We start from the raw sequence: 57,671 nt of genomic DNA, 5'->3' as shown, positions 1-57,671 counted from the left end.
TAGGACCGCACAATTTCACCGCTCTCGTGATTCACTTCCAGCGTTGTGCACGGCACAATGCGGCGATAATCGAGCGGGTTGTTGGGATTGACATCAAGCTTGAACGCTTCTAGCGGCGTCGCCGCGGCGCCTAGCCTTCCGACCGCAATGGGCGGAAGAATTCGAAGTTCCAGTATCGGCATGTTTGGCTCCTAGAGTAACGCCAGGTCGACTTTGCCAGACAGGATGCGCCTGGCGATGGCGGTTATATTCTTGTCGGCTTCGCGCAAACTGTGCAAATACGGATGGTGTACGGCATCGGTTTGGGCTAGCAAGTTCGTCACCAAGTTTTCCGATGCCGCTAGTAGATCGAGGTGCCCGCGCCACCGGTTCGCCTCACCAAACGGACTGTTGAGCGTATAGGGCACCTGGAATGGCGGCCCCGCAAGCGGTGCGCCCGACGCCGTCGACACGGGCAACTGCATTAGGATCTCAGAGAGCGCACGCAGGTTGTACATTTCCCCGAACGCGGCATTGATGATCGACCCGCGCGGCGTGAACTGTCCTGCTGCCCTGAGCTCACCGTAAAGCGTGAAACTGTGGATCAGGTATTGCAACAGCATGCGATAACGCAAGTTAAACAACGACGCCCACAACGCCGTCACCGGCTCGGTGATGGCCGTCGTCGGTGTGCCACCCTGCTCCGGCTCGAGGTCGGTATTGAGTGAGACGTAGGGGTTAACTGCGACAGACCGTGAAGGCTGCCAAGCGGCGTGCGCGCCCGACGACGCTGTTCTTGTGTCGTGTAGCGTAACCGCCACTTTCGGATAGGCGTCCTTCCAGGTTTGTTCAAGAAAGTCGCCGGGACGTGCGGCATTCCAAACATCTTGGCCGTGCAGTTGGCCTTCGAGGGCGGCGCGCATTTCCACATAGATCCGCAAAAAGCGAACGAAATGTGAGGGATTCGTGCCGTGCGGAGCCTCCCCTTGCTTGGCAATCGCCTTCAGTGCGTTCACCGCGTCGTCGCGCGAAGTCGCGGGCATCACAAGCACGTCCGGCGTGCCTCCCAGCGACCGCCGGTCGCTGCTGCCGCGCTGCCCCCCGTGGTAGCCACGGCCCCACTCAGCGAAATCCGCCTGGCAGCGGTAAGTGTCGGCCTGAAAGACTTCATCGGGTAGGGAATTGACGAGCGGAATCAGCGTATTGAACAGTTCCCCGACATGATGGGGACAAGGTGCCTGCGCATCGACGCGTCTGCGGATTTCCTCCCCCAGTGCACCGCCGTACCAGTTGACTGGTGCTTCCGCGTAGACGTATTTCGCGAGCGAATTCAGCGTCAGCGGTTCAAGCATGAAAGGAAAAGGATAGAACGGCGTGTCCCAAGGATAATCGTTGCGCTCGAAATGTAAAGGCGAGCCGATCAGGCGCAGCACGTTTTGCACCGTGATCAAATGTCCCATCTCCTCCTTGGCAATGCCGAGGATAGTTTCTTGCCAATTGCGAACCGCGTCGTGAAATTTGGGCGGCACCTGCGGGCCGCCCAAGGAGTAGCCTGCATATAGATACTGCACCATCAGGCAGTGCTCGATTTCCGCGTCGATGGACAACAAATAAGTGACGTAGTCGCGCGCAGAAAATTCAAGCGCGAGTAGATGCTCGATAGAACCGCCCTCGGTAGTCAAGCCACTTGGCGCCAGTTTTACTAATGATTGACCGCCAAGTGCTAGATGCCGCCAAAGTCTGAAAGATTGCATTGCCGCTCCTTATTGCCAACGTCGGGAAAAGAGGGTCGTGCGAAACTACAGGAAATGGTCGGTATTAGGGGAGGGGATCTTTGTTGCATCCCCTGTTGGCTGCTTTGTAACACACGCTGTCAGAGGACGCAACTAAATTGGCTTAGTTATGGTTAACTAATTTTGGACAGTCAGATAGTTTTTTCTCCGCAGATTTGGCCTCGAAAACGGCGGGCGACCGATAGTCCCAATGTTGAGAGCACCGCACGTAGTTGTAGAAGCCGATGAGGCGACCCAAGAACGCATCCAAAGGCTTTCGGGGTTTATCTCCAGCTAACGACGGCAACGCTGCCTCAGCGCGTGTCAACATAGGACTTAGCGTTGAGTCGTAACATAAGTGTCCGGATCGGTCGCGAAGCTGGTAATCACGGCCTCCTGCTTTTTCGCCATTGAGGACGAACCGAGGAAGAATTCCTTTGCGCCCAAGACCATCGCGATCAGTACGCCCTCAATATTGCCGAGTACGATAAAAGCAGGCTTCTGAACCTCTATGTGAAAGAACAACAAACAGAAGTGCGCGCCAATCACCAGAAATAGGGCGCCTGTGTATAGATAGGCGAGGTTACGCGGGGTGCGATCTTCTGCAGTCAAGGCCATTTGCCGAGCATTGGCACGGTTGGCGGCGTTCACTTTCGCCGTTTCGATGTTGGTGGTGATAGGGGCCTTCTCCAACTCAGCGGCGATGCGCTGCAGCTCGACTTGGCTCTCAACGATCGACTCCTGAAACCGGTAGGCCAGTTCGGGATTGGCTTGGATTGCAGCCAACGCCTGCTCGGGCGTGCTGGTACCGGTGAGCGTTTGAGCAATCGTGACCACTTTCTGCGCCACCTGTTCGGCCCGGCTACCCCCAATCCACTGGGCGATTTGCGGCGCAAACTGCGCAAGAGCGAGAACAATCGGTAACATGATCTAAGCTCCGGCTACTCTCAAATTAGTGGCGATTCGCCGCGTCCAGCCGCGCCCAAAGCTGGGCCACGTTTGCAGCGCGGTTAAATAAGCTAGGCGGGCGGCTACAAAACGCAGGATAAATAGCTCCGGGTCGACCGCTTGCACCGCGGCAATCGTCTTAGGTCCAAGTTTGCCGTCGGCGAGCGTGCCGCTGGCTTGCTGCATCCAAACGACAACAGGGCCACCGTTGTAGTTGGCATCTAAGAGCTGAAACGCAACACGCGCATCATAACTATCGCAGTGCAGCGGATCCCAGTAAAGCGTCTTGGCAATGTGCTTGGCCGTCTCACGCGGCAAATCCTGCATGGGACCGGTATAGCCCCACGCGAGCGCCACCCGCTGGGTGATACCCCACATGGTTTCACCGCCAGGATCCTGAGGGTGATTGGAATAACCACCTTCATTGCCAATGAGCTGGTCAAAAGCGTCGTCAAAAATGCTCATGCTGAGCGACAAATAGAAAATCTTGTCCATCAATCCTCATCAATCCTCTAAATCTGTTCTAAAACCCTCGTAAAAATGTCCATTTCTTTCCAATGATAGCATTACGCAAAGTACAATTTGAACAATGCTGCGATGTTTAATATTAATTAATGAAGCAATACTAAAATGAATAATGATACGCCATAACGTGGCGCTGGCACGAAGCTTGACTGTATCGGCTGAGCCCTTCAAAAAATAAAGCCTTGACTTCAATCTATACCACTCGACTTTGATGTCAAGTACTAGGGTTGCTTCTTCGAAGTGGGGCTAGATCAGAAAATTATCATGTTGAAAAAATGAAAAATTTTCACAGTGTATTGTTTTGTGAAAATTCTACCGGATGCAAGGAACTAAAGCGAGGTCACGAGTTCTGCTACTTTTATTCGTTTGGACTTGGGCAGTGCAGGTTGCTTTAATGTCACTAGTGTAGCCCGATGCATGGCGGGCTCCATCAGCCCACGAGGAATCAGCCATGCATCGAACTGTTGTAATGATCCAGCAAAACCTGCACAGCTTAATCGGTTAGTGCAAACACCGCGGCGGAGGTTCTCATCTTCAGCGCTTGATGTGGCCATCGATGAACTGAATCCAGTCGGCGATCACGCGGCTGGGGACTACAAGGTCTCGAAGCGGTGGCGATGCACGCATTGCTCCTTTAGCGTGCGGATTACCCGTTCGACGATGCCGTTCTGCGGCGGACAGTGCGGCGTGGTGAACTCCTGCTTCAGGCCGTAACTACGAGCCAGGGCCGTATAGTTTCGGCTGGTGAAGATCAGGCCGTTGTCGCTACGCGGCAGGAAGGGCTTGGATACCCTACCTAGGGTGCCGAAACGAGCAATCAAAGCCTGCTCCAGTGCATTGCCTGCCGTGCTGGCTTGGCCACTGCGCGGCAGCTGCCAGCCCAGTAGCTCGCGCGTGTGGCATTCCATCACCAGCGCTAGCGGGGCCCAGCCATCCCGGCCAGCCCAGATTCGGCACAAGTCGGTCGACCAGCGCTTATTGGGCGCGGTGGCTAACGATGTGTGGCGCGGCATCCCGAACCAACGGCACAACTTGGCCAGCGAGACGGCGATGCCTTCAGTTTGCAGTCCCCTTGGCGGATCGTCTCGATCATTTCTTCTCCTCGCCCAGCAGGGACCGCAATTTTTTTCGGGCGCGCAACTCCAGCATCGTTTCGCCGTAGGCCTCTTGCAGATCCTCGATCTGCCGCTTGTACTGCTCCCGCACATCGAGCGGATTGGCCCGCAGCGCATTCTCCATATCTCGCCCGCCGTCCTTGACTCAGCCTTCCCACTTGCGCAGGCGACAGATCATATGCTCAGCTCTCCTCCGCCACCATCGTCTTGCCCTAAATGATGTCCAGAACCAGCGCGCTCTTGCGCCTGGCGGTCCAGCATTTGATGTCTTCTTCTATCTTCATGCTCCTCGTCTTTTCCTTCAAGCATGACGTGAGCAGGTTTCCACTGGGTCATTACACTGTACTGGTGACATTGAAGCAACCTGCACTGCCCAGGCCCAAACTAATAAAAGTAGCAGAATTCGGGGCCTCGCTTTAGTAAGTATCTTTGCATTCGGTAGAATTTTCACAAAATAGCGCGCTGTGAACATTTTTCACTTTTCAACATGCTAATTTTCTGATTTAGTCCCACTTCGAAGAATTAGCGCTAATACTTGACATCAAAGTCAAATGGTATAGATTGAAGTCAAGGCTTTATTTTCTGAGGAGCTGGGTTGATGCAGCCATGCATCGTGCTGATGCCACGAGATAGCGCCTCATTGGTCTATCGGTTTTACTTAATATTACTTTAGTAGCTAATATTGAACTCACAGCGTTGATTGAATTGTGCGTTGCTCGACAGCTGGGGAAGTTCTTGAAGATTGGAAATAGGTTAAGGGCTGACGGACGAGGTTTTCATTGTGTTATGTGAATTGCTTCGTTTGTCAGACGGATAAGCGTTTCTTGTGGTGCACAGCATGAGCATTTTTGACGACGCTTTTGACCAGCTCATTGGCAATGAAGGTGGTTATTCCAATCACCCTCAGGATCCTGGCGGTGAAACCATGTGGGGTATCACCCAGCGGGTGGCGCTCGCGTGGGGCTATACCGGTCCCATGCAGGATTTGCCGCGTGAGACGGCCAAGCACATTGCCAAGACGCTTTACTGGGATCCGCTGCACTGCGATAGTTATGATGCGCGTGTTGCGTTTCAGCTCTTAGATGCCAACTACAACGGTGGCCCTGTTGTCGTTTGGATGCAGCAAGCCAGCGGCACGCTCGCCGACGGCAAACTTGGACCTAAGACGATTGCCGCGGTGCAAGCGGTCGACCCGGAGCTATTTATCCTGCGTTTTGTAGCCGCCCGCCTAGCTTATTTAACCGCGCTGCAAACGTGGCCCAGCTTTGGGCGCGGCTGGACGCGGCGAATCGCCACTAATTTGAGAGTAGCCGGAGCTTAGATCATGTTACCGATTGTTCTCGCTCTTGCGCAGTTTGCGCCGCAAATCGCCCAGTGGATTGGGGGTAGCCGGGCCGAACAGGTGGCGCAGAAAGTGGTCACGATTGCTCAAACGCTCACCGGTACCAGCACGCCCGAGCAGGCGTTGGCTGCAATCCAAGCCAATCCCGAACTGGCCTACCGGTTTCAGGAGTCGATCGTTGAGAGCCAAGTCGAGCTGCAGCGCATCGCCGCTGAGTTGGAGAAGGCCCCTATCACCACCAACATCGAAACGGCGAAAGTGAACGCCGCCAACCGTGCCAATGCTCGGCAAATGGCCTTGACTGCAGAAGATCGCACCCCGCGTAACCTCGCCTATCTATACACAGGCGCCCTATTTCTGGTGATTGGCGCGCACTTCTGTTTGTTGTTCTTTCACATAGAGGTCAAAGAGTTTGCTTTTGGCGTGCTTGGCAATATTGAGGGCGTACTGATTGCGATGGTCTTGAGCGCAAAGGAATTCTTCCTCGGTTCGTCTTCAATGGCAAAAAAGCAGGCTGCCGTGATTACCAGCTTCGCGACCGATCCGGACACTTATGCCACGACTCAAGCACTAAGTTCTCGATGCGTTTGACATCTCGATTCAAGATTCCGGTGGTCAAGAGCTGCGCCGGTTTCGCCCGGCTATCCAGGTGTCAAGTTGTGCAGACGACACGTTGCCTAAAACAGCCCTTGTTAATGAGGACATCCCGGTGACACCCGGCATGAAACGGATTGCGCTGTTGTATAACGGCACTGAGGTGAGTTGTTTCGAGGCAGCCGAGCCGCGTGCTGCCTCGGAGATCTCCGGCGGCTTGTCACCGCTGTCGATCGACGCGCCACTGCCGGGCAAACCCAACCGTAGCGCCCTGCGTGCGCAAGCGGCAGCGCCACAGGATGGCGTCACTTATACCGTATAGGTATGTCCTGCGGGGAAGTCGACTTGGCAAACTATTGCCGTGGGACGCGAGACGCCGCACGCTGAGATCGACCGCAACCAGTTTCCAGGCGTCAACGCCGTGAAGGTACGCGTGCTGCGCAGCACGGGTTTTGAGGACGAGCTTTTCTCCGAGCAAGAAGTTGACTTAAACTACTGAGGTGGCATATGAATAGCAACAGCAGCAACGCGCTTGATCCGGCGTCGATCGTAGAGATAGCGATCTATCCACCGCTGGGTATCGCGCGCGTCGGCAACGCTCAAGGCGACTCGGACTATTTCACTGCCGCTGAAGTCATTGGCGGTGTGCCGGCGGATCCGGGAGTGCTGCGCAACGCAAATGGCGAGATCAAGTGCCAGGCCGTGCGTTTTCGCATCTATGCCACGCTTGCCTCAGGGCAAGTGCGTGAGCTAACACTAGACGACGGAATCCAGATTCAATGGCGGGTGGCTATCGCCAACCTGAAGGCCGGCTGGTATGAGTTCACGAACGCACTTGACTTACCCGACGGCCTCGCAAAGCCCGCAGTGAAGCGGAACGCTGAGACATCGTCCGGCCGCTTTCGCCTCGATATCACGCCGCCGCCGCAGTCCATTGAAGGTCGCGGTGTGTCGGGCGCAGGCTATATATTCGAAGGGCAGTTCTTTGACAAAACCGTCTACTTGGGCGAGTTACGCACTGATCCTCAAGGCCGGCTATTATTTTTGGGCGGGCATGGTCGGGCCGCTCCTCGCTGGGCGGGAACCAAGCCAACGACGTTCGCTAACAATAGTTTGTGGTTTGACGACGTGGCCGACGGAACTGTGCGCGCGCACGTTACGGTCGGCGGCAAATCGTTTGAGGCTACACCGGGCTATGTTTCGGTGGCGCCCCCTAACTATGCGCCCGGGCTGTTTGGGGTTGTGACGATGGACGACGTGGTGCGTGATATGTTCGCCGCGGAAGGTTGGCTTGAACTGCCGCCCCAAACAAGTTTTACCCGTGATGTCTGGCCAATCTTCTCCAGATTGACTGCGATGCAATGGGTCAATCACGGCCTTTTCATGGCGCATGGATTCGGCTCACCTTTAGATGCACGGAATCCAAAAGTGCTTAAAAGGCTCACCGACACCTCGCATGAGGGGCGCGCTTGGCGTGAAGCTGTCTTTGGCCTGTTTCGCGATCCCGCGGTGGGCGGCGCCACTGATCGCTCGAAGCTACCTTATCTATACGGCGATGCGTACGATGGCGGCAGTGTCGACCATGCCCGCGTGCTGTTAGCGGTCACCTCGACCATGTACCGCCACCTCGCGGCCTGGGCGAAAGGCGACTTTATTAACGACTGGCAGGGCGAGCCGCTACCGCCGCGTTTTGACGAGCTGGCTCCGTCCGCACAAATCGAGCATCTTTCGCGCGCTCCGCTGTACGAATGCCTCGGCGGCCCGTTTCATCCTGGGATCGAATTAACCTGGATCATGCGGCGAGCGTCCCTGTGGGCTGGGCCCTACCGGCTGAACGTACTGGACGAAGAAGGATCGGCGCGGCAGGACTTCGGGCCTGAGCTAACGCCGGAGATCTGCCTGGGCGCCGACGGACCACTGCGCGGAGTGGCACCAGGTGCGCTGACGCGTTGGCTAGGCGTCCCGTGGCACACCGACGAGGCCTCCTGCCTCTCCGATTTTGAATACTCGCCGTCCACCTACTTATCAATGCCCAGCTACTGGGGCGCGCGGGTTCCCAACCAAGTGTTAAGCGCTGAAGCCTGGTCGCGTGCCGTCGATGAGGCAAGCTTCGAGATGCAGAAGCTCAAGCATGCCACTTACCGCGAGGTTTGGACCCGTGACATTAACGGGCGCAACTACTATGAGCGTATTGACAATATGGTGCAGAATTGGTGGGAGTTGGGAATGGTGTTGCCGACCGGTACGCCAACGCACCTGCAGGCGCTTGGCCTGCCGGAAATTGCCCACGTCGAAAACGGTCGGCATCCAGATCATGCGGGCTCGAACGACAAAGTCATGCTCATGGCCGCGATCGAGCGGCTTGCCTCGCCGACTCCGTCAGCCGTTAAGGCAATGGGTCTGACTCAGCCGGGGCAAAGTCGGCCGCCCCGCCGAACTTACCACCGTGGCGAGATATGAGTGACAACATCACGCAAACGTGTGATGTGGCCATCGCCGGCGGCGGGCCGGCGGGTGCCACAGTCGCGCGGATTCTAGCCGGCTGGGGCTTCGCCGTCACGGTGATCGCCGGCCATAGTAGCCGGAAGGCTGGCGAGGTAATGGGGCCCGAAGCGAACCCGGTACTGGATGCGCTTGAGCTAACCTCTTTATTTGCAACATCAGCAGGGATTGCAGCGCAGTGCGACGGCGTGGTCGCGCACTGGCCCTCGATGGGTCCCGATCTCGCAGACCACGGCTTGCGCGGTGTCTGCGGCTGGGCGATTGATCCGCCGCGATTGGTGGCAGCACTCAAACGCCTGGCGTTGATCAATGGCTGCCGTTGGCTAGAGGAAGCCGTTCTGGCAAGTGTGACACGCAACACCTCAGGCTACGTGTTATCGTTGGCATCCGGCGGCCAGACGCAGGTCGTCACCGCGAAGTTTGTCGTTGACGCAACGGGCCGCGCTAGCAGACTGGCCCGCCGGCTGGGTGCCCGCCGCATCGTCGATGACAAGCTCATTGCGGCTGCAGCACGGCTGAAACGTCATGCGCCTCAGCGCGACCCATATCTGCACCTGACTGCGACCCCTCATGGGTGGTGGTACCGTACTGACGGCCCAGCCAATGACACGCGTGTGGCGATGGTGGCCGACCCGCTTGATAATGTAGGCCGGCCGGATGCGTTGAAGCGTGTCTTGCGGCGGCTTCTCGAAGAGTTGTACCCTGGATTGGCTGCCACGGCCACGTCGAAGATGTTTGTCATGGACGCGTCCAGCGCGCGGCTGAACTGCTGCGCGGCGGATAGCTGGCTGGCAGTCGGCGATGCGGCAACGGCCTTCGACCCATTGTGCGGCCAAGGGCTGGCCCAGGCTTTCGGTTCAGCTCTCGCGGCGGCTCACGCCACCCGGGAATGCATGGCCGGCAACCCCCATGCGCTCGCCGCATACGACCATGCGGTACAAGCGACCTACCGCCATTCACGCGCTCAGCTTGACCTCCGCTATGCCTACCGAGGCCATTGCGAGCCGGACCCATTCTGGCCGGCCCGCGCACACCAGGCTCGCAGTCTAGATACGTCAGGCTTGTAGCTTGTCGATCGGCCTTTTTGAGTTCTTTATATCAACGGCCACACGTCTGACGTAGACCGCATCGCGGGGACTGACTATCAGTTACCTGATACCCGTCGGGTCACCGGAGCGGTCACTGAATTGCTTCTGGAATCCAGAGACGAAACCCGGGGCGATTCATAGTTGCGGACCGATTAGCCTCACCGTGTCCGACAGCAATTGACTGCCGTAGCGCACGTTTGCCACTGCTGACGTTACCGTAAATGGTGTCGATATGGGTTTCTTAAAGCATAAGCGGTAAATTAAACGCATGGACCGCGTAAAGTCGTAGGTTGGTCGATGGCGCTGATCATGTCGGCACAGTTGGCGTGTACGGCATCGTAGTCGTGACCAATGCTTGGCTGCAAACCGCTGCATTTCTGGTACACCGCTGGCCTGGGCTTGACGCAGCCAGCTTGCCAAAGCTTGATGTGCGCGGCGCTTGACCATGTCAGTGAACTGGAGCGACAGCCGCCGGATTGCTGCTCTCTGGGGATTTTGCTCGGCGAGTCATTGAACAAAGCGCTGGACGTGCCGCTTATCGTCGTTGGTGAGCGCGACCGTGCCCCGACCCATTAACCAGCGGGCCTACGCGGCGAGTGGAGGGCACCGCTCGCAACACAGCAGTACGCAGCTGCTGCGTGATTGCACAGGCTTGTCGCCAAGGCCGAAGGGCTTGGCGTACGATGTCGCAACCGCCGTTGAACCCTTGGCCCACGATTTCCCGATCCAAGCTCGCCGCGTTTTGGCAGCCTTCACGCCAGCGCTGGACAAGAGATGCTCGATAGGGATCCAATTTGCTGGCTGCGGGTAGCCGTTGCGCCCGCACAGGGAAACCACCGGCATTGGTCCAATGCCGCACCGTACGCCGGTCCAATGCTGTAAGGTGCGCAATCGCCCGGATTGCCATCCCGCTTCGATAATGGTGCATGACCGATTCATAGCGTGCGAGCCGCGCTTTGCGCCGCTGCGCTTGTTGCTCCTTTGCGCGCGATGTTGTTGCCACGCCGGGCGCATTTGATTCGATCGCTGGCAATGCGACAGAAGCGTGCTCGTGATCGAGTGAGCGTGCAACTTCGCGGGTAGGCCGCTGGCAGCGGCCCAGCGCGCGTTCAATGGCATCGCCAAGATGCTTCAATAGATGCTATCGGTCGGCCACTTGTATGGCTTGCGGCGCGCTACGGGTGATGCCTTCGGCGTCAACACCAGCGCGATCGCGCGATACGATTCGGATTGCGCGGTTTCCTGTTAGCCAGTTCGCCACCGATGTCGCATCACGATCGGGCAACCGGTCTAATGGGCGCCGTTGCTCGAGATCGACCAGTAGGGTGCCATAGCGATGACCGCGCTTGAATGCCCAGTCATCGACGCCAACTAGGGTAAGGTTGGATGTCGTCGCGACGTGCTTTTGGCTGTTGCGTTTGAGCAAACGAAGTATCGTTTCGCCGCTGATCGAGATGCCCAGCCGCTGTGCTAGGCGTGCACCCGTGGCGCCACTAAGCGCCAAGCCCACATGCCACAGCGTCGTCTGCACCCGGGCTGTGCGGCGCTGCTGACGCGCAGTGAATGGCGCAAGGCGTTGGGCGAATGTTCGCCGGCGACACATTGTGTTATCGCAACGAAAGCGCCGCACCTGGATTTCCAGTGTGATGCGATGGTCGCTACACGGTAGATCCTCAACGCGTCGTCAGTACCCTCCGTGTATCCGGGAACTGGTCGCTCCACACGCCGTGCAGTGCGCAACGAGCCCTTGATGTTTCAGTGCAACGATGAGCTGATGGCCGATCATCTCCCCTCCGAGAATGCGCATGTCGGGAGGGGCAACAGGCGTTGAAGGAAAGAAAAATTCATGCTGATTATCCGAGTGATGCGGTACCGGCTTGCGTCATTGTCACCTGCAGGTTTACACAAAGTGGGGGGGAAAGCCATTTTTAACGTGCTGCTGGTACCACTGGCCGATGTCATCGACGATCTGGGGTTGCGGCACAGGTAGCACGCAAAGAAGCCCGATTGCGTGTGTGAGCGCACTTGCCCGGTCGGTCCGCTCACTGGCGGGTTGCTGTACGTTGACGTGTCGCGCCTGTGTCTCCAGCACATCGCGCCGTGCCGCATGATCGAGCGGGTGGCGAATGGGCGGCAGTGGGCGCCCATTGCCTTGCTTTTCGGTCGCCGGCCATCTGAGTTTTACATCCAGCTGGCTTCGACGAAGCTTTTCTTGGATAGATCATCATGAAGGCCGTCAATGTAGCAACTGCTTAAAATCCTATCGCTACCAACGCTCTGCTTGATGTTTATTAAAAAGAAACATTTGATCATCTTTGCGGTTATTGTTTTAAATTTGCCTTGGATTTTTTAGCTTATGAACTAATTGGTTTTTTTTTGATTTGATTTGGCGGTTTAGCAAAAGAGAATCTTCTTGGGTTGATCGAAATTTATGTATATAGTGATTTTACCTTCTTAGCAAACGGTGCCCATAATAGCATGGCTTTACCCCGTTCGCGGTGCAGGCAGCAGAAAATGACGTTTTTCGTGGGCAGTCGCGACTGCCGTTTCATGAAAGCGATATTTGGAGTGAGCACAATAACAAAGTACCCTAATTTGTAAAGGTGCACATGCCCGTAAGCATTGGTAAGTCACCCTCACTTCGGTGGCTTATTCGAAATAGTGCATTGTTCTATTGGTGGTGCGGTGCCTTATCGAGTTCAGATGACTTGATAAACAAGTAAGCGATTTTTGCGGTCCTCAGGCGGGATTGGTGGACAGAGAAAGGGTCATTATCAACAGACAGAACGACCATGCTTTTAAAGGTTTGCTGTCTTTTGATAATGCAAATTTAGGATGTAACAATGAATAAAAACGGTAGCCTCGTTTCAAGTAATTGTTTTTTAGTACGCAAGCCCGTGCCGCCTTGAAGTCATTTGAGTAGGGGTAGTGGCGACGATGTGATGATTGCCCAAGACAGACGCGTTTCCCTGGCTCGCGGTTTTGAAGCAGCGAGAAAGGTTCGCCACGCGCGGGCATAACGCAGGTTTCCCAACAGGCGCATGTATTGCTTCACGGTGCGGCGCGTTGCTTGCCTAGACAAACCAGTATGAATACATTTGACCGGCTTATTGGCAACGAGGGTGGCTATTCAGATCACCGTCAGGATCCCGACGGTGAGTGGGGCGTGATTCAGCGCGCCGCGCTCGCGTGGGGCTATGCCGGCCCAATGTGGAATGTACCGCCTTAGGCAGCAAACCAAATTGCCAAGGTACTTTACTAGGATCCGCTGCGCTGCGACAGTTCTATGACGCGTGTATCGCTATTCCAAATGTTAGCGTCGATGTTTGCGCATATGTGGAAGTTAACCTGGTTAGTTTGGTCAAGCCATTTTGAAAAATTTCGAGCAATGTTTCTTTATTTTCCTACGGCAAAAATACCATGAGCTACCTCAACCCATTGCGATTGCACTTTGCTGGCCAGTTTCAAGCCAACGTATCCACCGTCAACAATGATGCTGGACACTTCAATAATGCAACGTTTCTGCCGAGTTATCAAGAAATGCGGAGTCAAACAGCAGCCAATGGGTGGTGGAATCCGTCCGGCGATGCTGCGTGGCGGCTGCTCGGATGCAAGGTTACATCGGCCTGGTTGCCATCCGGATCCGTTGATTCCGACGACCCGGTCCGGAAATACCTGATTGCGGACTCAAACAGCAGAGTCAGCGCGAAACTGGTGGATTTGGACCCCTATCAGCAGTTGGTCTCTGAGATCTGGGGCTTGCAAGTGCGTATCACCGACGTGAACGGCAATACGCTAATGTGCGGGAATTTTTCTCCTGCACCGTTCCTCGATATCTGGGACAGAGCTACCAACGAATCGCAAGGCGACCAGATTGCCGGCGCCATGTACCAATCTGTGCTGACCAACCTGGAATGGGGCGACGTATCGGACTCGAACTTCCTGAAGGCTCTGAAGAATGCGAGTTCCACTCAACTGTCGATCAAATTTAACGTTGACGGCTTTAACATGGATTTTAAGTCAGCCGAATTCGCGTGCGGGCGTATCGTCGGCACAATTGGACCTTCGGAAAAGTCCGAACCGAGGAGCATAGTGATAGGTCGACAGTTCATGGCAGATGAGTCTTCGGAGAAAAGCCACTTTTTTAAACCTAAAGGCGACATCAATTTTTTTTCGGCTCAGATTGTTAAAAAGAGCAATGACGCCGGCGCTATCTTTCTCGATCTGGGCAACGCGCTGAGCACATCCAAACCGGGCGGTGGGATAAACGACCTGGGCGATTTGACGCTCAGTGTATTAAAACCAGATGGCAACCCAGAGGGGCTAGGTAGTGTCCTTTCAAAAAGTTCCAAGGGCTATACTGATGAAAACTGGTACCCCCTCACCGCCGGTGTGGTCGAGCTTCCCCTAACGCAAGCACAGATGTTAGCGGTGTCAGCGGCGCCGTTGACTCTGAGCAGCAAAGACAAAAAGTTTTCCATTAGCGAATGGAAGAGTGGGGTGTTTGTGCGTGCCGACCGCTTCGTCTATCGCATCAGTCCGGGCGCTCGGACGCAAATTCCCGTCTACGCTATTCAATGGGGGCGACCGCTTGCTGGCGTTAAGCTGAGCTTCGCGCCGGATTCGGGTGAACTGCAGCCAGACAACTCTATTGATCCATCGGACATACCGCCCGTTGCAACGCCGCTGACCGCGCTGCAGTTCGTCGATAGCGAAACGGGTGAGACAACACCGTTGTCAAAAGACTTCGTGGGGAACATCGTCACTAACAGCGAGGGAGTAGCGATGCTGACACTGGACGCGAGCGATCCCGGTATGCCGCGCTGTTTTAAATCGGGCTGTAGTATCGACGGCCAAGTGTATGGCATCCGGCCTGCATTTGCGGATACACAGTACAACGGCCCATCGAATCCATGGAACTTCATCAGCATTCTGCTATGGAACGACTTTAAGCCAGCTCAACCGGTGACCTGGGCCGATCTCCAACCCATTTTCCAACAGTACGCCAACTTGTACCCGATCATGAGCCGCTTTCTGAACATGGCTAACTATGATGAAATAGTCAAAAATGCTTCTTTGCTCAAACTGGTATTCGGTCTGGACCCAACTGATCCGAACTACATGCCGGTAACGCGGGATTTATCCCCAGCCAAACGCGCCGCAATTCTGACATGGCTGGGCAATCCTACGTTCGGGAGTGTCGCGCCCGCGCTCCCTTCTGCACAGGTGCTGAGCGCTGGCACGCAACCCGCCAATCTAATACAAACTGTTGCCAAAGGCGGCAAAGCCGCTGCTAGCGCCCGTCGTTTGTCCTTGCGCTGATCCGCCCAGTCCTACCACATTGAGAGGCTACGCAATGATTCTCCTTGAACAGCGCTCTATCCTGAAAGACCTGCAAACCGCTCAACCTGTGTCAGCGATATGCTCCGTCTTGCAGCGAGCAATTGAACTGGAACATGCGACAATTCCCCCTTACCTCTATGCGCTGTATTCGCTGGACGCATCAAAGAACAAGGAGATTGCTGATATTCTGCTGTCAGTGGTCATGGAAGAAATGTTACATATGACGCTGGCGTCGAATGTTCTCAACGCACTAGGTGGTAACCCAGATATCGGGCATCCCAATTTTATTCCCAAGTATCCCGGGCCATTACCGGGCGGCGTGCAAGGGGGGCTGGAAGTCCATCTTGCGCCGTTTTCACTGAAGCAACTCGACACTTTTTTAACTATTGAAGAACCGGAAACCCCCCTCGATTATCCAAGTTTAATGGCGCTTTTTGCTAAGCTTGGCAAGCCGGAGTTTTTCGCTGAACCCAGTCAACCAATAACGATTGGTCAATTCTATGAAATTATTAAAATTTTTATTGAGTTAATGGGTGATAGCGTGTTTGTTAAGCCGCCGCGTAATCAGGTTGGGCCGGACCTAATGAAAGGGTCGATTGTCGTCACGAATGTCAAGACGGCGAAGCTGGCGATTGAAACCATTATTCAGCAGGGCGAGGGTACTCGTAATTCACCTGACGAGCCCGGGGAAAATGGTTACGCGCATTATTACCGATTTATGCAAATCAAGAAGGGCAGGCAACTACTAAAAAATTCGTCTCCTCCCCCCTCTTATTCCTACTCGGGTAATCTAATACAGTTCGATCCTCAGGGTGTCTATAATGTTCCGACTGACCCGAAAGCTGCTAATTATCCACCGGGTTCAGCGCAGCAACTGGCTTGTAATAACTTCAATTATGCTTATACCAATCTATTAACGGCCCTGAACAAACTGGTTAACGGCCATGCCACACCCGAGCAGTTCAATATTGCGATCGGTTTAATGATGTCGCTGAAAGGCCAAGCTAAAAACATGATGGCCGGTATTCCCAACCCTGAAGTGGTGACCGGCCCGAGCTTCGAATATCAGTTGGTGGATCCCGGCGATGGGATCTAACCGATCACCTCGAAGTCAAGTGAGCGGGTGTGGTGGCAAGACGGTGTAATCATCATTGCTCAAAACGCCTGCCCTTTCTGTCCATTGCTTAATGGTAGGCAAGTGGGAATAATTCGTGTGGATGGAGGTGTGACCAAATTTTTTGTAAGGGGGGTGCACCGCTTCACGGTAAGGCGCGTTTCTTTTCCAGGTTACCAGTATGAGAACTTTCAAAGACATGTTTGAACAACTTATTGGCAATGAGGATGGTTATTTGGAATGACGACAGTCAGCCAGAGCAGGTAGTTCAGAAAGTAGTCGATATTGCTCGAACCGTCATGGGGGTGCTCACATGCTTGGCATTGAGCTGAAAAACTAAATGGCTTGAAACGGTAGTCAAGATTTCAAATTTATAGTGGCAAACGTAATTTGTCACTGCGGTCCGCTGAGTTGAGAAAAAACTGCTTTGGATTTTAGCGTTTTGTCCCTTGCCAAAGAGGAATCGCCATGCAATGTCTGTCGGAATCCATGAAAGAAGACGGACCGATTGACGAGAATTCGTCTGTCCATGCCGTCGATACCGATAGCGTGATGCAACGTTTCAATGTACCGTTTGAATATCCCGTGTATTTCACCCGCGGTGTATTTAGTGACCCACACAATCTGACGTTGCAACGAGCAATCTGCCGGCTGGAACCGCACCGGCGCCACCGCTTCGTTGCCGTGGTCGATGCCGGCCTGGCTAATGCCAATCCCGCTATCGTCCAGGCTTTACAAGCATATGCGTTACGTCATGCAGACACGCTTAAATTGGTTGACGCGCCGCGTGTGTTGGCTGGCGGGGAGCAACTCAAGCACGAGCCAGACGCGGTGCGCGCGTTACAACAATGGTTGCACGATCAGCACATCGACCGTCATGCCTGTGTTGTAACGGTCGGTGGCGGCGCGGTGCTGGACGCGGTCGGATACGCGGCGGCCACGACGCATCGCGGCGTGCGGCTGATCCGGTTGCCCACGACAGTTTTAGCTCAGAATGACGCGGGCATCGGCGTTAAAACGGCTATTAACGCTTTTGGAGTAAAAAACTTCTTGGGCACCTTCACCCCACCGTTTGCGGTAATCAATGACTTTGACTTTATCGCGACGCTGCCTGCACGGCATTGCATCGCGGGCATGGCCGAAGCGGTTAAAGTCGCTGCAATCCGTGATCGGACCTTCTTCGATTGGCTGACGGCCCATGCCAGTGCGCTTGCGAATTTTGAGCCGAACGCGATGCAATGGATGATTCGCCGTTGCGCCGAGCTACACTTGCAGCATATCAGTCAAGGCGGTGACCCATTCGAATCGGGCAGTGCACGCCCGCTTGATTTTGGGCACTGGGCAGCGCACAAATTGGAGACCCTAAGCGCCCATACGCTCATGCACGGTGAAGCCGTCGCGATTGGCCTCGCACTAGATACCCGTTATGCAGTGGCCATAGGTTTGTTGGAAAAGCCTGTATTGGCTGCAATGTACACGTTGCTGAGCCATCTGGGGTTCCGTTTGTGGCACGACGCGCTCGATGCACGCGATCAATCTGGACGGCGACAGGTGCTGGAAGGGCTCACTGAGTTCCGTGAACATTTGGGCGGCGAGTTGACCGTCACATTAATTAAACAAATCGGGCAAAGCGTGGAAGTCCACACCATTGACGAGTGCGAAGCCAATGCAGCCATCGACTGGTTACAAGAGCAAGATAGACATCGTTTGCACATTGAGAGAAAGGAGGTTTATCATGAGATGGTATAAGCTTAAAACTCATAGCGCAAAACTACACGAGCTATGGTCTCAATCGGCTTTGGTGTTGCTGCTAACTTTAGCATGCATGGCCTCAGCGTTAGGTACAGGCAAACCTTATAATCAGGTCTTCCTCAATACGACGGGTGACGTTTGCGAGAGTCGGAAAGATAAAGAAATCTGCGAACGGCATATTTATCCCACAAACGGAGTACATAACGAAAAAGGTTGCAACACGCCCGGTTCAGAATGTGATTACAGTCATCAAACTGGGCGGCCTCAACCAGAGCCGGAATTCCCTGAGTATTGGACTAGCGATTGGACCATGTATCGGGTGTTCAAAAACTATGACACATTTTCACCGCCATACGACGATCCTCCAAGAAATCTAAAGCCCATCGAAGACTATGAAATTTCAAGCGGCTGGACAGTCTACGATTCGACTTACATACCGACAGACAAGGATGGGCAAGGCGCGATGATGGAGCATTATGACAAGCGATGCTTGCCAATTTTTCCGCATGATAATAAATACACCTGTTCTTTTGTATCACTAGGTAATAAAGCCTATTTTCTTACTTACGTTGAGGACCGACCTCAGGGCATGCCGGAAATTTGTCAGTTTTCGCTAGACAATCATCCGCCGAGGCGCGATTTTATTAAGCATTTGCTTTACGATTCCAAGCAAAGTCAGCATCTTGAAGGCAAGATTCAAGCTTACTCAATAATCGTGCCTGGCGATATTTTGTTTGGCTATGCTTTCTGGAGAGACAAATTCGTTACGGATTATAAAAAATATAAAGTGCCGCAATCTTTCTTTTTCTCGGGAGACCGGAGTGTCCCATACCCTAACGCCCCCATTGTCAGTCAAAACTTCAAAAATTTCAAAGTTGAAAAACCAGGAGAAGAAGTTTGGCAAAAAGTCAAAGCGAAGCTAAGAGATAATCCTCATCCGCCATGGTGCTGTCTTTTTGCAACCGACTGTACGGACGGCAAGAAAAGCGAACCGCAAATGCCGGCTAAGTCAGCGAAGACACGTTGAAAGACTGAGCCAACCCACCCTGGCGCGGTTTCGTTAATCTCGAGACCGCGCAACCGGATGACCCTATGGATCGGACCGATATCGGAAAACCTCATGCGTTGTGTTTGGATGCCATGCCACCCTCCCAACGGGCCCATTTGACTTATTGCACCAATGTTCATCCTGCACAAAGCTGGTCTGAAGTGCGTGCCACATTGGGCCACTATCTGCCCCAGATCAAGGCGCGCGTCTCGCCCCACGCACCGTTTGGTGTTGGATTGTGGCTGTCCGAGCTGGCGGCTCGCGAACTGGACGACTCTATCGCGCTTGCACAATTTAAAGCTTTCTTGCAAACGCATGATTTATATGTGTTCACGCTCAACGGATTTCCCTTTGGTCATTTTCACCAGCAATCTGTTAAAGATGCGGTCTATCTGCCGGATTGGCGCGATCCGCGGCGGCTTGAATACAGCAATCGACTGGCTCGCCTGCTGGCTCAACTCTTACCCGACGATCAAGATATCGAAGGCAGTATCAGCACCATTGCCGGGGGATTCAAACCGCATCTTGCTGACGATCCTCAGTGCCGGCCCGTGATGGCTAAGCAACTGCTTGAGCATGCAGTGATGCTGCATCGGCTACATCAGGAAACAGGGCGATGTATCACGCTGGCGCTAGAGCCAGAGCCGTGTTGCCTGTTGGAAACCACAACCGAAACCATTACGTTTTTTGAGGAATATCTGCTCAACGCCACCGCGACTGAGCACATTGCAGCCGCATGCGCACTAGACGACGCTGCGGCGCTCGCGTTGATCCGACGTCATTTAGGCGTGTGCATTGACACGTGCCACGCCGCTGTCGAGTTCGAAGATCCGAACGATATGATAAGCCGCTTTAGGCACGCGGGGATCCGCATCGCCAAGTTACAACTCAGTGCCGGGCTGCGCGTTCCTCGCCCGTGTGCATCGCATGCACGCGCGCTGCAGCCATTCGCCGAACAGGTGTATTTACATCAAGTGATTGAGCGCCGTACAGCTGAAACCAACACCGAGCTACAGCGCATGATTGATCTGCCTGATGCACTTAGTGCCCTCAATACTGTTCCATCGGTTTATGAGAACACCGATATCGAATGCGAATGGCGCATTCATTTTCATGTGCCTGTATGGGCCAACACCGTGGGACCATTTGAGAGCACGCAAACGTTCTTAAAGACCATGTTGGCAATGCAACGTGATACGCCGATTTCGACTCATCTGGAAGTGGAAACTTATACGTGGCATGCGTTACCGGCTGTCTATCAGCCGCATCATACCGAACGTACTCAGTCGAATGGCAGCCTTGTCGAAGCGATCTCGCATGAGTTGCAATGGGTCCAGGAGCAGCTGAAATGATCAACTGGCATGTCGCTTTACGTCTGGGGCGCGTTTCCAACCTGCCCACTGTATGGAGCAATGTCATTGCTGGTGCGGTACTTACTGGCCAGTCCATCCACCCTCTCACTTTGCTATGCTTGTTATTAGCGATGTCGCTGATCTACACCGCTGGTATGTTTCTCAATGACGTATGCGATCGAGCGATCGACGTGATTGAGCGGCCAGAACGACCGATTCCTGCGGGTCAAATCAGTGTTTCGACGGTATCGGTCAGTGGCTTGGCGATGCTCGGTGCGGGCGTACTATTGCTCGCCTCACAAGGAAGTGGTACTTTTGCCAGCGGTGTTATTTTAGCGCATTTGGTTATACTTTATAACTTGTATCATAAAGATAACCCATTGGGTCCGTTGATCATGGGCCTGTGCCGAATGCTGGTTTATATTATCAGTGCATTAGCTTTCACAAACGGCACCTTGTCCCAACCCGCATCGCAAGGCTCGGTTATTTTATTCGCTTACACAGTGGGCCTAACCTACGCTGCTAAGCAGCAGTTCACCGGCCCAATGATTCGTTTTGTGCCCGTGCTTGGACTCGCGGCGCCGCTGGTGTATGCGCTAATGAGTTTGCCGATCCATCGATGGGCATGGGGCTATCTAGGGGCGTTTGCGTGTTGGACAATATGGCTTCTTCAGCGTGCGGCCTTTCGCGCTAAGACGTGCGATTTGCGCAGCGCCACAGGCGAACTGATCGCTGGCATGGCATTGATTGACGCATTACTGATTTCGATTCACGGCGCGCCAAGCTGGACAGTGGCAAGCGTGGTCGCTTTTTTTCTAACAATTTTATGGCAGCGGCGTATTGCAGGAAACTAAATTCCAGTCAACCTATGCTCAGTTAGCCTTATCGCCAACCTAATATTAAATTTGGTTATGACAATCGCGAATACGCTTTATGCGGGTTTACTCCAAGCCGCCGAAGCCTGCTCTGCAGAGGATAAGGCAGATCGGGCAAAAAATTGGCTGGCTCGCTACCAACAGATCATCACAAGGCCTGCCTCATGCAGTGATGATCTCGAGCACAGTATCGAGCATCATTTCGCAATAGCACAGCGCCGACTTGCGGGTCTGCCGTCGTTGCCCACTAAGACGCTTGATACATTGCGCGGAGCCGGCGTCATTGCGCCGCAGCAATGGAGTATAGGTGATTTTGGTAGAGCGCTGATCCTCTTACATACCTTGTCGTTGCGGCCCAGTGCTGAATATCCCAGCGTTGTCACGCGTCTCTATCGACGTGGCGATAGTACTGAGCAGCAGGCAATATTGCGCAGTTTGATCTTATTGCCCGAACCGCAGCGATGGGTATCGATTGCCGCGGAGGGTTGCCGTAGCAATGTGGCGATTGTCTTTGAAGCGATCGCTTGCGACAATGCGTATCCCGAACGTTTCCTCTGCGAGTTGAATTTTAATCAACTTGTCTTGAAGGCTCTCTTTACCGGCACGTCAATCCGCCGCATTGCTGGGCTCAATAAACGACTCACTCCCACACTAAAACGCATGGTTGCCGATTACGCCAGTGAACGGCGCGCAGCAAAACGTCAGATATCTGATGACCTTAACTTCCTTCTGCGAGGTATTGAACATGAAAATGTTTGACCCCCATATCCATATGACCTCACGCACCACCGATGATTACCAGGCGATGAGCAACGCGGGCATTACGATCGTGGTAGAGCCGGCCTTCTGGATGGGGCAGCCGCGCACGCATGTCGGTACGTTCGAAGACTATTTCTTATCTTTATTGGGCTGGGAGCGTTTTCGGGCCGGCCAGTTTGGCATCCGCCACTTTTGCACGCTGGGCTTGAACCCTAAAGAAACCAATAATTCGGATATTGCTGATGGCGTCATCGCGTTGCTTGAGCGCTATCTTGATAAAGATGGCGTGGTGGCAGTGGGCGAAGTCGGATTCGACGATGAAACACCGGCCGAAGCCCATTATTTTGCGCGTCAAATTGAACTGGCAATCGAACATGACCTACCTGTGCTGGTGCATACGCCTCATCGAAATAAAAAAGCTGGCACCATTCGCACTCTCGCGCTCATTCGCGAAAGCGGCATTGACCAAGAACGGGTATTGATTGACCACAATACGGAAGAGACACTCCCGCTGGTGCTCGACTCAGGTTGCTGGGCCGGACATTCGATTTACCCGCACACCAAGATGGATGAAGCGCGTATGGTCGCGCTGGTTAAGCAGTATGGCAGTGAGCGCATCATCATGAATAGCGCAGCGGACTGGGGCGTCAGCGATCCGTTGAAAGTGCCTAAAACTGTATCGGCCATGCGTGATGCGGGCATCGCCGAGCATGAAATCGAAACGATCGTTTGGCACAATCCGCTTGCTTTTTTCGCCCAAAGCGCACGGCTTGATATCGCCGAGGCTGAAACGCCGCTGCTGATCGATCAGCGCCATAACTGGGAGGGCAATTCAGTGCTACGCGGACAAACCCCGCAGGTAACCACCACTGAGTAACCGATGCCAAGAATCGGCGTAGTCGGGCGATCTCGTGATCGCCGTTTGTGAGCCGCCCAACCATGAATAAGCTACCTTAAGCAAGGTGCTGCTATGCAACGCGTGATCGTCCTGAATGTGGTGGGGCTAAGCGGCCAGCTACTGAAGCATGCGCCTCACTTATCCGCTTTGGCCAAGCGCGGCGCAATGTGCCCTTTAATCACTGTGACACCAGCTTTGACCTGCCCGGCCCAAGCCACACTACTGACCGGACGTTTGCCGCAACATCATGGTTGTGTCGCTAATGGTTGGTATTCACGGGAATTAGCTGAACCACTGTTTTGGAAGCAAAACAATGGACTCATCGAAGGAGACAAGATTTGGCACGAAGCCAAAGCGCGCAATCCAGACTTCAGTTGTGCGCAGCTATTTTGGTGGTTCAATATGTATGCGGATGTGGATTGGAGCGTCACGCCGCGGCCGATTTATAAGGCGGATGGTCGCAAGATCCCCGACTTCTATACGCAACCGGCCGCATTGCATTCGGAATTGCTATGGCAATTGGGCGAATTTCCCCTCTTTCAGTTTTGGGGGCCGGCGGCTGGCTTTGCGTCAAGCCGGTGGATCACGGACTGCGCGCTGCACTTGTGTGACACCCGGCAGCCCACATTGACGCTGGTGTACCTTCCACATTTGGACTACTGTTTGCAAAAGCTTGGGCCAAGTCATCCGGCTATTGCTCAAGAAGTCGCTGCGGTGGATGCGCTATGCGGTGAGCTCATCGAGCACGCGGACAGCTACGGCATGCACGTCATCGCTTTGTCGGAATACGGAATCACGCCGGTATCGGGCGATATTCCAATTAATCGCGCGTTGCGTCAAGCCGGCTGGCTCGCGGTACGTGATGAACAGGGGGAAGAGAAGCTCGATTGTGGGGCATCCAAGGCGTTTGCGCTGGCTGATCATCAAGTCGCCCATGTCTATATCCGGCATAACGCGCTAATCGATGAAGTCAAGGCGCTGTTGCAGCGCTTAAACGGCGTCGACACCGTATTGGACAGGGCAGGCCAGCATAGCATAGGACTGGATCATCCACGTGCTGGTGAACTGGTGGCCATCAGCCAGGCTGATCGTTGGTTCAGCTACTATTATTGGCTCGATGACGCACGTGCGCCTGATTTCGCACGCACAGTGGACATTCATCGCAAACCGGGCTATGACCCAGTAGAGTTATTCATCGACCCCGAGCGGGTCTTTCCCCGCCTACAAATTGGTTGGAAACTTTTTAAACGGCAACTGGGCATGCGTAGCCTGCTTGATGTAATTCCATTGAACCCGCTACTGGTAAAAGGCTCCCACGGACGCCCAACCGACGATATTAAACAAGGCCCAGTCTTGATCAGTTCACATGCCGATAAGCTACCCGCCGCGCCAGTGAAGGCTGAATCAGTACGCGGTATTATTTTGAATCATATCTTCGACAAATAAGCAAGTACATCAATTCCGGCACGGAAACAATTTGCGATGGAAAATGCACGGCGACAATCAGTTTGGCCACACGTGTTGAGTCCGGCCATTTGTTACCTTACCAGTGGCGGGGCTAATGGCCTACGAGTGCCGGAAAAGTTCGGGCAGTGCGTGAGTTGTGACTCGCACATCGACGGCCTGGGACACTATCGCTCATGATCGAAGCTTTGCTCGTTTCCGTTAGCAGCGTTGCACTTGCCGAAATCGGTGATAAAACGCAACTACTGTCTTTCGCGCTCGCCGCACGCTATCGCCAACCTTGGCCAATTGTGTTTGGCATGCTGGCTGCCACTCTGGTGAACCATACTGGAGCGAGCGCGCTCGGCCAATGGCTGTTGTCAGTGCTCACTCCGTCGGCAATGCGCTGGGCACTCGCGCTGTCATTCATCGCGATGGGCGTATGGGTACTGGTTCCTGGCAAGCTGCTCATGGAAGCGGTGCAGCCTGCGCGTACAAAGCTTGGGATCTTCGGCACTACATTGCTGACGTTTTTTTTCGCAGAAATGGGCGATAAGACCCAAATCGCAACCGTGGCGTTGGCCGCCCGGTTCCACGATCTGCCCAGTGTCATTATCGGCACCACGCTAGGCATGATGTTCGCGAACATGCCGGTCGTTTTTTTCGGTAACCTTTTTGCACATCGGCTGCCGATGACCGCTGTGCGTACGACTGCCGCAGTCATGTTCATCGTGTTGGGGGGACTTGCGGCCTGGGGCGTCGACACCCGTGGTGGATGACGCGGACCGGTTCGCGGCACATGCGGTGCCCGGTATATGCTGTTGGCAGCAGCCGGGCGCGCGCTCAATGGCGTTTCTAAGATTCTTCAGCAGATGCCGCCTGTCAGCCACTTGTATTGCTTGCGGCGCGCCACGCGTAATGCTTTCGGCGTAGACGCCAGCGCGATCGTGTGGCACCAACTGGCTGCGTTCGGCCCGTGCGGCGTTGATGGCGTGCGACACAAGACAAAAGGCTTTCGGCAAATGCTCGTCGACGGCACTGGAAGCGGGCAAGACGCGTTGAAGGAAAAATCCACGCCAGTAGTCCAAGCAATGCGAGATCGGCTTGACCGTCGTCGTCCCTCTCGGGTTCACACAAAGTGTGGAAGAATCAAAATCCAACCGCGGTTGATACCAGCCGAGCGTGGCCGTTGACGAGCAAGCGATGCAAGAGTAATGACGAGGCGGCGTTGTGCATAATGTTCTAGACTTGTTCTGAGCAGCGCTCAATACGCGCCATATCGGCATGAAAAGAGCGTCAAACCCAATGCCCATCTCGCAGCGCAGCACGCAGTGCCCGTCGCACTGCCCGCGCCAGCCGAAGAGCGGTACGGCGAGACAAACCCTGCGCGATAGCATAATCGAGCCCATCAGCCTCGACCACAATGCCCCATTTGGCTAGACGCCTGCGATCAGGACGCCGCCATGGCAAGGCCTGTGGCTCATCGAAGGCTGCGCGTAGCGACAGCAGGACAACGCGGCGTCCGCGCGGCGGGACCAGGCAAACGCGCCTTATCCGATGCATGGCGATCAGAGCGGGGCCCGATTTTGACCCGAACCAAATCATGCCTGCCGCACTGATGCTGAACTGGCTTGTGGTCAGGGTCGGCTCAAACCGACGCAGCCACCGCCAGGCGATCCACGCCTCGCCGAGCAAGACCACGATACCGACATCAAGACGCACGACGAACGCGGTGACGGTCAGACTAGTGACGGCCAGCCATATTCCTATGCTTTCTCGTTTAGAAACTACGGCCGGCGGCACGACGAAGCGTACATGCGCCGGATCCATGGCAATGACGTAAAATCCTTGATCCACCACGGCATCTGTTGGCCTGCACCGCTGGAGCGACGCAGGCCCTGCATATCCTCCTTGTTTTGGGCAGAACATACCCCTCGCGCCGATAGGCACGATGCGAGGGGAAGCGGAAAAGGCGCTTAAGCCATTAAATTAATAGTCCTAACGGTTACGCGAAGCGCCCGCTTAGTTTGGAGCAACAGTGGGGATTTCACTATCTTACGGTGGCTGCGCGGCTCGGTGCGCTATGGCTAAATAGCTCGACACCCGTTTAAAGGCGACAAGTGACGCACAAAACGCGCAAAGACGAGGGAAAAGAAGCAGCAGCGTTCGACGAACACGCAGACGGCGATATTCGGACAGACAAACGCCAAGAGGGGAAATATCCATGCCTGGCTCCTAGAGTACGGTTCATACCCGCGCCTCTTGTCACGGAGGGTGGCGGACCGAACGAGGGTGACAAACCGGACTCTAGGAACCGGCCCAGCCGAAGCTGGCCCCGCCCGGCCCGCCATAGACGTGCCAGACGTTGCGCATAAAAAAGCCGCGAATCGTGAGAGGGCGCGGCTTATATGCGCCTAGAGTTACCGGATTGTCACACCCGGCCGCTGCTGTTTACAGCGGCAATTCCAGTATAGGGCAGTTCATCAGAAAACGGCAACTGGAAATTCCCATTCCATTGTTAGTTGCCAACTGCTGGAGTCATTGGTCGATGGCATGGCATGGCATGGCTTCGGTGGCTGGAAGCTATGCATACTTCAGCATATGGCGAGGACGGCATATGGCGAGGAGGGCGTGCGCTTCTCCACGCGGCGGAAGGCGGTGACGCAGCGCTGGTCGCCGTCCATTGGTGTCGGCGCCGACTTTGCGATGCCCGTCGCCACCGACTGGGCAGCGCACGCCGCAGATCGTCAACTGTCAACCGTCGATCGCCTCGTGTACCGCGGCGGTACCGCGCCGCCAATAGCTGGCCGCGCGGATCCGAGACTTAGGTACGCCGCGCTCCTCCACCAAGTACTGGCGCACTGCGCGCGCTATGCCGGCCTCGGCCGCCACCCAAACGTAGCCATCGCCGCCCGGCAAATCCGTATCCTGCACCGCGCGTAACAACGCGCCGCCGCCGGGCCCCGCGCAGTCGCGATAGCGCCACACCGCATGCAGTTGTGCGCGGGTATTGAGGTCGATGCGCGACGCTACGTCTGCCACCTCAATCACGGTTACCACCCGAGTATCGGCGGGTAACTCTTCAAGCCGCCGCGCAATGGCGGGCAGTGCGGTATCGTCGCCGATCAACCAATGCCAGTCGAAGCCGGTCGGGATGATGAATGAGCCTCGCGGTCCGCCGACGCCGAGCCATTGTCCCGGTTGCGCCTGCCTTGCCCATGCGGACGCAGGGCCGGCATCGTGCAGTGTGAATTCCAGATCCAATTCGCCCGCTTGCCGATCGTAGCGCCGCGGCGTGTAGTCGCGTGCCGGGGGGCGTGGATGATGCTCCAGGAATACGACACCATCCGGTCCCACAGTCGGCAGCAGGGGTTTGTCCATGCCGGGTAATGGAAAAAACACCTTGACGTGGTCGTCGAATGAGGCGGAGACGAAATCATGTAGATCGTCGCCGGCCAGCGTCACACGCACCAGCGTCGGCGTGATCTGCCGCACGCGCTGCACGCGCAACAGACGAAACTTCAACGGATGGCGAACGCGCGTCACGGTGCACTCCGGGCCGTCCTGCACCGTTATGTTGTCCTGATCGAATGTCATTGGCTTGCCTCCGGCTTGTGCTCAATTTCGGCGACCGCACGCCTCAGGATGGCTGCAATGCGTCGCTGCTCGTCCGGCGGCAGGTTATCGCGACGGTACAGCGCTTGCTTCAGTGCGAGCCGGGCCTCGTTGAATTCCGGCAGCCACGCTGGGCCCCCCGACATGTCGTCACCTTCGCCGCCGGCGAAGAAGCGGCGGATCATCTCCATCTTGCGGCCGATGTGCTGCAGCTTGGCGAGCAGCAGGTCTGCGCGTTCTCGGTTGGCCTCGAGATAGTCGCGCCCGGGATCCGCTATTACGTACCGCTTGCGGTTGCCTTCCAGGTGGACTGTGACGTAGCCCAGCTCCTCGAGGTAGGTCAGAGCCGGATATACCATGCCCGGGCTCGGGCTGTAGTAGCCGCTGGAGCGAGCATCCAATGCCTTGATCAACTCATAACCATGGCTGGGCTGTTGTGCGATTAGCGCGAGCAGCAGCAATTGCAGGTCATCAGACGAGAATTTGCGGCCGCGCGACATGCTTTCGTCGTCGCCGAAACCGAAGCCGCCGCCCCCCCAGAACGGGCTACCACCGCCGTGCCGCCGGTGGCCGTGCCGGCTCATCGCGTGGCGCAGCGCGGCAAACGGCATGCAATCGTGCCACGAGCGAGCACTGCGTGACCAATCGCGGAAAAAAGAACGATGACGCATAGGTTGCTCCAAGGGAGTCGTAAGACACATCTAAAGATATGTATCTTTAGATGTATTGTCAAGGTCGTGGGTGTAAAAGACTGAGCAGTCCAATGGCCGCAATCGCTGGAGCGTGGTGCTGTCCGCCGCTAGTTCCGATGCGTAGGAGCCGTGCCGATGAGGGTATCGCGGCGATTGGCTCGATCCGGTACCGGGCTGCCACGCAGCGGCATGTGGTTTGCTCTGAACAGGGACGCGCGCTGTTGTGGCGCGCCTGTTGAAGGAGACCCACGATGAAACATCGCGATGCCGCCGATCGTGCTGACCCCGCAATGCGCAAACCTGCGGAAGGTGAAGGCGAGGTGACCGTCGATAAGGATGGCAAAGTGCACCAAAAAGGCCATGGCAACATGGACGAAACGATGATCCCGCAAAAGCCGGAACCGGACCGGGGCCCGTACCAGCCGCCGCCGGGGCATCTTGATAATCCAAAGGACGTTGAGCCGCGCAGCGGTGGTGATTTGTCGGCGTGAAACCTTCGCAGTACACCGGTCTTTATCTTGGGGTCACCGCGGCCCTATTCACGAATAACGGGGGTGATCAATGAAGAAACCTACAATCTGCGCGTGCCGTCGGGCGTTCACGTCGTCAGCGCTCAAGGTCGCGTTGGCCTCCGCGGCGGGCTTGTCAGCGTCGTCTGCGCGTGCCGACGAGAACCACGGCACGCCCGTGCCTGGGGCGAAGCTGTCACCGCGAAGCCGCGTGCTCGACACGGGTGCGCGACTGTTGCAGAAAAAGCGGCCTGTTGACGCGATGAGCGCATTCCTGAACGGTTTCCATTTCTATGCCGATGACATGGGCCGGCAGGTCGAGGCCTTTCATTACTGCACGCACCTGACAGAAGACTTCCATCAATGCGTGATCTACGATTCGGATGCACCGGATGCAAAGCTGATTGGCATCGAATATATCGTCAGCGAGCGTGTATTCCGCACGCTGCCCGACGAGGAGCGACGGCTATGGCATAGTCACCGCTACGAAGTGCGTTCTGGAGAACTGCTGGCGCCGGGCATTCCGGAGAAAGCCGAGCACGCGCTGATGGGGCAACTTGTCAACACGTACGGCAAGACTTGGCATACGTGGCAGATCGATCGCGATCACGCGTTGCCGCTTGGCATTCCGCAACTGATGATGAGTTTTACGGATGACGGGCAACTTGACCGTGCGCGCGTGCAGGCGCGTGACGCACGGTTCGGCGTGTCTACCGACGCGCTGCGTCGGCGCCGTGCCGATCTGGCGCAGCCGCAGCCGGTGGTCGGCGCGGACGCATGGCAGGACGGCAGTACGCTGCAGCTTGCGACGGCTGAGGTAAAGGTCAAAGTGCCGCGTTGACCAACGTACATGTCAAAATGCCCGCATTGTGGCAATGATACGTATAGCCAGCGCACGCACGAGCCCGGCAACAAGCGATCGAGCTGACGGCGGTGACCGACGGATCGGACGGCGCTGTCTGTTGCATGCATGCCGTGCGCTCTTTGCCCTCATGCTGCTGGCAGTAGGATAAGAACGGGACAGCGCGTGTCATTTGTTCAAGACCTATAAAGGATAGACTGATGACAGAGCAATCTTGTGCAGCACCCGCAGCACCCAAGGGCGTGCCGCTTCCCCGCAATCCGCATCTTCGGGAAATGGCCAACTGCATTCGATTCCTGTCGATGGACGCTGTACAGAAGGCAAAAAGCAGCCATCCAGGTGCGCCGATGGGCATGGCCGACATTGCCACTGTCCTGTTCAAGGACTTCATGCGATTCGATGCTGCTGTACAGCCTCTTATATTTGACTGGCTATTGCGACATGCCGATCGAGGAGCTGAAATGCTTTCGCCAACTCGGCAGCAAGACGCCGGGTCATCCTGAATATCGGCATGCCGAGGGTATCGAACTGACGACGGGACCACTGGGAGAGGGGATTGCCGAATCGGTGGGCATGGCGTTGGGCGAGCGTGTGATTGTTCCCATGGCAGGCAGGCTTGTTCCATGCGCAATTTGCCACGAAGTAGAGGCTCGGGCAAGTGGAGAGGGAGGCATTTTCTCAAGTACGGGAGGTTTTGCTTTGCATCGTGCAAGCGCGCGGATCGGCCACGCCTTTCCGGGAAAGCAGTTCCTCGCACAGGAAACACTTGGCTTTAACGATGCTAAAATAGCAGAAGAAAAAATAAATGATATAGTTGCCGCACTTAAACTAAGAGTCGCTAACGCAACCTGGACGTCAGGCCGTAAGGCGCGTATTCTAAGGTCATGGCAAGACGCAAAATCAGCAATGAATTGTGGGCGGTGCTGGAGCCGTTGATTCCAGCATTCACGCCCTCACCGAAAGGCGGGCGTCGGCGCACTGTTGACGACCGGGCGGCATTGAACGGTATTCTGTATGTCCTGCATACAGGCGTTCCATGGGAAGACTTGCCGCAGGAGCTCGGCTTTGGCAGCGGCATGACATGCTGGCGCCGATTGCGCGACTGGCAGGCCGCAGGCGTGTGGAGCAGGCTGCATCTGGCGATGCTTTGCCGGTTGCGTGAACATGACCAGATTGATTGGGAGCGAGCGAGCCTGGATGCGGCCAGCGTTGCCAGCCCCCGGGGGGCCAGGAAACCGGCCCCAACCCGACGAACCGGGGCAAACTCGGGAGCAAACGGCATCTGGTCGTAGATGCCCGGGGCGTTCCCTTGGCGATCACAGTCACGGGTGCCAACCGACATGATTCGATGGTGTTCGAGCGCACCCTCGATACCCTCCCAGCCGTGCCGGGCTTGAGCGGTTCGCCGCGCAAACGTCCGAGCAAACTGCATGCGGACAAGGGCTACGACTTTGCCCGCTGCCGACGCTATCTGAAGCAACGCGCAATCACTGCACGCATCGCCCGTCGAGGCGTAGAAAAGCGCGAGCGGCTCGGACGGCATCGCTGGGTAGTTGAGCGCACGCACGCCTGGTTTGCCGGTTTTGGTAAGCTGCGCATCCGCTTTGAGCGGCGTCTGGACATTCATATCGCCTTGCTCCGCTTGGCCGCTGCCGTTATCTGTTCACGTTTCGTGGACGACTTGTGTTAGCGACTCTAAAGAATGATAAAATCCCAGCTGCATTTAATAAACCCATTTCAGTTAAAGGAGCTAAGCCGGGCGAATTATCTAGGTTTCTCAAAGAAATCAATAAGCCAGTGTGGTCGCTTGATACGTCCAGCTTGGAGAGCGATGAAATTTCCGATGCCAAAGCATCCACTTCCTGCGCACGAGAGTGCCAAAAAAACTAAACTTTTAAGGTAGCCTGGCCACGGCGTTCCCCGTCACGTGTGCCAAAAATCCCGTGCCGCTCCTGTCACGCTGTGCACGATGATTGGGTTCGCAAAACGCTTGTTGACCATATAACTCATGGTCGATTCGACAAATGCTGTGGGAATCGTTTCGTGGTGCCGATAGCGATGTTGCGTCGCGCATAGATTGAGCGTTAATGTGAAAAGTTGTTGCGTGATCAGCCAGGACGATGTTTTGTTGATTACCGCGCGCAGCACGAGATATGAGGGATAACAAGATGGCCAGGGCTGCTCTGATATCGTGCCATCTTTCTCAAGCATCGTACAAACATCAAGAGCAGGATGGCCATGCATCGCATTGTATTTGTCTTTCTCTCCTTTGAGCGGCGAAATTCTACCGATCGTTGTGACATCTTCAAATTAGAGCGTGGCTTCCTACCACAGATCGCGCTCCAGAAAGCGCGTTGCGCGTGTCGACCGCGTTGGCGTAGCATCGCCATTGGGTTGCCGCACAGGTAGCCGGCGCCGATCCACCATATGAACATGGCTGTTCAGCATCACCAGTGCTGATTGGCCGGCGACAGCAGCCCGTTAAAGGGTCGCCACGTCGCGAGAATACTTGCCCCGTTGTTCGGCAACCAGCGGCTGGCCGGCTGCGGATCGACCAGAAATACCTTGAACCGTTGCAGATCCTCGTGCGTGAGCGATGACATGGTAAGCGTACCGCTGCGCGGTCTCGAGCGCGCAGCGATTGGTGCCGTTGTGCCCGTCCAGGCGGTCGGGGAGCGTAAGCGAGTCGAGCGGTGGCACGGGGGCGAGTTGAGCCAGGGTCACAGGTCGGGCGTTTTGAAGGTGAGGTGAAGCGGGAGCTGGCAGCTGCCAGCTGACGGCTTTTACACGACATTATATAGGCGATACCTTGACAAATTATATCAAAACGATATAATTCACTCATGCACATCATTTCCCTCAAGATGCTCCGCGATTTCTGGCAAAAACATCCGGAGGCAGAACAGGTGTTACGGCAATGGCACTCAGTGGTGGAGCATGCTGAGTTTAAAGATTTCAACCATGTCCGGGCGCTTTTTAACTCAGCCGACTACGTACCGCCTTATGTCGTCTTTGATGTCGGCGGGAACAACTATCGCGTAGTAGTCATTGTTCGATACAGATTCAAAAAGGTGTTTGTTCAGAAAGTTATGACGCATCGGGAATATGACGACTGGACCAAGCTCTATCACAAAGGCAAGGTGTAATCATGCAAGGCACGCATACGCACTTCAACATTCAAGCGATCCAGGCATCGTGGCAAACTTTTGATGCGATGGCGCACCTGCACCCTATCCACGGCGATGCGGACTATGATCATATGGTCGCGTTGATGAATGCGCTGCTGGACGTTGCAGGAGATGATGAGGAGCATCCCCTATCCGGCTTACTTGACCTTGTCAGTGATCTGGTTTCGAGATATGAGCAGGTGCGCTATTCAATCGAGGCGGCCGAACCTAAAGACGCGCTAAAATTCTTGATGGGCGTGCGCCGGCTTAAACAGGAAGATCTGTCGGAGGTGGTGCCCCAAAGCAACCTTTCCGCAATTCTGGCAGGTAAGCGAAAGATCAGTGCGACGCTAGCGGGCAAGTTGGGCAAGTTTTTCGATGTAAGCCCTGCCTTGTTTATCCCACGCTAAAACGATCAATGTCGGGAGACGAACCGGTAGTACGAGGGATGAAAGCATGCAGACACTCCCGTTACTTGTGCGATTCACGGACATCGTTTCAACTAAAATGAGGCGATGGACCGAGAGATTGCCGTGCGATTACGTTAGGTGCGCATGTCTCACGACGCCGGCAACGCCGGCCTCGTGTGCGCGCAACTGTGGTTATCAAATGTGGCGATTAAGTTTACGATTTCGTAAACTTAATAGTCGGGTTAGTTTTCCGATCGTGCAAAAATGCTAGCATGACCGACGCGCCCTGTTCTTATCGATTCGGCCGTTTTGCTTAACAATTTTTGGGCATCACTGTCGACGGTTCGCAAGTGACTGCTTCATACGGCTTGTTCCCGCGTGCGAGATTTGCCCAGCGCATGTGTTGGCGGGCGTTGCCGCCCAATAGGGCCGGTGATCCGGCCTAATGCAGACTTGGCTGACGTGCGCTGCTGCACGTGCCGCGCTTTTTCAGTGCCGGCGTTGATGCAATGCAGCGCCGCCAAGCTGCCTTCCAGCGTGCCAATTTGCTCGCGTGCGTCCCCGAGTTGCGCCTGCAGCGCTTGCAATTCAGCGTGGTGCTGCGCTGCGTTCTGCTCGTGGGCAGGTCCGGTTCGCGTTGCCACAATGCGCTGGCGCATTGAGCGCGACTACCAGGCCCGCGTCCTTGAGCCGCCCTACCCGATAGACGAGCTCGCACGCGGCATCGAGGTTGACTTTCATGTCGGCGAGGCGATGGGAGATGGCTTGATTCTTTCCAATGGGCTGGCCGAACTGGCGGCGGGTACGCGCGTGGGTAATGCATGCTTCAAGGTGGCGGGGTAATCTCCCCGCTTTCCACGGGGTTCAGAAGTAGGAACTATGCGGTCATGGCCAGCCGCTGTTTTGGCGTCAATCCGCCCAGGGCCATGTTCGGGCGATCGTGATTGTCAGTCCACATCCAGTCGGTCGCGAAACGCTGAACGTGCTCCAGGTCCTCCGCGACCCATCCCCTAGAGAGTGTGCGTTTGTAATCAACTACTCCATGTCGCGAAGCTTCCTATCCATTGCGTTTTATGAATGCTGCAATCAAATCATTTCAATTGATCTATCGATGCAATCGATCTACCCTAGACCTGTGATCAAAAGAAAAATTGGGGATCGAATACATGCTGCCGTTACTGGGGTTCGCCACCATTGTGGTTTTGCTCGCCGCCATCCTCTCGAAGCGAATGTCGCCGTTGGTAGCGCTGATTGTGGTGCCTATTGCGGCATCACTGCTTGGCGGCTTCGGGTGGCAGACTTGCGAGTTCGTGATTGGCGGCTTAAGGAATATGGCGCCGGTGGTGGGCATGTTCGTATTTGCGATTCTCTATTTCGGGACGGTGACGGACGCTGGCATGCTCGATCCAATTATTGATCGCATTCTGAAGATGGTTGGCACGAAGCCAACACGCATTGTCATGGGAACGACACTACTGGCATTACTGATTCATCTCGATGGCTCAGGAGCCGTGTGTTTTCTCGTGACGATCCCAGCGATGCTGCCACTTTACGATCGCTTGAAGATGGATCGTCGTGTGCTGGCGGCAGCCGTATCGATGGCGGCGGGCGTGAATTTTTTGCCGTGGACCGGACCCACGATCCGCGCATCCGCTTCTTTGCATCTGCCAGTGTCGTCGCTTTTCAACCCGCTTATACCCGTGCAGGTGGTGGGGCTGGTGTTCGTATTTGGCATCGCATATCTACTAGGTCGCCGCGAGGAGAAACGGCTCGGATCCGCTTGGGTTAACAACTCAGGGCCGATGCCAGAGCGCAAGCTCACGCGGGAGGAAAGCGAAATTCGCCGCCCCAAGTATTTTTGGTTCAACGTCGTGTTGACTTTGTGCGTGCTTGGCACGTTGGTGCTAATAGGTGACAAGATCCCGCCCGCGATCGTATTCATGGTTGGACTATGTATTGTTCTATCGGTCAACTATCCGAACGTGGAGATGCAGCGTAAGCGTGTGGATGCGCATGCGCGAGCTGCATTGATGATGGCGGGTGTTTTATTGGCGGCCGGCGTTTTTACCGGCGTGTTGCAAGGTAGCGGCATGCTCAAAGCGATGGCACAGTCCACCGTCAATCTTGTGCCTCAAGAGATGTCTAGCCACATCCCGTTTACGCTGGGGCTCCTCGCGATGCCGATGAGCATGTTGTTTGATCCTGATTCGTTCTATTTTGGCGTGTTACCTGTCGTCGCAGAAGTGGCAGGGCAACTGGGTGTGCCGGCAGTGCAGGTCGGGCAGGCAGCGTTGCTCGGGCAAATGACCACAGGCTTTCCCGTTAGCCCGCTTACGCCAGCGACATTCCTTGTGATCGGACTGTGCGGTATCGATCTCGCCGATCATCAAAAGTTTACCTTCCCTTTGCTATTCGGCACATCGATTGTCATGACTGTCGCCGCTGTTGTATTGGGTGTTTTCCCCTTGTAAGCCTTCACTGAGAATCATGCCATGGCTGTAATTCATCAACGGCGCTGTGTGCGAATCGGGGCGGGTGCCGGATATTCGGGCGATCGGATAGAACCCGCTGTCGAACTGGCGGCGCATGGTGCGCTGGACTATCTCGTATTTGAATGCCTCGCCGAGCGAACTATTGCGATTGCGCAGCAGATGCGGCGCGACAACCCTGAACGGGGCTACGACCCGTTGCTCGATGCTCGCATGACGGCGGTTCTGCCTGTCGCTGTGCGCAATGGCGTGCAAATCATCTCCAATATGGGCGCAGCCAATCCGGTTGCCGCTGCACGCAGGACCGCTCAGATTGCGCGCTCACTAGGTTTGCACGGTTTAAGGATTGCCGCAGTCACCGGAGACGACGTGCTTGCCCTCGTGCGGCAGGGCGATTTTTATTTCGAGGAGTCGGGCGATAGTGTGACATCGTATGCCGAGCGGCTCGTTTCAGCGAATGCTTATCTGGGAGCGGCACCCATCGTCGATGCATTGACGGCCGGCGCCGATATCGTGCTGACGGGCCGCGTCGCCGATCCTGCGCTTTTCACCGCGCCGTTGATCTACGAGTTCGGCTGGGACATGAATGATTGGGACAGGCTCGGACGAGGCACCGTCGTCGGGCATTTGCTCGAGTGCGCGGGTCATGTTACGGGCGGCTACTTTGCCGACCCCGGTTTCAAGGACGTGCCCGATCTCGCCCGCCTGGGGTTCCCCATCGCGGAGGTCGAGCCCGACGGAACGGCCGTCATGACGAAGGTTGCTGATGCCGGCGGTTGCGTAACCGAGGCGACGTGCAAGGAACAATTGCTTTATGAGATACACGACCCGAGTCGCTACCTGCAGCCTGACGTCGTGGCAGATTTTACCGGGGTCCGCGTATTCGAAGAAGCTCCCGACCGCGTCCGCATAGCAGGAGGCCGTGGTACTGCGCGTACCGATACACTGAAGGTCTCGGTAGCCTATGCGGATGGCTTTATCGGAGAAGGGCAGATGTCATACGGCGGCCCGGGTGCACTCGGGCGGGCGCGTGTCGCACTGGATATCGTTCGAGAACGTCTGCAACTCAGGGGCGTCCAGACTCGCGAGCTGCGCTTTGACCTGATTGGTGTTGACGCACTGCATGGTCCGAGCGCCGGCGCACGCGGCGGCGAACCATACGAGGTCCGTGTACGCGTCGCGGGACGGACCGCTTCGTTAGCGGACGCAGCATGCATCGGCAACGAGGTTGAGACGCTTTATACCAATGGTCCTGCAGGCGGTGGGGGTGCGACCAAGGCAACGCGGGAAGTGCTCGCTGTGCAATCGATCTTGTTACCAAGAGCGCACGTGCGACCGACATTCGAATTTGTGGAGGCGTAAAATGAAGTTGCGCAACCTCGCCCACTCGCGCACGGGTGACAAGGGAGATACGTTAAACATATCGGTCATATGCTATGACAGTCGCCACTATGAGTATCTGCGTCAGACGCTGACGGCCGAACGGGTGAAAACGCACCTACAGGATGTAGTACTTGGCGACGTCGTCCGATACGATTTGCCCAATATCGCAGCGTTCAATTTTGTTGCCCAACACGCACTGGGTGGCGGGGTGACCCGATCGCTTGCGCTGGACGCCCATGGCAAGTCGCTGAGCAGCGCGTTGCTCGACTTGGATCTCGAAGACCCAAAGGATGTTTAATTAGCCTCGTTTTGCGTTTCCATCGCTTCGGTGCAGGCGAGCAGCGCACCGAGGCTTCCTTCGTGACGCTGGATCGCATCGTGTATGACCGGATCGATCGGTGAACTGCATCGACGCCATCGCAGCGGCGAATTGCCGTAGTTTCTGCGCACGTCTGGAGTAAGTCGGTGGACGGCATTCCACCAGCCTCAAACGGTTTTACGCGCGTCTCAAAAGGGCTCCTAACATGATGCAAAAAATTGATTACCCTGGCGCTAGCCGTGCTTGCAACTCTCGCGGCGAACGCTATCGTTGATAGCAATGGAAAGCGGGAGGTGAAACATGGCAAATTTACTGGTGCGCAACGTAGACGACGCGCTGGTCCAAAGTCTGCGCGAGCGGGCCGCAGCACACGGCCGCAGCGCCGAGGCGGAGCATCGCGAGATCCTGGCGCAGGCGTTGCGCAGGCCGCAGCGCAGGACCTTTGCGCAAGCCCTCATGAGTATTCCGAGCGTGGGAAAGGACGCGGACTTTGCCCGGTGCGACGATGGCAAGGCAGCGCATGTATTGGGTTGACACCAACGTCATCAGCGAGGTACGCAAGCGGGAACAAGCAGATCCGGGCGTCATGGCGTTTTTCTGGCAGGCGGCCCTGGAAGATACCGGTCTATATTTGTCCGTGGTGACAGTGGCCGAACTGCGGCGCGGCGTAGAGTTGATCCGCCACCGCGGTGACAAACCGCAGGCAACCCGACCTCACGGCGTCCCGGACCGCGTTGCCCGTCCGCCGGTGATCGACCGGCGTGCCGCATAGGCAAGCAGGGCAGCCGTTGCGGCATTGAACACGAACAGGCCGCTCGGTCCAAGCACGGTCATCGCCACAGACGCAATTGTCGGCCCTGACAGTCCGCCGATCGAAAACAGGATCAACAGCGTCGCACTGATCGCAATGCGTCGGTTTGCGTCGATATGATCATTCACGTAGGAGACGATGAGACCGTAAAGCGTGAACGCCGCAGCGACATACACGAGCGTCGCGATGCCGACAAACCAATGCACGCGCACGATGATCAACGATGCACTAAGGGTTGCGGCCAGCACCGCGAGGTGAAACACCAGCACGCGACGTTCGATGCGGTCCGATAGCTTGCCGATCGGCCATTGCGACAGCAATGCGCCGATCAGCACAATGCCCATGAAGTGCGACAGTTCGCTAACTGAAAAGCCGATGCCGGTCAGGAACACTGGGGTCATCGAATAAAACGCGCCGGACAGCAACCCGGCGCAGATGCAACCGGGAATCGCTAATGGCGTGTCGCGCCACAGGTCGATCGCATGGCCGATCCATGAGCGGGGGCGGCGCACGCCGGCCCGATCCTCGAACACGTGCACTGGCCAGCCTTCCAGCAGCGTGACGGGCAGGATGGCGCCGACAAACAGCGCACCGACGATCAGCAGGTTGCGCCCGCCGGATGCACCGGCTATGTCCAGCAGGAACTGCCCCGCACCGACGCCCAGGTACGTGATCGCCAGGTACGTCGAGAATACCCGGCCGCGCATTGCGTTCGGAACCGCGCCGTTGAGCCAGCTCTCGACGCACGCGTAGACGCCCATGAACGCAACACCGCTGCAAAAGCGCAGTGCGCCGCTGACCCACGGTGAGTCGAATGTGCCAAATGCGAGCGCAGTCAGCGCCGCGCCAGCCGAAAAGGCAACGAACGCCCGATGCTGGCCGATGCGCTCAATCAGCCGGCTGTTGGTCACGGCCCCTGCGACAAATCCTACGTAGTAGCACGACTGCACGAGTCCGACCGCGACCGTTGACAGTCCCGCATGCAGCATCCGGATCGGGATCAGCGTTGTGAATAGTCCGTTGCCGATCATCAGCACCGCGTACGCGGCAAGCAGGCCGGATAGTGAACGCAGCAATGCACCGGTCGGATCCGGTTGAACGGCGGGGCGCGGCAGGTCGTGCCATTGACGCGCGGCTGCCTCGGAGGGCGGCGGCGCGGGCGGGGGTTCCAGCGGGACATCCTGCGCCGGATCGGCTGGCAGATCCGGCAGCGCGTTCGACATAGGCTTTGCCGATGGCTCGGACGCAGCCGTGTCAGAGGCTGTCGTTCTGGGCATTGCCGTCGCCACGTTGAGATCGAGTCGTGGATCGTTCATCCCCGGCCTCCGATGTAGCACGAGCCGGGTAGGCAAAATGACGGCTGGGGCGAAACAGCGTTACGCAGCATGAATATAGAACAATCGATCAACAGGAACGGCTGCGTGTACGCTGCGGTAGGGCGGCACGGCACACGCGGCGCTGTGACAAAGCGGTGCTGCTATATCCAACGGGCGTGGAAACTGCCGGGTTTGTCGATGCGCTCGAACGTATGGGCGCCGAAGCAGTCGCGCTGCGCCTGGATCAGGTTCGCCGGCAATGTTTCGGCGCGGTACGCGTCGAAATACGCAATCGCCGACGCGAACGCTGGCACCGGCACACCGGCTTGCACCGCCGCAATCACAACTTCGCGCAGCGCCGCCTGGTATTGTGCGGTGACATCGCGGAAATAGGGTGCGAGCAATAGGTTGGCTAGCGCCGGATCCTGCGCATATGCGTCGGTGATCTTTTGCAGGAAGCGCGCGCGGATGATGCAGCCGGCGCGGAAAATGCGTGCGATCGTGCCATATGGCAAATCCCATCCATATTCATCGGATGCGGCACGCAATTGCGCAAACCCTTGTGCGTACGAAATCACCTTGCTCAGATACAGCGCGCGCCGGACGGCCTCGACGAACGGCTCGCGCGCGCCCGCCAGCGCGCGCGGCGACGGGCCGCTCAGTTGGCGGCTGGCCGTCACCCGCTCGGATTTGAGCGAGGACAGCATACGGGCGAACACCGACTCGGTGATCAATTGCAATGGCACGCTCAGATCCAGTGCGTTCTGGCTAGTCCATTTGCCAGTACCTTTCTGCGCGGCGCGGTCAAGCACGACATCGACCAGATCTTGGCCGGTCTCGTCATCCTTGCGCGCGAAGATTTTGGACGTGATATCGATCAGGTAGCTGTCAAGCTCGCCTTCGTTCCACTGCGCGTACACGTCGCGCAATTGCGCGTTGGATAAGCCCGCGACATGCTTGAGTACGGCATAGCTTTCGGCGATCAACTGCATGTCACCGTACTCGATGCCGTTATGGACCATTTTCACATAATGGCCGGCGCCGTCCGGCCCCATGTACGCGACACATGGCTCACCATCACCGGCACGCGCGGCAATGCGCGTGAGGATCGGTTTGACACGCTCGTATGCGTCACGCGGCCCGCCTGGCATGATCGACGGGCCGTGCAGCGCGCCTTGTTCGCCACCCGACACGCCAGCGCCGATGAAATGCAAGCCAGCGTCGGCCAGTTCGCGATGGCGGCGCATCGTGTCGGTGAAATGGGTATTGCCGCCGTCGATCAGCACGTCCCCCCGATCCAGCAGCGGCTTGAGCGCAGCAATGGTGTCGTCGGTCGGCGCGCCGGCCTTGACCATTAGTAGAATACGTCGCGGCGTTTCGAGCGATTCGACAAACGCTTGCAACGTATAAGTCGGGACCAGCTTGCGATCTGGGAATGCCGTGATCAACGCGTCAGTGCGCTCACGCGTGCGGTTGTAGACCGATACCGCGTAGCCGCGGCTTTCGATATTCAATGCTAGATTGCGACCCATGACCGCGAGTCCGATCACGCCAATGGCCTGCTTGCCCATGTTGCAGCTCCGAAACGCGTTGCAAGTTTCCGATTGTCGCATCTTCGCACAACTTGCGCGGATCGGTTGAACACCTCAGAGCAATGGCGGTTTCGATTCGCGGTTGAGCAGTTGCGACATCATGGCGCTGTCGATCGGACGATAATAGAAATTGCCGACCATCTCAAAGCATTCGAGATGCCGAAAAAACTCAAATTGTTCGAAACTGTTAACGCCATAGACGGCGATCTTTAGGCCGGTGGAGTGCGCATGTGCCACTAGCAGCCTGGCGAGTGTCTCGCCGGTGCGCGCCTTGGCCGATGGCGACACTAACGCGCCATCGAGCTTGATCCGGTCCAATGGTAGCGTGGCTAGGTGCTCATCGCCCTGCGCGCGAAAACGCACGTCCGTGACGGTGCTTTGGACCTGCAGCGCATGCAGCGCGGACAGCGCCGCATCAGCATGGGTCAAATCCTCGAGCAATGCCGTTTCCGCGATGTCCAGTTCCAGGTAGCGTCCATGCAACTGCGCCTGCTGCAAGATCGCTCCCACGCGTTGCGCAACGTCCTGCACGCGGAATAGCGCAGCGGGGATCGGCACTGCGACACGGATCGGCGGCAGACCAGCTTGCTGCCACTCGTAGTTTTGCTGGCAGGCCTGGCGTAGCATCCACTCGCCTAGCTCGACCGCGATCTCGCTGTCGTGCGCGGCGCTTAGCAGGGCCGATTGGGCGATCGGCTCGCCGTCCAGGGCCGGCCAATACAGCGATACGACGGCCCCTTCTATCCAGCCGCTGGTCAGATCGACCTGGGGTTGATAGCGTAGCCGGAACGTGTTGTCGCGTATTGCCTGTTCCAGACTCTCCTTGAGTGTCATTGATGCGTTAAGACTGGCGTTCATACCATCGATCGTGCTTTCCTTGGCACTGACAACATCCTTGTCGGATTTTCGTCATCGTGTAAAAACTACCCAGTTGATGCGAATCTGAACTTGACTCGTGTTGATTGTTCGTGTGCAGCGTTAGGGTCGCGCCGACCGGACGGCGCTCAATATAGCGACTTTCCAGACGGGCGAATGTCAAGGATGCCAGAGCACAAGCGTCGCGCGACGTCCGGACAACCGGCCAGACGCCGCTCACGCAAAGTATATGCCAGCGGCCCGCCAGGGCGACGGGCTGTTGCGCCTACGCGTTGGCGTGACGGTTCAGGCTCGCGAAGGTGGCGCCTTTGTCCACGAGTTCGACGAGCAACGGCGACGGTTGCCAGAACAACGGATCTTGACGCGCGAATTCCCGGATATCGGCGAGCACGTTCGCCAGACCCCGGGTATCGGCGTAGTGCATCGGGCCGCCGTGATAGCGCGGAAATCCGTAGCCGTGTACGAGCACAACATCCACATCGAGTGGCCGCAAGGCAATGCGCTCATGCACGACGTTGGCGCCCTCGTTGATCATGGCGGCCAAATAGCGGCGCACGATTTCCTCGTCAGTGAATTCGCGCGGTGTTATCCCGGCCCGCTGCCGCTCGGACGCGATGATGGCCTCGACCTCGGGATTGGGCGTGCCGGTGCGTTGGCCCGACTCATACAAGTAGTAGCCCCGACCGGTTTTTTGGCCGAACCAGCCACGTTCGCACAGGCGATCCGGAATCTGTACGTAGCGGGCGCGCGGATCGCGCGTGGCCGCGCGGCGCTTGCGGGCGGCCCAGCCGATATCGCCGCCGGCCAGGTCAATGACCTGGTATGGCCCCATTGGAAAGCCGAAATCGCGGATCGCGCGATCGATCTGGTACGGTGAGGCACCGTCCTCCATCATCGCATCGGCGGCAGCACGATACACGGCCAATAGCCGGTTGCCAATGAACCCGTCGCACACCCCGGCTCGCGCAGGCGTTTTGCGTAGGCGCTTGGCGAACTCGAACGCCGTAGCCACGACGTCGGCATCCACGTTGGCTGGCACGACGATTTCGAGCAGCTTCATCACGTTGGCTGGCGAAAAGAAGTGCAGCCCGATCACGTCGCTCGCGCGCCCGGTGCTGGCGGCAATCTCGTCGATATCCAGATATGACGTGTTGGTCGCCAACACGGCGCCGCGCTGGCAGACGCGGTCCAGTTTCGCGAAAACGGCTTTCTTCACGGCGAGATCCTCGAATACCGCTTCGATGACCAGATCCACGTTGGCCAACGCATCATACGATGTGCTGCCGCTGAGCCGGGACAGTGTGGCGGCACTGGCCGACGCGCTCAGCTTGCCCTTGGCGATCAGTGCGTCGTAGACCCGTTGCACGTGGGCCCGCCCGCGTGCCAGCATCTCATCGTCGCGTTCGATCATGGTTACCGGAAAGCCCGCATCGAGCGCGGCCACCGCGATGCCGGCGCCCATTGTGCCGCCGCCGATCACGCCGACCGTGTCGATCGTGCGCGGCGATGCATGCTGGCTTTCCGGTGTCTTGGCGGCTTCACGCTCGGCGAAGAATGCGTGCACAAGCCCCGCGCGCTGCGGGCTATCAAGGCATTGCAGGAACGCCTGGCGTTCAAGCTTCATCCCTTCATCGAACGGCAAATCGATCGCTGCTTCGATCGCCTCGACAATCTTCAGCGGCGCGAACAGTCCACGCGAGCGGCGCGCGACGTCGGCGCGGGCGGCTTGCACGGCCGCATGGCTCGCGTCGCGATCGGCGAGCGCCTTGGCGGAACGGGTCGGACGTACTCCGGCGTGCGAGGCCAGCAGCGCTTGCACATAGGCCAGGCCTTCCGCTCGCGTGTCGTCGCTCTGGCTGACGCGGTCCAGTAGTCCGAGCTGGAGTGCTTCGTCGATGCCGACATGACGTGCGCTCAACGCCAGATCGAGCGCGGCACGCGCGCCGATCAGTCGCGGTGTGCGTTGCGTGCCACCGGCCCCCGGCATCAGACCGAGCTGCACTTCCGGCAAGCCGAGTTTCGCGCCGGGGGTGGCGATCCGGTAGTGCGCGGACAGCGCGATTTCCAAGCCGCCGCCCAGCGCCGCGCCGTGAATCGCGGCGACCACGGGCTTGCAGCACGATTCGATGCGCTGGCACACCTGTGGCAGCGACGGCGGCAATGGCGGCTTGCCGAACTCACGGATGTCGGCGCCAGCGATGAAGTGGCGGCCCGCGCCGAGCAGCAACACCGCTGCGACCTCGTCGCAAGCTTCAGCGGCGTCGATCGCGTCGATCAGCCCGCGGCGCACCGCGACGCCAAGCGCGTTAACCGGCGGATGGTCAATCGTGACAACCAGAACCTTACCGTGTCGTTCATGGCTCACGGGTTGGGTCGGGGAGGGAACGAGGGTCATTGAGCGTATCTCCGCAATAGGTGGGGGCGCGCGGCGCGCTTCGCCGGCCGATTGTCCAATCGCTGACTTGTATGACACTTACAACAGTGATTGACAGGCTGTCAAAAAATTTTGAACCATCGCGTGATGGCGCCATGTACCATGTGTCATACCCCATGCGCTGCGAGCGCGTGTCACTATGGACCTGACCGCTCTTACGTTGCTGGTCGAAATCCTCGAAGCCGGCAATCTCAGCGAGGCCGCACGCCGGCTGAAGATGTCGCGTGCGAGCGTAAGTTACCACTTGAACGACGCTGATTTCCGAAAATCATCAGGGGTCATCGGGTACGGCGCGACACTGCACGGGCTGTGCGCGCGTGATGGTGAAGCAGGGACGCGAATAGCGCTTCGTCGGCCTTCAGGCGTCGGTGCTGGCGCAGCGGCTTAAGTGTGGCAAGCGCACCTGTTTCGAAAGCCTCGATGACTACGGGATGGATATAGCATTTACGGCATACGGCAGGCGTGTTGCGCAGCAGATCAGCGACCTGCCGGACCGTGTCAACCACATGCCGGCGCGCGCGCGTGAGATTGCATGGCGGAATTTGACGCAGCACGCCAAGTGCAAGGACGCTACCCGCCCACGTTCTGTAGTCCTTGGCAGTGAACCCTGTTCCGCTTATCTCGCGCAGGTATGCATTGATGTCGGTTGAGCCAATGGCATGCCGCTCGCCGTGCTCGTCGACATACTGAAACAGCTCATGACCAGGCAACTCCAGGCAGCGTCGCACGATGCGTACGATACGTGGGTCGTCGATGTCGACGTCGTGTTCGACGCCGCTCTTGCCACGAAACCGCAGCCGCATGCGATTGGCGTCGAACGCTAAGTGTTGTTTGCACAGGGTTGTCAAGCCGTAGGACCGGTTGTCGCGCGCGTATTCGGGGCTGCCGATGCGCACCAGCGTACGGTCGAGCAGCCGTACCAGCGCCGCGGCCACTTTTTTGCGCGGCATCCCCGGACGCTGCAGGTCCCGCGTCACGCGCGCGCGGATCCTCGGCAACGCGCGCGCAAAGTCGGCCATCCGTGCGTATTTGTGCGTATCGCGCATCATGCGCCACGCGGCGTGATAGCGGTATTGCTTACGCCCGCGCGCATCACGGCCGGTGGCTTGCAAGTGACCGTATGGGTCCGGGCAGATCCACACGTCGGTATACGCGGGCGGTATCGCCAGTGCATTGATGTGCTCGATGCGTGCGCGATCGCGAATGCGCGTGCCGCGTGTGTCGAAGTACGCGAACCGGCCATTAACCGCACGGCGCGTATAGCCGGGCTGCGTGTCGCTCACGTACCGCAACTGCTCGCACGCATCGGCATCGTGCGCAGGGCGCTGCCGGCAGCGTGGGGTAGCTCGTGTTTCAGTTGGGGCCGGTGTGTCAGGCATGGTGTTTCACGGCAGCTGCGAGAGAAGGCACGCGGCGCAATCTGCATGCCCGTCACACCCTGGGTCGGGAATGCGGTCTGCTGGAACATTGGCAGGGTGCGCCGGCGTGCCGGGCATCGGTGGCGGCGCTGGTGGGGCGGTACGCGGCGCGGCGGCGGCCTGGCCGTGGGTGCGGGAGGGAAGCTGGCTCGCACTGGGCTCGACCGACACGGGTTTTTAGATTGAGGAGCACGACTAATGGAACGAAAGTCAAATGATGCACCGGCGAAGCCGGGTGAGGCGCGATCTCCGCAACCGGCAGGCGCGCCACGGCAACGCCTTGACGTGCCAACCGCGGCGGATCGCCGACTCACCGAGGCGCAGAAGGCGACGATGACAGGGCATCCGCCCCCACCCACCAACGCCGGGCAGGAGCCACTGCCTGCCCCGAACGGCGTAGGGGAAGATGCGTGAGCGAGCGTGGTCAGTAGCGCGCCAACCGGTTGTCGTCAATGCTGACGCGATTGCCGAGACGCAATTCACCGGGCGACGGCACGTGGAATGTACGAGGCGTGCTGTTGCTGAGCGACACGGCGATTCGATAGCCGGTAAGGTTGGGCTTCGCGTATTGCTGGCCGAGCTTATTGACGACGGCGGCGCTGCTGAGGGCGCCAATCATGGTAGCGTCCATCGGATTGAGGCCGTTGAAGATGCGACCACTACAACGAAAAGCATCCTCATAGCGCGTTGAAATATCGCTCGCCACGCAAGTTCCGAAGCAGGACCGATCCATTAATCATAGTGTGAGGCTGCATCCGGCACCGAAAGGCAAGCCTTGGCCCATGGTGAACGGACGTGACGCTCGTCTAAGCCTAATGCGCCACGGCGAGAGCAAGCATCATCGAACGACTGACCGCGCGTTTTGGCTCATCGGTGACTAAGCAATAATCGCTTTTTAGTCGCTTACGCCTGCAGCAATTGCGCCATTCCACGAAGACGATTTCGGTATAGCCTAGCTGCGCTCACTTCGCCCGAGGGGGGCGGCTTTGGCAGTAGCGCGCCAAAATACTTACAGCGCAACACGTGCTGTCATCGCTTGCCCGCTCGGTTCTTGAATCTCCTGAGAACTCTATAGGATCAATCGTTTACAAAAAACCGGCCCGCAATCGAGTTTAAAGAATTCCCCAGATAAACGAAGTATGCTGGTTCAGCCGCAGGTTAATGTAGCTAACTTTTGAGCCAAAGCAGACTGTCCTGGAATCGTGCCCGGGCCGGCTCGGAGAACTGGTTGTCTTCCATAAAGCGGGTAATCTCAACCACCGCCATATCCCATTGATGATCGTCTAAGTTACGTATCGCACCCCGCGCTCGAAGTCTGCTAAGCACATCGCATAAGGTAGCTTCGCTCGCGCCATTCAGTAGGCTCAACCCCCGCTGCCAGACCCACTTTGCCAGTGCATCGTCCAGTCTGTGGGTATACATGAATAGGCCGAGTGCGGCCTGCGCACGCTGCGCTGGCAGTACGCGCAGCAATGCCGGCTCCAGTAACTGAAGTTCGTGTGCATGATGCTCGCTCGGTAACCTCGTCAACCCCTCTGGAAGATAGCTTAGCGCAACGCCCAACTGTTCGTCAGGCAGCGACAGCGCCACATCACGCAGCTGCGTGTACTGGGCGAGCCGGTTCACTTCTGGCAAAACCCATATGGCGCTGGCTAACATGCCAACCGATTCGCTTTGATGAGAGGGCGGCAGCTGCAACGCTTGTTCGCGTAACACTGCATACAGTCCAGGGAGGCGGTCGTTGCTTCCAGCAAAGTGAATCATTCGCCGACACAATACCGGGATCAGCTCCGCTTGCTCGGACATCCTTAAGGACGCAAGCCGAGCTACGAGCGCCTGATAACGCTCGATAAACTCAGCTGAGCCAAACAACAAGAATCTCAAACTGTCAGCGAGTTCCGTCCAAACATTATCTTCTTCGGGCGCACGCCGCTGCGCCATCGCGTAAGCGAAGTCGAATAATTCATCGCGATGGCTCCAATGAAAATCGCGCAATGAGTGCAACAACAGCGCTTTTTGTATTTGCACGCCATCCTTCGGAATGCGCTGCGCCGCCGCATACACGCGCTTGAAGGCTTCGCCGCGCTCGCGATATGGCAACGCTTCCAACCGCTGGCGCAGCGCCTCAAGCGGCTCGACGTGCTGCGCCGGATCGGCGAGCGTGCCATCCATCTCACTGAGCAGCTGGTTGACTGACGCGAGGCTCACGGCTTGGTTGGCTCGTTGCCAGTAGCGGTAGACTGAATGCCGACTTTGCATCGCATGGTACGTGCGACGATCGACTGCTGAAAAATTTCCCACGTCTTGAACGGGCACGTAGTCACCGATCCGTTCAATTAATTCGCGCGGCAGGTCATGGTATGTTGTGGCCCGACTGGCCGGTGGGTTCACCAGCCCACCGCCTGCTGGTCTCAGTGTCGGCGGGGGCGCCGACGCAGCAGGCTGCGGGCACGACTCCAACGCGCATATGTAGGCTTGGTAGTCGTTCAAAGCGGCACGCAGATCAAAGTCCATCTGTAAGCTCGGCAGTCGATAAAAAAACGGCGCAATACGACATGAGGCCGCACAGCAGGCTAGCCGAAAACGGGAAGCTGAGCACAGCGATGGACTGTGAATGCCATGTTCTTGGCGGATAGTGCCATACTGATATGCGGAAGTTGTTACCTCATTTGTTGGCCACTCACACTTTTGAAGAAATTTGTGCGAAGCTAGCAATGGTAACCAGCACGCAGCCGAAACAACGTGCGGATCAAATAAATGATGGTGCAGGCTCAGTCACATTCGACCATTCCCGGCCTCACCATACACCCGTAGCTTGGAGTGCATGAAGCTTGTCCATTTCGCACTGTTCGTCGGTAAAGTTAGAGAAAATTGATTGCAAATTTTACGTAAAGTCCGCATGGCAGTGGGTATCCGTGGAAACACATGTGCACGTAGCAGATCCTTCACAATAGACCGATTTTAGATATTGTTACGAATGGAAATCAAAAAAGATAAAGAAAATCGTTTCTATCTAAATCCCAGATGAAAGCCTTTACAAGGTTATGCCTCTCTGCGATGCCGCGGACCGTGAATAGAGAAGGCGGCTTGCCAGGACGTGAGAAGTCGATTCTTGACGCCGTTCTCGTACGCCCACCTGGAATGCAATCTGTTCTTCAGTGTATTGGCTCTTCTTCACGGCATGACCTTTTGCTTGCCAAGGTTGCATCATGCCGGGTTTTTTATTTCTGAATGGACCAGTTTTTTGATTAGCCTCAACAACAACTCCTGGGCCGAAACGATCTTACATGCTATGCACATTAAGTGATTGCTCGGCCGATGTCCTCTGTCGTTGCTCGCTTGCATCGCCCGCTTGTCATACCGCGGCTTATCCGCACGCTTATGTTACTCGCCAAAAACCTCGCGCTTGCGACGTATCGTTGCGCGCCTGTGCCTACTTTTCGCTAGCCTGCTGCGCAACCTCGCTACGCGTGGCGTCTTCTTTACTTCTTGCTGAGCTTGCCGATGGACTTCGATTTGAATGCCGCTTTAAACGACTATCAGGCCTATATCTGCGCGTTAGAGGCTCGCCCGGCACCCGCTGCGTCGGCGCCACCGCCACTGTAGCCGCCCAGCGCCGCGTGGTCAAACCCATCGGCCAAGCGGCCCACCACCTACCAGGACCTGCCGACCGAAGTCATCGCGCGCATTGGTGACTACGTGCCCGTCCAAGACGTGATGCCGTTTGCCACCGTCGATCGGCGCACCTATTATGCGATGCAGACTAGGCGCCTCGTTCATAGCTACTGGCAACGAGCAAAACAAGCGGTGACCTTTGAGTCGATCAACCGCCTGCTCGATGAGATGGACGGCACGCTTGCCGATCCAGCGCAGCACGTTGAACCCATGGACGCCCTATGCCAGCGGCTGCGAGCATTACACAGCGCAGATCGCGGCGATGTGTTTAAGCGTTTATTCGCAGCCGCGCAGCGTATCCCGCAAGACGGCGTGCAGATACAAAAAGCGCTGTTGCTCATGCACCGGGATTTCACCTATGAGCGCGAATGGATGGAACTATTTGACTTTGCCTACGCGCTGGCCGAACAGCGTGAGCCCGGGCAGGACAATGTATGGCCGGAACTGGCGCTTGGACTGTCGAATTTTTCCCTCGACACACCTGAGACCCCTGAGTATGCTCAGTGGTATTACAAGATTCTGGCACGGCTGCCGTCGTTGAGCGTAGCCGAGCAAGCGCAGATCATTCCCACATTGACCCATTCACTTTCTAAGTTCAGCCCGGAAGACTCGCGCATTCTTGAGCTTTATGCGCTCTTACACGACTACGCGCTACGCCTGTCCCCCTCTCATCAAGGCGCATCGGTTGGCGCGTTGGCAAATGCCGTGTGGCGCTTGCCGAGAGCGGAGCAACCCGCGCGGTATGCGCAAATGCGCGATTGGGCGCTATCGCTACCCGACGACCAGTGGGGGGTTGCACTGCGGCGTTTGCCCGCAGGGCTTGACGGATTGTCACCTAAACAACAGGCGCAGGAGCTGGCGTTGCTGGAGCGCTATTTGGGGCGCGTGCCTACGGCGCAGCGTACACAGGCGACAGTCGGGATAATCTCCTGTCTTCATTTTATGAACGACTCGCTGTCAAAACGAGTGTGGCAGCAGGGACTGAGTCTACTGAACGGTATGGACGAAGCTACTTTATGGGAAGTACTGGGCGAGCTTCGGAACGAACATTTGCTATGTAGCCTGAACAATCGCCAATGGAAAGTGGCGATGGGTGAGATCACACGCTTTATGAAAGTCAACCAGTTTCCCAAGTCAGCCCAGGCGCGAATCCAAGACAATGCGTCTTGGTTCAGAAGTTGGCCAGATTAACAGCCACAGCAGCTTAAGTACATCAATCGTTGGACAATTCCAATGCATCGAGGCGTCGGATATCGACATGCCGGAGGACGGAAATTCACTAAAGTAATCGGCAAGCGCATGGCGCTGAACGCGACACCGTTGAGCGGTGTCGCTGACTGCCTGAGATAACTTGATGTAAATCCGCGATACGCCGATCGTCTGCCTAATCTAAGTGACAGATTGGCGCTAATCTGTGTCCGAAATTTGATGCGGTTTTTCGCTATTTCATTCGTCACCGCGCGTCGAATGGGCTGCTCTATTGCTCGCCTCCTGCAATATTGTGCATCCAGCTTTCAGCTGTTAGCCAAACCCGCGGCAACCGCGGGCCTGGAGGTTATCGATGCACGCCCCACCCAGCCAGTGTACCTATCCGTTGACCAGCGCGCAGTCGGAAATCTGGCTCGCTCAATTGATTCATCCGGACAGCCCAATATACAACGTCGCTCAATACACTGCGATCCGCGGTCCGCTTGACGTCGCATTGTTCGAGGCGGCTTTGCGGCAGGTCGTCGCGGAAACGCAGAGCCTGCGTGTGTAGTTCGTCGAGGTTGATGGCCAGATCAGGCAATACGTTGCGTCGCCGCACTGGGAGTTGCAACTCGTCGATATGAGCGAGGAGGCCGATCCCTGGGTCGCCGCGCAGGCGTGGATGCGTGCTGACTATGAGCGTGCCATCGACTTGACGGGCACAGGACTGTTTCGCAATGCGCTGTTGCGCGTGGCCCCCAATGAAGTCCTGTGGTATGAACGCCATCATCATGTGCTAATGGACGGCTATTCAGTTGCCCTGCTCAGCCAGCGTGTCGCGCACGTCTATACTGCCATGTGTGCCGGCGTTGACCCGGATCCGCCGTTCGCCCCCCTATCGGATCTGTTGGAGCGTGATTTCCAGTATCGGGGTTCGTCGCAATGGGCGCTGGATGAAGCGTATTGGCTCGAGTATTGTGCACACTGGCCCGTGCCGATCTCATTCGCTGCCCAGCCGGCGCCCGCGTTGCAGCATCGGCTCAGATATGAGCGGCAGCTGTCCGGCCCCGCAGTACGGCGCTATGCCACGGACAGCAGGCGGTTTGCGCAGTTTCTGACAGCGGTCTTCGCAGCCTACCTGCATCGGTTGACTGGCGCGGAAGAAGTGGTGCTGGGCCTGCCGGTGGCGGCCCGCTTCGGCGAAGATAAGCGCATTCCAGGCTCATTGACGAACATTATTCCGCTACGTTTCAGCGTACGGCCGGACATGGACCTGTCGACGCTGATGGAACAGGCGGCGCAGCACATTCAACATGGCTTGCGTCATCAGCGCTATCCGAAGGAAGCGCTGTGCCGCAAACTTCAGTTGCCGTCCGGGCATCCATTGCTCGGTCCGCTGGTCAATGTCATGTCGTTTCACGACTTAACCATGGGACCGTGTCGCGCCAGCTATCACAACCTGGTGAGCGGACCGGCGCAAGATGTCACGGTGGCGGTGTACGCGTTGTCGGACAATCAGCCGCTGCAGTTGCAGTTCGACGTGAACCCTACTACCTATAAGAACGACGCGTTCGACGCGCACTTGGACCGCTTGATCCGCTTTATCGAGCGGGCTGCCGCTGAACCTGCGCAGTCCATCGGCCGCCTAGCGCTACTCGATGCCGAGGAGCGGCACCGTTTGCTGGTCCAATGGAATGCGACGGCGCGCGCGTATCCGGCCAGCCAGTGCGTGCACCGCTTGTTCGAGACCCACGTCATGCAGCAGCCGGATCAAGTCGCGCTAGTGTATGGGGCGCAGACGATTCGGTATGCCGAACTGAATACCCGGGCCAACCGCCTCGCGCACCAGCTTATTGCGCTCGGCGTGCGGCCCGACATGCGCGTTGCCATCTGCATGGAGCGCTCGGCGGCGATGGTCGTGGGGCTGCTGGCCATTTTGAAAGCGGGCGGCGCCTATCTGTCGCTGGATCCGGCCTATTCGAATGCGCGTCTCGCGCACATCCTCAATGATGCGGCCCCCGTGGTGCTGCTAGCTGATGCCGCGGGCCGGGCAGCACTGGGCGAGGACGCGCTCGCGCCGCTTGTCGTGATCGACCCCGAGGACGTCCAGCACGGGGTAGAAACCAATCCGGCCGTACCTGGCTTGAACGCACGTCACCTCGCCTATGTTATCTACACGTCGGGCTCGACCGGCACGCCTAAGGGTGTGATGGTCGAGCATCGCAATCTGGTCAATCTCTGTACCTGGCATAACGAGGCTTTCGATGTGCGGCCTGGCACGCGCAGCTCGGTCACTGCCGGTGTGGCGTTCGATGCGTGTGCATGGGAGATTTGGCCGGGCTTGCTCGGCGGCGGTACGTTATTTATCCCGCCCGGCACGGTGCGCAATGATATCTGCGCGCTGCTGCATTGGTGGCAGCAGCAGCCGTTAGATGTGGCGTTCCTCGTCACGCCGTTGGCCGCCATGGCGTTGACCGAGAATCTACTGCCGTCCGGGTTGCGCTATATGTTAACTGGTGGGGATCGCTTCCCGGCGTTGACGCGGTCCTTGCCCGATGGCCTTACGCTGGTCAACCAGTACGGTCCGACCGAGACGACCGTGGTCGCCACGTCTGGGCCGCTGAGCGCCGACGATGACCCGCCGCCGATCGGTCGCCCGATTGCCAACACCCGGCTCTATGTGTTGGATGAGCAACGCAATCCTGTTCCACAAGGTGTGGTCGGCGAGCTGTATATCGGCGGTGCCGGGGTGGCGCGTGGCTACCTGAACCGGCCAGATCTCACGGAGCAGCGCTTCCTGCCCGATCCGTTTAGCGCCGAGACCGGCGCGCGGATGTACCGGACTGGCGATCTGGTCCGCTACCTGCCCGACGGCAATCTGGTGTTCGTTGCCCGTAACGACGATCAGGTCAAGATCCGCGGGTTCCGCATCGAGCCCGCGGAGATCGAGGCGTGCCTGACCCAGCATCCCCTGGTGCGGGAGGCTGTCGTGGTCGCGGTGGGCGACGGAGCAGACAAGCGGCTCGTCGCGTATGTCGTGGCCGATCCTAGCGAATCGTTGCCGGTCACGCTGCGCGCGCATGTGGCAGGCGCGTTGCCGGACTATATGGTGCCAAGCGCGTTTTTGAGGCTCGACGCGTTTGCCCTTACGCCGAACGGCAAGATCGACCGGCGGGCGTTGCCGGCGCCCGACAGCGACGCTTTTGTGCTGCAGAATTATGAGGCGCCCCAGGGCGATTTCGAAGCTGCGCTCGCCGCCCTATGGGCTGAATTGCTCGGCGTGCGGTGTATCGGGCGTCACGATGATTTCTTCGCACTCGGCGGGCATTCGTTGCTGGCTCTGCAAATGACGCAACGTTGTCGTGCCACGTTGGGCGTGACCATCCCGGTGCATGAGCTATTTAGCCGGCCGAGCATCGCGGCGCTGAGCAAGGCCGTGCTTGCGCCCTCGGCCGCGCCGCATGAGTCCTTCCCAGTGCTGGTGCCGATTCGGGTGCCGGCTAAGCGTGCCCCGCTTTTTTGCATCCATCCTGTCAGCGGGCTCAGTTGGCACTACCGGAACCTGGCTTCACACCTGCCGCCCGAGCAGCCGGTCTATGGCATCCAGGCCCGGGGCTTCGACGATCCTTCGTTGTTGGCCACGAGCATCGACGCGATGGCGCTCGACTACATCCAGCAAATGCGGCGCATCCAGCCAGACGGGCCATACTACTTGCTGGGATGGTCACTGGGCGGCAATATCGCGCACAGCATGGCGACGCAGCTCGAGCAGCAGGGGGAGCGCATCGCGCTGTTGGCCGTGCTGGACAGCCTGCCTGACCATCGCTGGCGGGGCGACAGTTTCCAGCCAGAACTGGATGCAAGTTATATCAGGTCGCTGGCGCGGTACGAGGGAGACCCTGGAACGGCCGACGGGGCTGGCTATGCGCTGGAAAGAACGCGGGAGGTCATGCGTAACAATTATTCCCTCGTGAAGACCTTTACGCCGCGGATTTATTGCGCAGATATGCTCTTTTTCCGGGCCACGATACCGGGCGGCGGATCCTCGGCGCTCATCGCGCTGGACGCCTGGCGCCCCTATGTGCTGGGGAAGATCGAGACCCATGACATCGCGTGCACGCACGACGATATGGACCGGCCGGGCCCGTCGGCGGAAATCGGTCGCGTGCTGCGGGAAAAGCTTGATCAACTGCACGGCGTGCCGTTGCACGAGCGCAGCCGGATGATAGCAGCCTGAACGTTGGCACCGCATCCCGATATCGGACGCGGTGCCATGGGATGTGCGCCAGTGAGGCGTGTCACGCCGCGTGCGCGGTATGCACGTGCGTTTCCAGATAGAATTGACACTTTAATCTAAATTAGGCGTTGTCAACCAAGGGTTTTCCCTAATATGTTCGAAAACGGACTTTACATTTGCGAATTAGAACATTAAATTTCGCGCAGCGATGTAGTGGGCGTAATGACGGGATTGAATGTTCAAAAAAGAACATGATGGCCGGACTGCCTCGCCTCGCGCGGCACTGCACTGTATAGACGGTGCAGCGTTCAACAACGGCCAAACCGACGGAGACAGTCATGGAAGGCAAGTACGTCCTGGCGCTGGACCAGGGCACCACCAGCTCGCGCGCGATCGTGTTCGACCGCGGGGGCAATATCGTATCGACTGCTCAAAAGGAATTCCGCCAGATCTATCCTCAACCCGGCTGGGTTGAGCACAATCCGCAGGAAATTTGGTCGACCCAGGCAGGTGTCGCCGCCGAAGCCGTCGTGCGCGCGGGGCTGAACGGTGGGTCGATCCACGCATTGGGCATCACAAATCAACGCGAGACGACAATTGTATGGGACCGCGATACCGGGCTGCCGATTTATAACGCCATCGTCTGGCAGGACCGGCGCACCGCCGATTTTTGTGCCGAGCTTAAGGCACGCGGCCTTGAGAGCGCGGTTCGCGCGAAGACCGGCTTGCCGATCGATGCTTATTTCTCCGCGACGAAGATCCGCTGGATCCTGGACAACGTCGCTGGTGCGCGCGAGCGTGCTAAGCAGGGCAAACTCGCGTTTGGCACGGTTGATAGCTGGCTGATTTGGAATTTCACGCGTCACAATACGCACGCGACGGACGTGACCAATGCGTCCCGCACGATGCTGTTCAATATCCATACGCTGGACTGGGACGACGAACTGCTAGCCGAACTGGACATCCCGCGCAGCATGATGCCGCAGGTCAAGCCGTCCTCGGGGCTGTACGACGCTACAAAGACCACTGTGTTTGCGTCGCGGATCCCGATCGCTGGCGTGGCGGGCGATCAGCATGCCGCGCTGTTCGGGCAAATGTGCACCACGCCCGGCATGGTCAAGAATACGTACGGCACGGGCTGCTTCCTGGTGATGAACACCGGCGACAAGCCGATTGAGTCGCGCAATAACCTCGTGACGACGATTGCCTGGCAAATCGACGGTAAGACCACCTACGCGCTGGAGGGCAGTATCTTCATCGGCGGCGCCGTGGTGCAATGGCTGCGCGACGGGCTGGGGATCATTAAGCAGGCAGCCGATATTGAGGCGCTGGCCGCCTCCGTGCCGCACAGCGATGGCGTGTTCCTGGTGCCAGCCTTTGCGGGCCTGGGCGCGCCGCATTGGAATCCGCACGCACGCGGCACATTGTTCGGTGCCACGCGGGGTACCACGGCCGCGCACATTGCCCGTGCCGCGCTGGACAGCATTGCTCATCAATCGTTTGACGTGCTCAAGGCAATGGAGGCCGATGCAGGCCAGCCGATCACCGAGCTGCGCGTCGATGGGGGCGCGGTCGAGAACAATCTGCTGATTCAATTCCAGGCGGACCTTCTCGGCGTGGACGTGGTGCGCCCGCGCGTGACGGAAACCACCGCGCTCGGCGCCGCCTACCTGGCGGGGTTGGCGACCGGATACTGGGACGGCCTTGATGAGGTCCGCGACCAGTGGCAGCTGGACCGGCGCTTCACGCCTGCGCTGGATTCGGAGGAGATGGCGCGGCACAGGGCCGGCTGGCAGCGCGCGGTATCCGCCGCGATGCTGTGGGCAGCGGCCTGATTGACGACAACGGAGATGATCATGACCAATGCGTTGATCGCGGAATTCATCGGGACCGCCCTGTTGGTATTGCTCGGCGACGGCGTCGTCGCCAATGTGATTCTGGGGCGCACGAAGGGTCACAATAGCGGGCTGATCGTGATCACGATAGGCTGGGCAATGGCTGTATTCGTGGGTGTCCTCTGCTCGGCTGCCTATAGCGGCGCGCACTTGAACCCGGCCGTGTCTGTGGCGCTCGCCGTCGCTGGCAAGTTCGCGTGGGCCAAGGTGCCGGCCTATGCAGCTGCGCAGATGCTCGGCGGCATGTTCGGCGCGTTCGTAGTCTGGCTCGTCTATCGTAAGCACTTCGAGTCGACGGATGGCCCGGACACAAAGCTCGCGGTGTTCTGCACGG

52 protein-coding genes and 8 pseudogenes (2 of these 60 only partly in view) are annotated in these 57,671 nt (G+C 57.4%); 38 read left to right on the top strand and 22 right to left on the bottom strand.

Going from position 1 to position 57,671, the window contains the following annotated elements; translation table 11 throughout:
- The 6 genes and pseudogenes from B0B13_RS04040 to B0B13_RS04015 all read right to left on the bottom strand — a co-directional run.
- A protein-coding gene (locus B0B13_RS04040) for a hypothetical protein (RefSeq protein ID WP_076794420.1) crosses the window boundary here: on the bottom strand, positions 1-182 show its beginning. 1,255 nt of this gene lie to the left of the window's left edge; only the first 182 of its 1,437 coding nucleotides appear in the window; its start codon is at positions 180-182; its stop codon lies off the left edge, out of view.
- Between the two features lie 9 nt (positions 183-191).
- Positions 192-1,661: a ferritin-like domain-containing protein gene (locus B0B13_RS04035; protein WP_237574123.1), complete on the bottom strand. Its 1,470-nt coding sequence runs from the start codon at positions 1,659-1,661 to the stop codon at positions 192-194.
- 426 nt (positions 1,662-2,087) lie between these two features.
- Positions 2,088-2,678, bottom strand: coding sequence for a hypothetical protein (locus B0B13_RS04030; protein WP_076794418.1), 591 nt, complete (start codon positions 2,676-2,678; stop codon positions 2,088-2,090).
- A 3-nt stretch (positions 2,679-2,681) separates the two neighbouring features.
- Positions 2,682-3,164 (bottom strand): glycoside hydrolase family 108 protein, encoded by a 483-nt coding sequence (locus B0B13_RS04025; protein WP_076794417.1) that lies wholly within the window; start codon positions 3,162-3,164, stop codon positions 2,682-2,684.
- A gap of 653 nt (positions 3,165-3,817) precedes the next feature.
- A complete protein-coding gene (locus tag B0B13_RS19065) occupies positions 3,818-4,183 on the bottom strand; it encodes a DDE-type integrase/transposase/recombinase (RefSeq protein WP_286137229.1) in 366 nt (121 codons plus the stop codon).
- A gap of 130 nt (positions 4,184-4,313) precedes the next feature.
- Positions 4,314-4,623: pseudogene (locus tag B0B13_RS04015) on the bottom strand (DUF1153 domain-containing protein).
- A 554-nt stretch (positions 4,624-5,177) separates the two neighbouring features.
- Here B0B13_RS04015 and B0B13_RS04010 point away from each other — a divergent pair.
- From B0B13_RS04010 to B0B13_RS03990, 6 genes are all read left to right on the top strand, one after another.
- Positions 5,178-5,660, top strand: coding sequence for a glycoside hydrolase family 108 protein (locus B0B13_RS04010; RefSeq protein ID WP_076794417.1), 483 nt, complete (start codon positions 5,178-5,180; stop codon positions 5,658-5,660).
- A gap of 93 nt (positions 5,661-5,753) precedes the next feature.
- Positions 5,754-6,272, top strand: a complete 519-nt coding sequence (locus tag B0B13_RS04005; RefSeq protein WP_286137228.1) for a hypothetical protein — start codon at positions 5,754-5,756, stop codon at positions 6,270-6,272.
- Positions 6,273-6,402: 130 nt separating this feature from the next.
- The gene (locus tag B0B13_RS04000; RefSeq protein ID WP_076794415.1) at positions 6,403-6,597 is read left to right on the top strand and encodes a hypothetical protein; all 195 of its coding nucleotides are present in this window, start codon (positions 6,403-6,405) and stop codon (positions 6,595-6,597) included.
- A 39-nt stretch (positions 6,598-6,636) separates the two neighbouring features.
- Positions 6,637-6,774, top strand: a complete 138-nt coding sequence (locus B0B13_RS18265) for a hypothetical protein (protein WP_170872357.1) — start codon at positions 6,637-6,639, stop codon at positions 6,772-6,774.
- 8 nt (positions 6,775-6,782) lie between these two features.
- Entirely contained in the window at positions 6,783-8,735 is a 1,953-nt protein-coding gene (locus B0B13_RS03995; protein WP_076794414.1) for a LodA/GoxA family CTQ-dependent oxidase, read from the top strand.
- Positions 8,732-9,844, top strand: a complete 1,113-nt coding sequence (locus B0B13_RS03990) for an NAD(P)/FAD-dependent oxidoreductase (RefSeq protein WP_076794413.1) — start codon at positions 8,732-8,734, stop codon at positions 9,842-9,844. The genes B0B13_RS03995 and B0B13_RS03990 overlap by 4 nt, the downstream gene beginning before the upstream one ends.
- Before the next feature lie 1,162 nt (positions 9,845-11,006).
- Here the strand turns inward: B0B13_RS03990 and B0B13_RS03975 are convergent.
- Complete coding sequence (locus tag B0B13_RS03975; protein WP_170872356.1) at positions 11,007-11,396, bottom strand: transposase; 390 nt, start codon at positions 11,394-11,396, stop codon at positions 11,007-11,009.
- A gap of 315 nt (positions 11,397-11,711) precedes the next feature.
- Between B0B13_RS03975 and B0B13_RS18255 the strand changes: the two genes are divergently transcribed.
- The 12 genes from B0B13_RS18255 to B0B13_RS03930 all read left to right on the top strand — a co-directional run bounded on the left by B0B13_RS18255 (position 11,712) and on the right by B0B13_RS03930 (position 25,228).
- Complete coding sequence (locus tag B0B13_RS18255; RefSeq protein WP_170872355.1) at positions 11,712-11,855, top strand: hypothetical protein; 144 nt, start codon at positions 11,712-11,714, stop codon at positions 11,853-11,855.
- 1,098 nt (positions 11,856-12,953) lie between these two features.
- Positions 12,954-13,094 carry a glycosyl hydrolase 108 family protein gene (locus tag B0B13_RS18250; protein WP_170872354.1) on the top strand — a complete coding sequence of 47 codons (141 nt, stop codon included), beginning with the start codon at positions 12,954-12,956 and terminating at the stop codon, positions 13,092-13,094.
- 191 nt (positions 13,095-13,285) lie between these two features.
- Positions 13,286-15,187: a hypothetical protein gene (locus B0B13_RS03970; RefSeq protein ID WP_076794410.1), complete on the top strand. Its 1,902-nt coding sequence runs from the start codon at positions 13,286-13,288 to the stop codon at positions 15,185-15,187.
- Positions 15,188-15,221: 34 nt separating this feature from the next.
- Entirely contained in the window at positions 15,222-16,304 is a 1,083-nt protein-coding gene (locus B0B13_RS03965; protein ID WP_076794409.1) for a ferritin-like domain-containing protein, read from the top strand.
- Between the two features lie 486 nt (positions 16,305-16,790).
- Positions 16,791-18,071, top strand: a complete 1,281-nt coding sequence (locus tag B0B13_RS03960; protein ID WP_237574084.1) for a 3-dehydroquinate synthase — start codon at positions 16,791-16,793, stop codon at positions 18,069-18,071.
- Positions 18,058-19,101, top strand: coding sequence for a hypothetical protein (locus tag B0B13_RS17710; RefSeq protein WP_139337300.1), 1,044 nt, complete (start codon positions 18,058-18,060; stop codon positions 19,099-19,101). The genes B0B13_RS03960 and B0B13_RS17710 overlap by 14 nt, the downstream gene beginning before the upstream one ends.
- A gap of 65 nt (positions 19,102-19,166) precedes the next feature.
- On the top strand, positions 19,167-20,474 hold the full coding sequence (gene eboE / locus B0B13_RS03955; RefSeq protein ID WP_235090751.1) for a metabolite traffic protein EboE: 1,308 nt from the start codon (positions 19,167-19,169) through the stop codon (positions 20,472-20,474).
- Complete coding sequence (locus B0B13_RS03950; protein WP_170872353.1) at positions 20,471-21,328, top strand: UbiA family prenyltransferase; 858 nt, start codon at positions 20,471-20,473, stop codon at positions 21,326-21,328. The genes eboE and B0B13_RS03950 overlap by 4 nt, the downstream gene beginning before the upstream one ends.
- 57 nt (positions 21,329-21,385) lie before the next feature.
- A complete protein-coding gene (locus B0B13_RS03945; RefSeq protein WP_076794407.1) occupies positions 21,386-22,108 on the top strand; it encodes an EboA domain-containing protein in 723 nt (240 codons plus the stop codon).
- Entirely contained in the window at positions 22,095-22,985 is an 891-nt protein-coding gene (locus B0B13_RS03940) for a TatD family hydrolase (protein WP_076794406.1), read from the top strand. Before B0B13_RS03945 ends, B0B13_RS03940 begins: the two co-directional genes overlap by 14 nt.
- Positions 22,986-23,078: 93 nt before the next feature.
- Positions 23,079-24,452 (top strand): alkaline phosphatase family protein, encoded by a 1,374-nt coding sequence (locus tag B0B13_RS03935; protein WP_076794405.1) that lies wholly within the window; start codon positions 23,079-23,081, stop codon positions 24,450-24,452.
- Positions 24,453-24,646: 194 nt separating this feature from the next.
- Positions 24,647-25,228 carry a TMEM165/GDT1 family protein gene (locus tag B0B13_RS03930; RefSeq protein WP_076794404.1) on the top strand — a complete coding sequence of 194 codons (582 nt, stop codon included), beginning with the start codon at positions 24,647-24,649 and terminating at the stop codon, positions 25,226-25,228.
- A gap of 517 nt (positions 25,229-25,745) precedes the next feature.
- Here B0B13_RS03930 and B0B13_RS03920 read toward each other — a convergent pair.
- Complete coding sequence (locus B0B13_RS03920; RefSeq protein WP_237574085.1) at positions 25,746-26,279, bottom strand: hypothetical protein; 534 nt, start codon at positions 26,277-26,279, stop codon at positions 25,746-25,748.
- Positions 26,280-27,002: 723 nt separating this feature from the next.
- Here B0B13_RS03920 and B0B13_RS19060 point away from each other — a divergent pair.
- Positions 27,003-27,167 (top strand): annotated as a pseudogene (locus B0B13_RS19060) (methylmalonate-semialdehyde dehydrogenase); the annotation flags it as partial.
- Between the two features lie 36 nt (positions 27,168-27,203).
- Here the strand turns inward: B0B13_RS19060 and B0B13_RS03915 are convergent.
- Complete coding sequence (locus B0B13_RS03915; protein WP_076794401.1) at positions 27,204-28,046, bottom strand: siderophore-interacting protein; 843 nt, start codon at positions 28,044-28,046, stop codon at positions 27,204-27,206.
- Positions 28,043-28,735: a PadR family transcriptional regulator gene (locus B0B13_RS03910; RefSeq protein WP_076794400.1), complete on the bottom strand. Its 693-nt coding sequence runs from the start codon at positions 28,733-28,735 to the stop codon at positions 28,043-28,045. The genes B0B13_RS03915 and B0B13_RS03910 overlap by 4 nt, the downstream gene beginning before the upstream one ends.
- 272 nt (positions 28,736-29,007) lie before the next feature.
- Between B0B13_RS03910 and B0B13_RS03905 the strand changes: the two genes are divergently transcribed.
- The 4 genes and pseudogenes from B0B13_RS03905 (at position 29,008) to B0B13_RS03880 (ending at position 31,817) form a co-directional block, all read left to right on the top strand.
- The gene (locus B0B13_RS03905; protein WP_076788289.1) at positions 29,008-29,247 is read left to right on the top strand and encodes a hypothetical protein; all 240 of its coding nucleotides are present in this window, start codon (positions 29,008-29,010) and stop codon (positions 29,245-29,247) included.
- 70 nt (positions 29,248-29,317) lie between these two features.
- Positions 29,318-30,106: an OBAP family protein gene (locus B0B13_RS03900; protein WP_083703609.1), complete on the top strand. Its 789-nt coding sequence runs from the start codon at positions 29,318-29,320 to the stop codon at positions 30,104-30,106.
- Between the two features lie 296 nt (positions 30,107-30,402).
- Positions 30,403-30,724, top strand: a pseudogene (locus tag B0B13_RS03890) (thiamine pyrophosphate-binding protein); the annotation flags it as partial.
- A 287-nt stretch (positions 30,725-31,011) separates the two neighbouring features.
- A protein-coding gene (locus tag B0B13_RS03880; protein WP_139337242.1) for an IS5 family transposase occupies positions 31,012-31,817 on the top strand; the annotation gives its coding sequence in 2 pieces (ribosomal slippage) (positions 31,012-31,342 and positions 31,342-31,817; 807 coding nt in all).
- Positions 31,818-32,050: 233 nt separating this feature from the next.
- Here the strand turns inward: B0B13_RS03880 and B0B13_RS03875 are convergent.
- Both B0B13_RS03875 and B0B13_RS18245 read right to left on the bottom strand, forming a co-directional pair.
- The gene (locus B0B13_RS03875; RefSeq protein ID WP_139337299.1) at positions 32,051-32,338 is read right to left on the bottom strand and encodes a hypothetical protein; all 288 of its coding nucleotides are present in this window, start codon (positions 32,336-32,338) and stop codon (positions 32,051-32,053) included.
- A 236-nt stretch (positions 32,339-32,574) separates the two neighbouring features.
- Positions 32,575-32,730, bottom strand: coding sequence for a hypothetical protein (locus tag B0B13_RS18245; RefSeq protein ID WP_170872352.1), 156 nt, complete (start codon positions 32,728-32,730; stop codon positions 32,575-32,577).
- Between the two features lie 240 nt (positions 32,731-32,970).
- On the opposite strand from B0B13_RS18245, the gene B0B13_RS03870 reads away from it, so the two are divergent.
- Together B0B13_RS03870 and B0B13_RS03865 are read left to right on the top strand one after the other, a co-directional pair.
- Positions 32,971-33,273 (top strand): type II toxin-antitoxin system HigB family toxin, encoded by a 303-nt coding sequence (locus B0B13_RS03870; protein WP_076794397.1) that lies wholly within the window; start codon positions 32,971-32,973, stop codon positions 33,271-33,273.
- 2 nt (positions 33,274-33,275) lie between these two features.
- Complete coding sequence (locus B0B13_RS03865) at positions 33,276-33,704, top strand: helix-turn-helix domain-containing protein (RefSeq protein ID WP_083703608.1); 429 nt, start codon at positions 33,276-33,278, stop codon at positions 33,702-33,704.
- A 359-nt stretch (positions 33,705-34,063) separates the two neighbouring features.
- On the opposite strand, the gene B0B13_RS03860 is transcribed toward B0B13_RS03865, so the two are convergent.
- The 3 genes and pseudogenes from B0B13_RS03860 to B0B13_RS19050 all read right to left on the bottom strand — a co-directional run.
- On the bottom strand, positions 34,064-34,348 hold the full coding sequence (locus tag B0B13_RS03860; protein WP_139337298.1) for a hypothetical protein: 285 nt from the start codon (positions 34,346-34,348) through the stop codon (positions 34,064-34,066).
- Positions 34,293-34,523 (bottom strand): acyl-CoA dehydrogenase family protein, encoded by a 231-nt coding sequence (locus B0B13_RS19055; RefSeq protein ID WP_083703607.1) that lies wholly within the window; start codon positions 34,521-34,523, stop codon positions 34,293-34,295. Before B0B13_RS19055 ends, B0B13_RS03860 begins: the two co-directional genes overlap by 56 nt.
- 58 nt (positions 34,524-34,581) lie before the next feature.
- Positions 34,582-34,695 (bottom strand): annotated as a pseudogene (locus B0B13_RS19050) (IS3 family transposase); the annotation flags it as partial.
- A gap of 175 nt (positions 34,696-34,870) precedes the next feature.
- Here B0B13_RS19050 and B0B13_RS03845 point away from each other — a divergent pair.
- From B0B13_RS03845 to B0B13_RS18675, 5 genes and pseudogenes are all read left to right on the top strand, one after another.
- Positions 34,871-36,175 (top strand): CitMHS family transporter, encoded by a 1,305-nt coding sequence (locus tag B0B13_RS03845; protein ID WP_076794615.1) that lies wholly within the window; start codon positions 34,871-34,873, stop codon positions 36,173-36,175.
- A 21-nt stretch (positions 36,176-36,196) separates the two neighbouring features.
- Positions 36,197-37,555, top strand: coding sequence for an acyclic terpene utilization AtuA family protein (locus B0B13_RS03840; protein ID WP_076788284.1), 1,359 nt, complete (start codon positions 36,197-36,199; stop codon positions 37,553-37,555).
- 1 nt (position 37,556) lies between these two features.
- Positions 37,557-37,874 carry an AtuA-related protein gene (locus B0B13_RS03835; protein WP_076788282.1) on the top strand — a complete coding sequence of 106 codons (318 nt, stop codon included), beginning with the start codon at positions 37,557-37,559 and terminating at the stop codon, positions 37,872-37,874.
- A gap of 321 nt (positions 37,875-38,195) precedes the next feature.
- Positions 38,196-38,429, top strand: coding sequence for a FitA-like ribbon-helix-helix domain-containing protein (locus tag B0B13_RS03830; RefSeq protein WP_076788281.1), 234 nt, complete (start codon positions 38,196-38,198; stop codon positions 38,427-38,429).
- Positions 38,416-38,604 (top strand): annotated as a pseudogene (locus B0B13_RS18675) (PIN domain-containing protein); the annotation flags it as partial. The gene B0B13_RS03830 and the pseudogene B0B13_RS18675, both read left to right, overlap by 14 nt.
- Before the next feature lie 5 nt (positions 38,605-38,609).
- Here B0B13_RS18675 and B0B13_RS03820 read toward each other — a convergent pair.
- From B0B13_RS03820 to B0B13_RS03805, 4 genes are all read right to left on the bottom strand, one after another.
- Positions 38,610-40,022: an MFS transporter gene (locus B0B13_RS03820; protein ID WP_139337297.1), complete on the bottom strand. Its 1,413-nt coding sequence runs from the start codon at positions 40,020-40,022 to the stop codon at positions 38,610-38,612.
- Positions 40,023-40,183: 161 nt separating this feature from the next.
- The gene (gene gnd / locus B0B13_RS03815) at positions 40,184-41,593 is read right to left on the bottom strand and encodes an NADP-dependent phosphogluconate dehydrogenase (RefSeq protein ID WP_076794395.1); all 1,410 of its coding nucleotides are present in this window, start codon (positions 41,591-41,593) and stop codon (positions 40,184-40,186) included.
- 75 nt (positions 41,594-41,668) lie between these two features.
- On the bottom strand, positions 41,669-42,472 hold the full coding sequence (locus B0B13_RS03810; protein ID WP_076794394.1) for an EAL domain-containing protein: 804 nt from the start codon (positions 42,470-42,472) through the stop codon (positions 41,669-41,671).
- A gap of 283 nt (positions 42,473-42,755) precedes the next feature.
- Positions 42,756-44,885, bottom strand: coding sequence for a 3-hydroxyacyl-CoA dehydrogenase NAD-binding domain-containing protein (locus tag B0B13_RS03805; RefSeq protein ID WP_076794393.1), 2,130 nt, complete (start codon positions 44,883-44,885; stop codon positions 42,756-42,758).
- Between the two features lie 178 nt (positions 44,886-45,063).
- Here B0B13_RS03805 and B0B13_RS17695 point away from each other — a divergent pair.
- Positions 45,064-45,183, top strand: a pseudogene (locus B0B13_RS17695) (LysR family transcriptional regulator); the annotation flags it as partial.
- A 19-nt stretch (positions 45,184-45,202) separates the two neighbouring features.
- On the opposite strand, the gene B0B13_RS03795 reads toward B0B13_RS17695, so the two are convergent.
- On the bottom strand, positions 45,203-46,303 hold the full coding sequence (locus tag B0B13_RS03795; protein ID WP_076794392.1) for a DNA topoisomerase IB: 1,101 nt from the start codon (positions 46,301-46,303) through the stop codon (positions 45,203-45,205).
- Positions 46,304-46,373: 70 nt separating this feature from the next.
- On the opposite strand from B0B13_RS03795, the gene B0B13_RS18240 reads away from it, so the two are divergent.
- Together B0B13_RS18240 and B0B13_RS03790 are read left to right on the top strand one after the other, a co-directional pair.
- Positions 46,374-46,523 (top strand): hypothetical protein, encoded by a 150-nt coding sequence (locus tag B0B13_RS18240; RefSeq protein WP_170872351.1) that lies wholly within the window; start codon positions 46,374-46,376, stop codon positions 46,521-46,523.
- Between the two features lie 17 nt (positions 46,524-46,540).
- Positions 46,541-46,756, top strand: coding sequence for a hypothetical protein (locus tag B0B13_RS03790; protein ID WP_076794391.1), 216 nt, complete (start codon positions 46,541-46,543; stop codon positions 46,754-46,756).
- 10 nt (positions 46,757-46,766) lie between these two features.
- Here the strand turns inward: B0B13_RS03790 and B0B13_RS03785 are convergent, their stop codons facing one another.
- On the bottom strand, positions 46,767-47,048 hold the full coding sequence (locus tag B0B13_RS03785) for a hypothetical protein (protein ID WP_076794390.1): 282 nt from the start codon (positions 47,046-47,048) through the stop codon (positions 46,767-46,769).
- Between the two features lie 461 nt (positions 47,049-47,509).
- A complete protein-coding gene (locus B0B13_RS18235; protein WP_076794389.1) occupies positions 47,510-48,856 on the bottom strand; it encodes a hypothetical protein in 1,347 nt (448 codons plus the stop codon).
- A 975-nt stretch (positions 48,857-49,831) separates the two neighbouring features.
- Here B0B13_RS18235 and B0B13_RS03775 point away from each other — a divergent pair.
- From B0B13_RS03775 to B0B13_RS03735, 5 genes and pseudogenes are all read left to right on the top strand, one after another.
- Positions 49,832-51,208 (top strand): annotated as a pseudogene (locus B0B13_RS03775) (NADPH-dependent FMN reductase family protein).
- A 370-nt stretch (positions 51,209-51,578) separates the two neighbouring features.
- Positions 51,579-52,877, top strand: a pseudogene (locus B0B13_RS19045) (condensation domain-containing protein); the annotation flags it as partial.
- Between the two features lie 57 nt (positions 52,878-52,934).
- Positions 52,935-55,442, top strand: coding sequence for a non-ribosomal peptide synthetase (locus B0B13_RS17050; protein ID WP_286137236.1), 2,508 nt, complete (start codon positions 52,935-52,937; stop codon positions 55,440-55,442).
- Positions 55,443-55,780: 338 nt separating this feature from the next.
- Positions 55,781-57,277 (top strand): glycerol kinase GlpK, encoded by a 1,497-nt coding sequence (gene glpK, locus B0B13_RS03740; RefSeq protein WP_076794388.1) that lies wholly within the window; start codon positions 55,781-55,783, stop codon positions 57,275-57,277.
- A 21-nt stretch (positions 57,278-57,298) separates the two neighbouring features.
- On the top strand, positions 57,299-57,671 hold the 5' portion of the coding sequence (locus B0B13_RS03735; RefSeq protein ID WP_076794610.1) for an MIP/aquaporin family protein. It continues 338 nt past the right edge of the window; only the first 373 of its 711 coding nucleotides appear in the window; its start codon is at positions 57,299-57,301; its stop codon lies beyond the right edge, outside the window.

Source organism: Burkholderia sp. b14, assembly GCF_900156195.1.
Taxonomy (GTDB): Bacteria; Pseudomonadota; Gammaproteobacteria; order Burkholderiales; family Burkholderiaceae; genus Mycetohabitans.
This window is presented reverse-complemented; position numbering and strand designations above follow the sequence as displayed.

Excerpts from the sequence above, each read along its gene's own strand:
- B0B13_RS04030 (WP_076794418.1), bottom strand. The coding sequence starts at position 2,678 with ATGTTACCGATTGTTCTCGCTCTTGCGCAGTTTGCGCCGCAAATCGCC.
- B0B13_RS04025 (WP_076794417.1), bottom strand. The coding sequence starts at position 3,164 with ATGAGCATTTTTGACGACGCTTTTGACCAGCTCATTGGCAATGAAGGT.
- B0B13_RS04010 (WP_076794417.1), top strand. The coding sequence starts at position 5,178 with ATGAGCATTTTTGACGACGCTTTTGACCAGCTCATTGGCAATGAAGGT.
- B0B13_RS04000 (WP_076794415.1), top strand. The coding sequence starts at position 6,403 with ATGAAACGGATTGCGCTGTTGTATAACGGCACTGAGGTGAGTTGTTTC.
- B0B13_RS03995 (WP_076794414.1), top strand. The coding sequence starts at position 6,783 with ATGAATAGCAACAGCAGCAACGCGCTTGATCCGGCGTCGATCGTAGAG.
- B0B13_RS03990 (WP_076794413.1), top strand. The coding sequence starts at position 8,732 with ATGAGTGACAACATCACGCAAACGTGTGATGTGGCCATCGCCGGCGGC.
- B0B13_RS18255 (WP_170872355.1), top strand. The coding sequence starts at position 11,712 with ATGCTGATTATCCGAGTGATGCGGTACCGGCTTGCGTCATTGTCACCT.
- B0B13_RS18250 (WP_170872354.1), top strand. The coding sequence starts at position 12,954 with ATGAATACATTTGACCGGCTTATTGGCAACGAGGGTGGCTATTCAGAT.
- B0B13_RS03970 (WP_076794410.1), top strand. The coding sequence starts at position 13,286 with ATGAGCTACCTCAACCCATTGCGATTGCACTTTGCTGGCCAGTTTCAA.
- B0B13_RS03965 (WP_076794409.1), top strand. The coding sequence starts at position 15,222 with ATGATTCTCCTTGAACAGCGCTCTATCCTGAAAGACCTGCAAACCGCT.
- B0B13_RS03960 (WP_237574084.1), top strand. The coding sequence starts at position 16,791 with ATGCAATGTCTGTCGGAATCCATGAAAGAAGACGGACCGATTGACGAG.
- B0B13_RS17710 (WP_139337300.1), top strand. The coding sequence starts at position 18,058 with ATGAGATGGTATAAGCTTAAAACTCATAGCGCAAAACTACACGAGCTA.
- eboE (WP_235090751.1), top strand. The coding sequence starts at position 19,167 with ATGGATCGGACCGATATCGGAAAACCTCATGCGTTGTGTTTGGATGCC.
- B0B13_RS03950 (WP_170872353.1), top strand. The coding sequence starts at position 20,471 with ATGATCAACTGGCATGTCGCTTTACGTCTGGGGCGCGTTTCCAACCTG.
- B0B13_RS03945 (WP_076794407.1), top strand. The coding sequence starts at position 21,386 with ATGACAATCGCGAATACGCTTTATGCGGGTTTACTCCAAGCCGCCGAA.
- B0B13_RS03940 (WP_076794406.1), top strand. The coding sequence starts at position 22,095 with ATGAAAATGTTTGACCCCCATATCCATATGACCTCACGCACCACCGAT.
- B0B13_RS03935 (WP_076794405.1), top strand. The coding sequence starts at position 23,079 with ATGCAACGCGTGATCGTCCTGAATGTGGTGGGGCTAAGCGGCCAGCTA.
- B0B13_RS03930 (WP_076794404.1), top strand. The coding sequence starts at position 24,647 with ATGATCGAAGCTTTGCTCGTTTCCGTTAGCAGCGTTGCACTTGCCGAA.
- B0B13_RS03920 (WP_237574085.1), bottom strand. The coding sequence starts at position 26,279 with ATGGATCCGGCGCATGTACGCTTCGTCGTGCCGCCGGCCGTAGTTTCT.
- B0B13_RS03915 (WP_076794401.1), bottom strand. The coding sequence starts at position 28,046 with ATGACATTCGATCAGGACAACATAACGGTGCAGGACGGCCCGGAGTGC.
- B0B13_RS03910 (WP_076794400.1), bottom strand. The coding sequence starts at position 28,735 with ATGCGTCATCGTTCTTTTTTCCGCGATTGGTCACGCAGTGCTCGCTCG.
- B0B13_RS03905 (WP_076788289.1), top strand. The coding sequence starts at position 29,008 with ATGAAACATCGCGATGCCGCCGATCGTGCTGACCCCGCAATGCGCAAA.
- B0B13_RS03900 (WP_083703609.1), top strand. The coding sequence starts at position 29,318 with ATGAAGAAACCTACAATCTGCGCGTGCCGTCGGGCGTTCACGTCGTCA.
- B0B13_RS03875 (WP_139337299.1), bottom strand. The coding sequence starts at position 32,338 with ATGCTTGAGAAAGATGGCACGATATCAGAGCAGCCCTGGCCATCTTGT.
- B0B13_RS18245 (WP_170872352.1), bottom strand. The coding sequence starts at position 32,730 with ATGTCATCGCTCACGCACGAGGATCTGCAACGGTTCAAGGTATTTCTG.
- B0B13_RS03870 (WP_076794397.1), top strand. The coding sequence starts at position 32,971 with ATGCACATCATTTCCCTCAAGATGCTCCGCGATTTCTGGCAAAAACAT.
- B0B13_RS03865 (WP_083703608.1), top strand. The coding sequence starts at position 33,276 with ATGCAAGGCACGCATACGCACTTCAACATTCAAGCGATCCAGGCATCG.
- B0B13_RS03845 (WP_076794615.1), top strand. The coding sequence starts at position 34,871 with ATGCTGCCGTTACTGGGGTTCGCCACCATTGTGGTTTTGCTCGCCGCC.
- B0B13_RS03840 (WP_076788284.1), top strand. The coding sequence starts at position 36,197 with ATGGCTGTAATTCATCAACGGCGCTGTGTGCGAATCGGGGCGGGTGCC.
- B0B13_RS03835 (WP_076788282.1), top strand. The coding sequence starts at position 37,557 with ATGAAGTTGCGCAACCTCGCCCACTCGCGCACGGGTGACAAGGGAGAT.
- B0B13_RS03830 (WP_076788281.1), top strand. The coding sequence starts at position 38,196 with ATGGCAAATTTACTGGTGCGCAACGTAGACGACGCGCTGGTCCAAAGT.
- B0B13_RS03820 (WP_139337297.1), bottom strand. The coding sequence starts at position 40,022 with ATGAACGATCCACGACTCGATCTCAACGTGGCGACGGCAATGCCCAGA.
- gnd (WP_076794395.1), bottom strand. The coding sequence starts at position 41,593 with ATGGGCAAGCAGGCCATTGGCGTGATCGGACTCGCGGTCATGGGTCGC.
- B0B13_RS03810 (WP_076794394.1), bottom strand. The coding sequence starts at position 42,472 with ATGAACGCCAGTCTTAACGCATCAATGACACTCAAGGAGAGTCTGGAA.
- B0B13_RS03805 (WP_076794393.1), bottom strand. The coding sequence starts at position 44,885 with ATGACCCTCGTTCCCTCCCCGACCCAACCCGTGAGCCATGAACGACAC.
- B0B13_RS03795 (WP_076794392.1), bottom strand. The coding sequence starts at position 46,303 with ATGCCTGACACACCGGCCCCAACTGAAACACGAGCTACCCCACGCTGC.
- B0B13_RS18240 (WP_170872351.1), top strand. The coding sequence starts at position 46,374 with ATGCGGTCTGCTGGAACATTGGCAGGGTGCGCCGGCGTGCCGGGCATC.
- B0B13_RS03790 (WP_076794391.1), top strand. The coding sequence starts at position 46,541 with ATGGAACGAAAGTCAAATGATGCACCGGCGAAGCCGGGTGAGGCGCGA.
- B0B13_RS18235 (WP_076794389.1), bottom strand. The coding sequence starts at position 48,856 with ATGGACTTTGATCTGCGTGCCGCTTTGAACGACTACCAAGCCTACATA.
- glpK (WP_076794388.1), top strand. The coding sequence starts at position 55,781 with ATGGAAGGCAAGTACGTCCTGGCGCTGGACCAGGGCACCACCAGCTCG.